The sequence below is a fragment of the Achromobacter pulmonis genome, assembly GCF_021733725.1.
Classification (GTDB): Bacteria; Pseudomonadota; Gammaproteobacteria; order Burkholderiales; family Burkholderiaceae_B; genus Achromobacter; species Achromobacter pulmonis.
Genome location: NZ_JAIFOT010000001.1, coordinates 55,405 through 111,055 on the forward strand (window position 1 = coordinate 55,405; position 55,651 = coordinate 111,055).

Genomic DNA, 55,651 nt, shown 5'->3' on the forward strand with positions numbered 1-55,651 from the left:
ACCGCCTCCAGCAAGGCCAGGCCCTGGTCGTTAAGACGATCGACGCTGCGGCGGCTGCGCCAGAAGCGCATGCCATCGCCGTGCTGGCGCATCAGCGCCACGCGCATGTTCTGCAAGACGGTCAGCCCCAGGAACACCGCCGAGATCTGGAACGAGCGCACGATGCCCAGGCGCGCGATCTGCTCCGGCGCCAGCGCGGTGATGTCGCGGCCGCGATAATGGATCACGCCCTGGTCGGGCGCCAGGAACTTGGTCAGCAGGTTGAAGCAGGTGGTCTTGCCGGCGCCGTTGGGGCCGATCAAGGCATGAATGGAACCTTCCCGCAGGGCCAGGGAGACGCCGTCGACGGCGTTGAAGCCGCCGAACCGCTTGACCAGCCCCTGGGCGGACAGAACCGCTTGGGTGTTCATGACCGTCCTCCTACATGCGGGCCAACAGGCCGCCGTCGATCGCCAGCACGTGGCCGTTGACGAATGCGGCGCCGGGCGAGGCCAGGTACACCACGGCGGGCGCCACGTCCTCGGGCGTGGCCCAGCGCCCCACCGGCACCGCCGTCGCCAGGAACGACTGGAACTGCGGATTGTCCTGCAGCCCCTGGGTGAAATCGGTGCGCACGAACCCGGGCGCGAGCGCGTTGCAGGTGACGCCCTGGCCGCCATACTCGACCGCCAGCGCGCGCGTGAACGCGGCGATCGCGCCCTTGGCGGTGGCGTAGGCAGCAATGTTCGGCATGGTGGCCTGGCCCGCGACCGACGACATCAGCACGATGCGGCCGAAGCCGCGCACCGCCATGGCGGGCAGCACCGCGCGGGCGCAATGGAAGGCGCCATTGACGTGGACGTTCTGCAACGCCTGCCATTCGGCGGGCGTCATCTCGACCACCGGCTTGCGGTTCTGATTGCCGGCATTGCTGACCAGCACGTCGATGGCGATGCCATCGGCCTGCAGCCGCGCAATGGCCTCGGCCACGGCGGCGCCGTCGGCCACGTCGAACACCGCGCTGCGCGCATCGATCCCGGCCGCGGCCAATTGGGCGCAGGCGGCGTCGCAGGCGTCCCGCGACAGGTCATTGATCACCACATGCGCGCCCGCCCGGCCCAGGCCGGCGGCGATCGCATACCCCAGCCCGCGCGCGCCGCCCGTCACCAGCGCGGTGCGCCCGGCCAACCCGAAGGTCTGGCCCAGATAGTCCTGATTCAAGCTTGTCTCCTTGTTCTATAGGCACCGGATCTCTCGGCGCCGCGGCTTTCGGAAGGGGGTATCCCGAAGATTGCGGCGCCCTGGTCCGGCCCGTGTCGCTCCGTTTTCATCGCGGGAAAACGTGATTGACATAAATCTCAATATACGCGACTATTTTTAAACACTCAATAACAAGATTTTTATCTTTTCTTCCATAACGAGTTTTGGCTAGGAGACATCATGGCCCTCGAAACCCCTGGCTGCCCTGCGGCCAATGCGCTGCCGCCGCTGGCATCGCGCTTCCTGAAGGTTGACGAACTGCCCTGGAAACCCACACAGGTCGAAGGCATCGACATGAAGGTGCTGATGCAGGACAAGGAGTCCGGACTGCTGACGGCCCTGTTCCGCTGGCAACCCGGCACCGAGTTGCCGCTGCATGAGCATGTCGAGGTCGAGCAGACCTATGTGCTGGAAGGCTCGATCGTCGACGCCGAAGGCGAAGTGCGCGCCGGAGACTACGTCTGGCGCCCGCGCGGCAACCGCCATGTGGCGCGCGCGCCGCATGGCGCGCTGGTGCTGAGCTTCTTCCTGAAACCCAATCTGTTCATCGACGCCTACGCCGGCCAGACGCTGGAATAGGCATCGCCCCGGCAAGACCCGCGCGACCGTCCGGCACAGGGCGGCGCGCCCAGACATAAGCCCCCGAGGAGACAAAACCATGAAGATCCGTTTCAAGCATTGCCTGGCCGCCTGCGCGCTGGGCACGGTAGCCCTGTCGGCCCAGGCCCAGGTATCGGACGACGTCGTCAAGATCGGCGTGCTGGGCGACCAGTCCGGCATGATGGCCGACTTGTCCGGCAAGTTCGGCGTCGAGGCCGTGAAAATGGCCGTCGAGGATTTCGGCGGCACGGTGCTGGGCAAGCCGATCGAGGTGGTGTCCGCCGACCACCAGAACAAGGTCGACATCGGCGTGTCCATTGCCCGACGTTGGTACGAGAATGACCAGGTCGACCTGATCCTGGACGTACCCAACTCGGCCATCGCCCTGGCCGTGCAGGACCTGACCCGGCAGATGAAGCGCGTGGTGATCTTCACCAGCGCCGGCTCGGCCGACCTGACCGGCAAGGCCTGCTCGCCCAACGGCATGCACTGGACCTACGACACCTACGCCTACGCCACCGGCGTGGCCAACGGCGTGATGGAAGATGGCGGCAAGAGCTGGTACTTCATCACCTCCGATTACGCCTTCGGCCATTCGCTCGAACGCGATGCCATGGCGGTGGTCAAGGCCCACGGCGGCCAGGTGGTGGGCAGTGTGCGCCATCCCATCGCCAGCGCCGATTTCTCGTCCTTCCTGCTGCAGGCGCAGGCCTCCAAGGCCCAGGTGATCGGCCTGGCCAATGGCAGCGGCGACACCATCAACAGCATCAAGCAGGCCTTCGAGTTTGGCATCATGGGCAGCAAGCAGCGCGTCGCCGCCCTGTTCATGAGCATCGTCGACGTGCGCAGCGTCGGGCTGGAATACGCCCAGGGGCTGAACCTGGTGGAGCCGTTCTACTGGGACCAGGACGACAAGGCGCGGCAATGGTCCGAACGCTTCTTCAAACGCACCGGCCGCATGCCTTCGATGGTGCAGGCCAGCAACTACAGCGCCACCATGCACTACCTGAACGCGGTCAAGGCCGCCGGCACCGATGGTTCCGAGGCGGTGCTCAAAAAGATGCACGACACGCCCATCAACGACTTCATGACCGAGAACGGCCGCATCCGAGAGGATGGCCGCGTGATGCGCGACCTGTACCTGTTCCAGGTGAAGAAGCCGTCGGAATCCAAGCGCGACTGGGACTATTACAAGCTGGTGCGCAAGATCCCCGCCGAACAGGCATTCCGCCCGCTGGACCAGGGCGGCTGCGCGCTGGTGAAACGATGAGCGGCGGCCCGCTCGGACTACTGGCCGGCAAGCGGGCCGTCGTCACGGGGGGCGCCAACCCCCGTGGCATCGGCGCGGCCGTCGTGGCGCAATGCCTGGCGCAAGGCGCCAGCGTTGCCGTGCTGGACCGCGACTATGCCGAAACCGGCGACGCCACCCTTGCCCATGGCCGCGTCAACCTGTATTGCGATATCGCCAGCGCCGCCTCCTGCGAACAGGCCGTCGGCCTGGCGGCGCAGGCGCTTGGCGGCATTGACGTGCTGGTGAACAACGCCGGCATCGTCGCCGCCACCCGCATCTGGGAACTGCCCGAGGATGAGTTCCGCCGCATGATCGACGTCAACCTGACCGGCACCTACAACGTCACCCGCGCCGCCCTGCCACGCCTGCTGGAGAGCGACCGCGGCCCGGCCATCGTCACCCTGGGCTCGACCGCGGCGCTGCGCGGCGGCGGGCTGCTGGGCGGCTCGCACTATGCCGCCTCCAAGGGCGGGGTGATCAGTTTCACCAAGGCGCTGGCGCGGGAACTGGGGCCGCGCGGGGTGCGCGCCAACTGCGTCGCCCCCGGCATCATCGAGACCGACATGACACGGGGAAAATTCGGCGAAAATTGGGAGCAAGAACTCAAACAGGGCATTCCGCTGCAACGCTTCGGCACCCCGGCCGATGTGGCGCGGGCCATTCTGTTCCTGGCCTCGGACCTGTCCTCCTACTCAACCGGCATCGTGGTCGACGTCAACGGCGGCTTCCACATTCACTAGGCGCGTCAGCAGCAATGAGCACTCCCGATCGCATGTTGTCCATTCTCGATCTCTTCCGCGACGACACCACCGCCGCGTTCCAGGAGGACGTCATGGCGCATCTGGATTGCTCACGCGCCACGGCCTACCGCTATCTCAAGTCGCTGACCGAGAGCGGCCTGCTGGCGCCCACCGCGGGCGGCGCCTATGTGCTCGGCTCACGCATCATCGAGCTCGACCGGCACCTGCGCCAGCACGACCCGCTGATGCGCGCGGCGCGCGAGGTGATGCGCGCCACCGGCGACGAGCTCAACGCCAACTTGATGCTGTGCAGCTATTACGGCGACAAGGTGATGTGCGTGGACCGCTACTGGACCGACCACTCGATCGAGTCGAGCTACGCGCGTGGCCGCCCCTTCCCGATGTTCCGGGGCGCCACCGCCAAGCCCATCCTGGCCAACCTGCCGCCCTACCAGCTGCGCAACCTGATGCTGTGGCACGCCAGCGAAATCCGCGAGGCCGGGCTGGGCGAAGACTGGGATGCCTTTCGCGCCAATCTCAAGCAGTTGCGCGCGGCCGGCGTGTGCGTGTCGCACGGCGAGGTCGATCCGGGATTGATGGGCATCGGCTCGGCGATCTTCACGCCGGACCAGAAGGTGGTGGGCAGCCTGGTGTTCATCGCCGCCCAGGCGCGCACCCCGCCCGCGCGGCTGGCGCTGCTGCGGGAACGCATCCAGGCCGCGGCGGCGCAGGTCACCCAGAACCTGCAGGGCCTGCAAGACAACGGCGCGGCGGCGATCGGCATCATGCCGTCGCGGCCGCGCCGCCAGAAAGCGCCCGCCGGTACGACACCGGCGCGGCGCGGCAAGGCCTGATCAGGCCTTGTTGTAGCGCTCGGCGCTCTTGACGATTTCCTCGTGGGCGGCGTCGACGCCCTTCCAGCCCTTGACCTTGACCCACTTGCCCTTTTCCAGGTCCTTGTAGTGTTCGAAGAAGTGCTGGATGCGGGCCGTGTCTTCGGCCGGCAGGTCTTCGTAGGACTTGATGTTGCGGTACGGGGGATACAGCTTCTCGATCGGCACGGCCAGCAGCTTGGCGTCGCCACCCGACTCGTCATCCATTTCCAGCACGCCGATGGCGCGGCAGCGCACCACGGCGCCGATCTGGATCGGGAACGGGGTCAGCACCAGCACGTCGGCGGGGTCGCCGTCTTCCGACAGGGTCTGCGGGATGTAGCCGTAGTTGCACGGATAGTGCATGGCCGTCAGCATGAAGCGGTCGACGAAGATCGCGCCCGATTCCTTGTCGACCTCATACTTCACCGGGTCGGCGTTCATGGGAATCTCGATGATGACATTGAAGTCTTCCGGCAGCTTCTTGCCGGGGGACACGCGGTCATAACTCATGATTGAACCTTGTCAGTCTGAAAAGAGGATCAAAGCGAACCGTCGTCCTTGAACGGCGGTTTGGTGGTCGGCACCGGCACGGCGGCCGGCGTGGCCGGCGCGGGCGCCGACGGCTTGGGCGCGGCCGGGCTGCTGGCCGTTGAATAGGTGGGCACGGGGTTGTCGAATGCCGCCGCGGGAATCGGCGCGCTGTCGAAATACTCGTCGATGTCGGACGTGCCTCCGGCCAGCGGGGCTTCTTCGGGCGCCAGCGCGCGCGCCTGCTGTTCCTTGCTGACGCGGGCATCCGGATCCAGCACGTAGTCCGAGGCGGACGCCGCCACGGCCGGTGGCAGGGAGGGATAGTCGCCGCCGATCTCGGCATCGCCATCGGACAGCCCCACCGCATAGCCGCCTTCGGCATCCAGGCGATAGGGATCAGAACCCGTGTCGGCGGCCGGCAGCGCCGCGTCGGCGGCCAGCACCGGCAATGCCATGCTGGCGGCGGTTGCCAGGCGCCAATGGCGCACGGCGTCGGCCGGGCGGTCGAGGCGATCGTACAGGCTGCCCAGCAGCGCATGGGTCTGGGCATCATTGCGACGCGACAGGCTGCGCAGCAGATAGCGCTCGGCCTGGCCCCACAGCTGGCCGTTCAGGCACAGCATGCCCAGCGCAGTCAGCAGGTCCGGGTCGGTGGGACGCTGTTGCAGCCAGGTCTCGGCCTTGGCCAGACGGCGCGAAACCTGCTCGGCATCGCAACGGGCATAGGCGGCCACCAGGGCGGGATTGAACTTGACGGCGATGGCCGCCTCGAGCACCTTGGCCGCATCGCCGGCCTCGCCCGCCGCCTCGAACGCGGCGGCGCCCGCCAGCGCGATCTCGGGCAGCAGGCGCTCCTCGGACCTCAGATCCTTCCAGACGGCGCGCCAGGCGCCGTTGGCGGCGCCCGCGCGCAGCCGCGCCGCGCCCGCCACGTCGATCAGGTGGTCACCTTCGCCACGGGCCAGCGCATTGCGGCGCAACAGGCCGCGGGCCAACGTGAAGACCTGTTCGTCATGGCGCAGGGCGGTATGTGCGCGCAGCAGCAAGCGCATGGTGTGCAGATGGCGCGCGCCGCCGTCGGCCAATGGCGCCAGCACCGCCAGCGCGCGCTCGGCGTGGCCCTGGTCGAGGAGCATATCGGCCGAGACCGTGGCGGTGGCCTCCACCAGTCCGGGCTCGGCGCCCGCCTGCTCCTGGGCGGTGGCCAGCAGGCGGTCGCGGCGATCGAATTCGCCCAGGCCATGCGCCGCGCGGGCGGCCGACAGGGCGGCCAGCACGCGGCGAGTCTGCACCTTGGTCTGGTCCAGCAGGCGCGTCAGGTCTTTCTCGGCGTGCGAGTAACGGCCTTCGAGCAGGCCGATCCAGCCGCGTTCGAGCAGTTCGTGATCGCGCGCCTGGGCCCGCTTGCCGCGCCAGGCGCGCACACGATCGGGAATGGCAAGCAGCCAGGCCAGCAGGCGCAGGCCCACGTACAGCACCACGAATGCCGCCACGATCAGCAGCACGGCCAACGTCAGCGACATCGAGATGCGCCATGGCCAGACCAGCAGCAATACATTGCCGGAATGGGAACGCAGCACCACCGCCAGGGTGACGGCGATGACGGCGAGCAGCAGAGTCCAGAACCAGGTACGCATGGGCCTTAGTCCTGCTCGCTGGTCTTGAAGCCGGCGGCGCGCAGCGCGGCCACGGCGTTCAGGCTGTCGGACACGTCGGGCATGCGCACGGCGATGTCGGTTTGCGCCAGTTCGCGCGCCAGGTTCTGGGCCGCGACAGTATCGGGAGAGCGAGTGTCGAAGTACTTGGCCAGCGTGGTGCCGACGTTGTCGAGCTCGCTCTTCCAGACCGTGGGCTGGCGCATCAGCATGGCCAGTTGCACGGTCAGCAGGCGCTGGCGCAGCGTGCCACGCACCTGGTCGGCCTGTTCCGGCGACAGCAGCAGCGCGGCCGGTTCGTCGACGCGCTGGATGGTGATCAGGCCCCCCAGCTCATGCGCCAGCGCCGCGCCGGCACGACCGGGCCAGGATGCCACCTCGGCGCGCCAACGTTGCCACCAGGGCGCATCGGCCGGCAGCGCGGCCTGCGGATCGACCGCCGCCGGCGCGGGCGTGGCCGGACGGGTCTGGCCGGCGGGCGCGATGCCCGGCGCGGCGGCGTCCGGCACCAGCAGCGGCGCCTTGCCGACCAGTGCGGTCAGACGCTCGATGCGGGCCGATTGGGCGGGGATGTCGACCGTGGACACGGCGCGCAGGCGGTCCAGGTCGCCATTGATCGCTTGCTGCAGGCTGGAGAAACGCGGACGGTCGGCGCGGGCCAGGCGCGATTGCGCCGTCTCCAGCGCGACAATGGCATTGGAGACGTTGCCGGCCAGCCGCAGTTGCTGGCTGCCGATGGTCAGCAGGCGCTCGACGTCGTTGGCCAGCAGCTCGTCGCTGGCGCTGTCGTTGAAGTTCTGCCAGGCCTGTTGCAAGGCGTTGTACTGGCTCTGGGTCTCGCGCACGCTTTGCTCGAGATCGGCCAGGCGGCCGGCCTGGGCCTGCGCCAGGGCCAGGGCCTCGCGGGTGTCCCTGCGCGCCTGCGCCACATCGGTCGTCAGCGTCTCCAGGCGCGACGCGACCTCACGGCCGGCGCTCACGAACTGGGTGCGTTGCAGCCACAGGGCATAGCCCAGGCCCACGGCCAGCAGGATGACGATGATGAGGGCGGTCAGCAGCGGGCCACTGCCCCGCTTGGCTGCACGGGACTTGACGGCATCGGCCGGAGCCGATGCGGGGGCGCTGGCGCCCGGGGCGGCCGATTGAACGGCCGGATCGGTAGCGAGAGTCTTGTCTGTCATGACGCGATTGTATTCGGTGTCCGTGCGGTGCAACGAATCAAGCGGCAACAAAAGCCTGGAAAATCGACTCGTCGTTGGGCAAGCAGATTTTTACCATTGCTTGCGGACCGCTGTCAGGCACGCGCCCGGCCAGGGAGGGATGCGTCAGCACGAAGCCGCAATCCGCCCACCAGGCATCCAGGCCGGCCGCCAGCAGGTGGTTGCGCACGGCGTCGGCGCCCTCGCCACTGGTGATGAGCCAGGTGGGCTTGACCCCCTGCCCGGCCCACCGCCGCAGGCGCGCGAACTCGGACGCGTCCCACGGCGCCGGCCGGCGTGCATAGGCCGCATGACGTGTCACGGCAACGCCATGCGCCTGCAACTGGTCGCCCAGCCAATCGCGCCCCTGCGTACCGCGCACCAGCAAGACGCGGGCTGGCAGACGCGGCAAGCCGCGAAGCACGTCCCAGAGCGCCTCGGAATCGTGGCTGGGGGCCTGGTCGCCTGGATGCAGCACTGTTGTATTCGCGCCAAAAGCCGGCAACTCATGCAGCCCCGCGGCGCTGGCCGGGCCGACGGTGGCGGCGACGACGGCCGGCGGCCAGCTTTGCGGACCGCCGGCCTGCGCCAGTTGATCGAGATAGCATCGCGCAGCGTTGGCGCTGACGAATATGACCAGGTCGAAGTGCGCCGGCCGCGGCAGGTCGGCGGCGGCGGGCAACGGCTGGATTTCGAGGGCCGGCAGGACGCAGGTCGTCCAGCCGGCGCCGCGCAGGCGCTGGGCCAGCGCCTCATTGCGACCGGCGGGCCGGGTCAGGACGGCCACGCGCGGCGCTTGGGCGACGGCCCCGTCCATCACTCGGGCGCGGCGTCTTGCAACAGTTCGTCGAGGATGGCCTGGGCGCCGGCATCGAACAGCTCGGCGGCCACCGCTTCGCCCAGCGCCTGCGCCTGGACCACCGGACCGCTACGCTCAGCGCGCAGCATGCGCGTGCCGTCGGGCGAGGCCACCAGCGCGCGCACGTTCAGGCGGTCGCCCTCGATTTCGGCGTAGGCCGCCAGCGGCACCTGACAGGAGCCGCCCAGGCGGCGCGACACCGCGCGTTCGGCCAGCGCGATCGACGTGGCGCCTGCATCGTTCAGCGGCGCCAGCCAGGCGCGCAGATCGTCCCGGTCATCGCGGATCTCGATGGTCAGCGCGCCCTGCCCGGCCGCCGGCAGGCAATCGGCCGGATCGAGCAGGCCACGGATGCGGTCGGCCAGGCCGAGCCGGTACAGACCGGCGGCCGCCAGCACGATGGCGTCGTATTCGCCGCGGTCGAGCTTGGCCAGACGGGTGTCGAGGTTGCCGCGCAGCGGCTTGACCACCAACTGCGGATGACGCGCGCGGATCTGCGATTCGCGCCGCAGGCTGGAGGTGCCCACGACGGCGCCGGCCGGCAGGTCGGCCAGCGTGGCATGACGATTGGAGACGAAGGCATCGCGCGGATCGGCGCGATCGAGCACGGCGCACAACTCGAACGGCGCCTGCAGATCCACCGGCATGTCCTTCAGGCAATGCACGGCCAGATCGGCACGGCCGTCGAGCAGGGCGTTTTCGAGTTCCTTGACGAAGAGCCCCTTGCCACCGACCTTGGACAGGGTGCGGTCGAGGATCTGGTCGCCGCGGGTCGTCAGGGTGAGAAGTTCAACCGCGCACGCCGGGTACAGCGTGCGCAGCCGATCGCGCACATGCTCGGCTTGCCACAAGGCAAGCCGGCTGGCGCGGGTCGCGATGACCAGGCGTTGCGGTAGCGACACGTCGCGCCATCAAACGAAGTTGGAGACGATGACCGTCGCCACGACCCCGAGGATGGCCAGCACGAACAGGCCCTGCAGAAGGCTCAGGCCTGATTCGGTTTGCTGGGGATCGGCGGATCTACGCAGACTCATGTACGGATTCCTTGGAGGCGGTTTTGCGGCTTGCCAGCCACCGTCCAAGGACAACAACGAGCAAGGCGCCGAAAATTTCTACGCCGATTTTAACCGCAGTGGGCTGAACGCCGAATTGACTTTCGACAAACACGTCCGTGATCAGCATGCCGCCCGCGATCCAGCCCAGCAGCGCCGCGCCAAAAGTCACCACCAGCGGATAGCGGTCGATCAGTTTCAGGACCAGCGTGCTGCCCCAGATGATGATGGGCACGCTCACGACCAGGCCGAAGATCACCAGACCGATCTGATGGTCGGCGTGGGCGTTCTGGGCCGCGCCGGCGATGGCGATGACGTTGTCCAGGCTCATCACGAAGTCGGCGATGATGATGGTCTTGATGGCGGCAATGATGGATGTGCCGCCCTTCACGTTGCCGTGGCCGTCATCCTCCGGAATCAGCAGCTTGACGCCGATCCACACCAGCAGCGCGCCGCCCACCACCTTCAGGAACGGGATCGACAACAGGGTCAGGGCGAAGGCGATCAGGACCACGCGCAACAGGATGGCGCCCGCCGTACCCCACAGAATGCCCTGCATGCGCTGCTTGGGCTCCAGGTTGCGACATGCGAGCGCAATCACCACCGCGTTGTCGCCGCCGAGCAGAATGTCGATGAGGATGATCTGGAATACCGCTGCCCAACTCAGCGTCTGGAAAAACTCAAGCAATTTGAACCCCCGAAGGCATTTATCAAAATAAAAGCCGGCCCCGTGCCGGCCAGCCCGCCGCGCGCCAGGCACGCGGCGGGCCTACTTCAAAACCACTTATTATTGTAGTTCAGCTTTCAGTCAGCTTTCTGGCGCATCAGCAAAACTTTACCTATCGCCAGCACCAACACCGCGCCCAGCACCCCAGTCATGAGGGCAAAGCTGTGCTGCGTCACGCCCAGCGCCGCGTCGATGCGCGCCACCGGTTCCTGCAAGGCCGGATCACCCACCAGCAATTCACCGGCGATGAAGCCCAGCAGCGCCGCGCCCACCCAGACGATGAGCGGGAAGCGCTCGATGACCTTGAGCAGCAGCGTGCTGCCGAAAATGACCAACGGAATGCTGATCGCCAGGCCCAGCACCAGCAGGGTCGTGTCGCCCATCGCCGCGGCGGCCACGGCCACCACGTTGTCCAGGCTCATGACCAAGTCGGCAATCATGATAGTGCGGATCGCGGTCAGCAAGTTGCCATGATTCTTGCCGCCGCCCTCTTCCTCGCCTTCCGGCAACAGCAGCGTCACGCCGATGTACACCAGCAGCAGCGCGCCAATGAGCTTGAGCCACGGCAACATCAGCAGCTTGGCGGCGACCAGCGTCAGCACGATACGCATGATGATCGCGGCGGCCGAGCCGATCACGATCGCTTTCTTTTGCTGCGCCGGCGGCAGCGAGCGCGCCGCCAGCGCAATGACCACGGCGTTGTCGCCCGACAGCAGAATGTTGACCCAAATGATCTGGAGCAACGCTAACCAGAATGCCGCTGAACTGAGTTCCATACCTCTCTTTCCTAGGACGTGATCCCCCTAGGACAAACCAAATGAATGGGTGGAAAAGACAAAAAGACGTACTGACCGTCTTGGTGCGAGCCCGACGGCATTCTTGCAGGGTACGTGCTGAATTTCTTTCATTATAGTTTCGTTCAGCTTTCCGTATGTTTTATCGGCCGCATCATGGACACGGGATTTCCCTAGGAGCCGCAGGAAACGGGCAAAAAAAAGGCCCGCCAAGGCGGGCCTTCTTCAAGCAGACAACCTTACAGCACCGACTTGAGCAGCTTGCCCATTTCGGACGGGTTGCGCGTGGTGCGGATGCCGCAGGCTTCCATCACTTCCAGCTTGGCGTCGGCGGTGTCGGCGCCGCCGGAGATCAGCGCGCCGGCGTGGCCCATGCGCTTTCCGGGAGGGGCGGTGACACCGGCGATGAAGCCGACGACCGGCTTCTTCATGTTGTCCTTGGCCCACTGGGCAGCGTTGACTTCGTCCGGACCGCCGATTTCGCCGATCATGATGACGGCGTCGGTGTCGGGATCGTCATTGAACATCTTCAGGACGTCGACGTGCTTGAGGCCGTTGATGGGGTCGCCACCGATACCGACGGCGCTGGATTGACCCAGGCCCAGCTCGGTGACTTGCGCCACGGCTTCGTACGTCAGGGTGCCCGAGCGGCTGACGATGCCGATGCGGCCCTTGCGGTGGATGTGACCGGGCATGATGCCGATCTTGATTTCGTCCGGGGTGATCAGGCCGGGGCAGTTCGGGCCCAGCAGCAGCGTCTTGCTGCCCTTGGCCTTCATGCGGTTCTTGACTTCCAGCATGTCGCGGACGGGAATGCCTTCGGTGATGCAGATCACCAGATCCAGTTCGGCCTCGACGGCTTCCCAGATGGCGGCGGCGGCGCCGGCGGGCGGCACGTAGATGACCGACACGGTGGCGCCGGTGTCGGCCTTGGCATCCTTGACCGACGCGAAGATCGGCACGCCTTCGAAGTCCTCACCGGCCTTCTTGGGGTTCACGCCGGCCACGAAGGCGGCTTTGCCATTGGCGTACTCGCGGCACATGCGAGTGTGGAACTGGCCGGTCTTACCCGTGATGCCCTGGGTGATGACCTTGGTGTCCTTGTTGATCAGAATCGACATTTGTGAATCCTTGGATTTTCTTTGTACCGCCGGGCCGCCCCAAGGTGCAAAGCGCCCCCTCGGGGGGCAGCAAGCCACGAAGGGGCGCGGCGTGGGGGCATATATTTACTTGACGGCGGCTACAACGCGGGTGGCGGCTTCGGCCATCGTGTCGGCACTGATGATCGGCAGGCCCGAATCGGCCAGCATCTTCTTGCCGAGTTCTTCGTTGGTGCCCTTCATGCGGACGACCAGCGGCACGTTCAGGTTGACGGCCTTGCACGCGGCGATCACGCCTTCGGCGATGACGTCGCAGCGCATGATGCCGCCGAAGATGTTGACCAGGATGGCCTTCACGCTCTTGTTCTTGAGCATGATCTTGAAGGCTTCCGTGACCTTCTCGGCCGTGGCGCCGCCGCCGACGTCCAGGAAGTTGGCCGGCTCGCCGCCGAACAACTTGATGGTGTCCATGGTGGCCATGGCCAGGCCGGCGCCGTTCACCAGGCAGCCGATGTTGCCGTCGAGCTGGATGTAGGCCAGGTCGAACTTCGAGGCTTCGATTTCAGCCGGATCTTCTTCGTCCAGGTCGCGGTAGGCGACGATTTCCGGGTGACGGAACAGGGCGTTGGAGTCGAAGTTGAACTTGGCGTCCAGGGCGATGATGTTGCCCTTGCTGTCGCGGTTCAGGGGGTTGATTTCGACCAGCGAGGCATCGGTGTCCATGTAGCACTTGTAGAGCTTCTGGAACACGTCAACGGCCTGGGCGGTCGAGTCGGCGGGCAGGCCGATCGCGTTGGCGATCTTGGTGGCCTGTTCGGCCGACAGGCCGGTCAGCGGGTCGATGTATTCGGTGACGATCTTCTCGGGCGTGGCGTGGGCCACTTCCTCGATGTCCATGCCGCCTTCGCTGGAGGCGATGAAGGCGACCTTCTGGGTGGCGCGGTCGGTGACCAGCGACACGTAGTATTCCTTCTGGATGTCGGCGCCGTCTTCGATGTACAGGCGGCGGACCTTCTGGCCTTCCGGGCCGGTCTGGTGCGTGACCAGTTGCATGCCCAGGATTTCCGAGGCGAGCTTGCGCACGTCGTCCAGCGAGCGCGCCAGCTTCACGCCGCCGCCCTTGCCGCGGCCGCCCGCGTGAATTTGTGCCTTGACGACCCAAACCGGTCCACCCAGCTTTTCAGCGGCAGCCACGGCCTCGTCGACGGAAAGAGCGGGGATCCCGCGCGGCACCGGGATGCCAAATTGCTTCAGCAGTTCCTTGCCTTGATACTCGTGGATTTTCATGTGTTACCTGTCAGGACGTATGAGAAAGAGAAGGTGAATCGGAGGTCGAATCGGCCGATGCCTCAGCGCTGCCCCCGGTGTACCACTTGGGGTAGTGCTCAGCCACCACCGGGCCGTCGGTGCTCAGCGCATGACAGCCGTCCAGTTGGAATGGACGCCGGTTCGGGTTGCTTTCCTGCCGCCGGCGGTTGGCCATGGTCTGCACCGCCGCGGTGGGAAGCACCTGCGACAGTTCGGTCATGTGCGTACAGCCCTCGACATGGCCGAAGCGCTCCTTGACCTGGCGGCGGAACCCCTTGAGCAGGTTCATGCCGATCAGGCCAGCGTAGGCGGATTCGATGGCCATGCAATGCTCGCCATAGGGAGCGGCATCATAGACGGCCTGCGCCGCCACGATGGTGAAATCGCCATCGATGGTGATGCGCAGGTGCATATGGTGGATGGGTTGCCCCGCCTTGAACATCTCGCCGTCGCGCTTGGGAAAATCGTACGCCTTGACGTCGATGAGTTCGGCTTCCAGATCCCAGTTGCCGTCATCGCGCGCATACGACTGCACGCGTATGGAACGCGTGTGCAGCGGCTGGCGAGGACAATCCGGCGGTGGCAAGGGCATGCTTGGGGCCTGCGGGGCAGAGACGGCCGGCGTATGGTGCGCGGCAACAAAACCTTCAAAGTATAGCGCAGCCCGCCCTGCCCCGACCGTCAACGTGCGCGCCACGGGCGCTCCCGCGGCGGCATCGGCCAGCTCACTGCTGCGTCCACGGGGTGGCCGGACTGCCCATCCAGGCCTGCCCGGCCGGAATGCTCTCGCCCTTGAGCACCAGGGTCAGCGGCCCCAGCCGCGCGCCGTCCTCGACCCGGGTGTCGTACAGGATGGTGCTGCGCGGACCGACGTTGACTCCGTTGCCGATCCGGACCTGCCCGATTTTCATGACGCGGTCCTCGAACAGATGGGTCTGCGGCCCCGACCAGGCATGCAGGACAGTATCGTCCCCAATTGATACGCAGTCGTACTCGGTGACATCGGTGGTATCCATGAACACGCGCTTGCCAATGCGCGCGCCCATGCAGCGCAGCGCCAGCGGCAGCCAGGGTGTGGCGCGCAGGAAATTGAAGAAGTTGGGCACGGCAATCGACTCGTACAGGCTGGTGACGGCTTCGCTCTTCCACACGAATGGCGTCCACATGGGCTCGGCGCGCGGCCGGTAGCGGCCGATCAGCAGCCACTTGAGCAACACCAGGAACAGGAAGGTGCCGACCCCGTACAGCACGCCGGCCAGCATCAACTCGTCGAACGCGGCCAAGAAACCCTCGCGCGCCGCGATCGGGATGACCTTCATGACCGTCAGGTACCCCACCGCGATGACCACCGCCAGCGGCAGGATCATGCGCATCAGCTCGACCGCGCCGCGCGCCACCTTGCGGCCCGGGCTGGGGCGGAAGGTCAGGTGCGGGGGAAAACCCGCCGCCTGCTCGCGCGCCGGCAGCGCCAGCGGCGGATTGCCCAGCCAGGTCTGGCCGCTGGCCATGCGGGCGTTGGCCGGCGCCCGGCTCTGCACCCCGATCAATACGTCGTCGGGCAACACCGAGCCATCCGGCACATAGGCGCCGTTGCCGACAAAGCTGCGGTTGCCGATCACGGTGGGCCGCATGGTCATCCAGCCGCGGTCGATCTCCTCGTCGCCCAGCATCACGCCGTCGGCGATGAAGCTATCGCGGCCCAGCGTCAGCATGTCGGGCACGATGCCCATGGCGGTAGAGATTTCAGTACCCCGCCCGACCTTGGCGCCCAGCAGCCGGTACCAGGTACCGGCATAAAGGGAAGCATACAGGCCGTGCAGCACGCTCAGGCTAGACTCCTGGATCTGGTTGGTCAGCCAGCGTCGCAGGTAGATCTGGCCATAGACCGGCCAGCGGCCGCTTGCCAGGCGCGGCAACAGTGCCCAGCGCAGCATCGCGGACACCAGCACCGTCAGCAACAACAGCAGAGCACTGGCCGGCAGCGCCAGCAGCAGATAGGCCAGGAATGCGTTGGGCCACCAGACCCGTGAGCCCATCAGGTCGAGCCAGCGCGCGTCGATCCAGTCGATCAGCACGAAACTCGGGAACACCGGCATGAAGAACAGTGCCGCGATCAGCGTGCCGCCGGCCGCGTAGGCCAACACGTCCAGGCGCGCCCAACGGTCTTCGCGCGCCGGACGCGGCGGCAGTTCCGGGGCGCGCGCCTGCGGATCCTGCCGCGCCGGCGCCCCGGTCCAGATCTGGCCCGCCGGGATGCGGGAGCCGGCGGGCAGCGATGACAGGCCCTCGAGCCGGCCGTCGGCCTCGATCACGACGTCGCCCTGCAGCACCGCGTAGGAGCCGACGTAGGCATTCTCACCCAGCGTGATGGGCCCGACTTCCCAGTGCGCGCCGCGCACCTCGAAGTTCTCCAGGTTCACGGCGGCGCCGATGCTGGCCCCGTCACCCACCATCAGCAGGTCCGGGGCGCGCACCGAAATGCGGCTGATGGCGGTATCGCGGCCGATGCGCGCGCCCAGCGCCCGCAGATACCAGGCCTGCAACGGCGACCCCGCCAGCAGGTGCGCCGGCGGAATGTCGAAGATGCGGTCGACCAGCCACCAGCGGTAGAAAGTCCAGCCGTAGAGCGGATAGCGGCCCGCCTTGAGCCGGCCCAGAATGCCCCATTTGCAGACCACCGCCACGCCGAAACTGAGCAGATTGCAGGCCAGGTAGCTGGCGATCGACAGCGCCACCGCGCGCCACACCGAATCGCCCTCGTCGCCGGTGAAATAGTGATAGGTGAAGAATGGCGTCAGCCAGATCAGCATGCGCACGCCGATCAGCAGCGGCAACGCCGCCAACTGCGCCAGGCCACAGGCCCAGCGGCGCCATTGCGGCACGCGCTCGATCGGCGCCTGCTGGACGGGCGCCGCCGCGACCGCCGATTCGGCCGCCAGCGCGTCCAGCCGGGCCGCCAGCGCCCCCAGCACCGAATGCTGGTAGAGCTCGTGCATGGTCAGCGCCGAGAACTGTGGATGTTTGCGCAGCGAGGACACCAGCCGCGCCGCCAGCAGCGAATGGCCGCCCAGGTCGCGGAAGAAATCGCTCGCCAGCCGCAGCGGCTGGCCCGGGAACAAGGGCCGCAAGGCCTCGAACAAGGCGTGTTCGGCGGGCGAAACCGGGGTGTCGTCCTCGCCGCTGGGCTCGGACGCGGTAGCCAGCTCGCGCGCCTTCAGGGCCTTGCGGTCGATCTTGCCCGAGGTCAGGCGCGGCACGTCGGCCACCAGCTCGAAGCGGGCCGGGATCATGTAGGCGGGCAGTTCGGCCGCCAGCGCCGCGCGCAGCGCGTGCGGATCGAGCCGCGCATCGCCCTCCGGCGTCAGGAACGCCACCAATTGCTCGATGCCGGCCAGATCCCGCAACACCACGGCGGCCGCGCCGACGCCAGCCTGCCGGTACAGCGCGGCCTCGATCTCGCCCAGCTCGACACGAAAGCCGCGCACCTTGACCTGATCATCGCTGCGGCCCAGGCATTGGATCTGGCCGTTCTCGTCGATGCGCGCCAGGTCGCCGCTGCGATACATGCGGGTGTCGTGCTCGCCCGTGGGACGGGGATTGGCCAGGAACTTCTCGGCCGTCAGTTCCGGCCGCCCCAGGTAGCCGCCGGCCACGCCCGGGCCGGTGATACAGAGCTCACCGGTCTGGCCTTGCGGCAGCACCGCGCCGTCCTCGCCGCGGATCAGCATGCCGTAGTTGGGCAGCGGCGTGCCGATGGTCACGGGTTGGCCAGGCAGCAGTTCGGCCAGACTGGCCGACACGGTCGTCTCGGTCGGGCCGTAGGTGTTGAACAGGCGCCGGCCGGGCGTGGCCCAGCGCTGCACCAGAAACTCCGGGCACATCTCGCCGCCCAGGTTGACGATGCGCAGGCCCGGCACGTCACGCGCGAACAGCGCCAGCAGCGTCGGCACCGCGTGCAACACCGTCACGCCCTCGCGCGCCAGGGCATCGGGCAAGGCCTCGGGGTCGGTGGTCAGCATCTTGGGCGCCACCCACAAGGTGGCGCCCACCAGGTAGCTGATCCAGATTTCCTCGAACGACATGTCGAAAGCGACCGAAAACCCCTGGTAGACCTTGTCGCCGTGGCGCACGCCCAGCACTTCGTTTTCGCTGCGCAGGAAATGGCAAATGCTGGCCTGGCTGATCGGCACGCCCTTGGGCTTGCCGGTGGAGCCCGAGGTATAGATCACATAGGCGGGATGGTCGGGCGACAGCCCCGCCCGGCGGCACAGGGCGCCCTCGACCGGCGCCGACAGTTCCCAGGGTGTCCAGGTGGCCAAGCCGTCCAGGCGCACCTCTCCCCCGGCCACCAGGCCGCGCGAACCGGCGTCCTGCAGGCAGACCAGCATGCGCTCGGGCGGGGTGTCGGACTCGAACGGCAGCCAGGCGGCGCCGGCCTTGGCGATGGCGGCCTGCATCACCAGCAGTTCGTCGCCGCGCGGCAGGCACAGGCCAACGATATCGCCGGGCCGCACGCCCGCTTCGATCAGGTGGTGCGCGGCCAGGTCGGCGCGGCGTCCGAGGTCTTCATAGGTCAGGGATTGATCCAGCCAATGGATGGCGATGGCGGCGGGACACCGCAGGATCGTGGCTTCCAGAATATCGGGCAACGTTTCCGCTTGCAGCAGATCCGGCCGATAGGGGCCTTGGAGAATCATAGGTACGGCGCAGCGCCGGGAAATGGGATGTTCGCCTATTGACCCGTGCCGCATGATTTCGTTCCGGCGCGGACGAAAAAAACCCCCGTGCCGCGCATGGCGCGCGACACAGAGGGAGATGGGCTGGTCCGGCCACGGCGGCGCGACCGCCGGGCGGCATCCGTGCGGCGGCCCGGCCGGCCGCCGCGTTTCAGACGGCTTCGCGCAGCGCGCGAGCGGCTTGCACCATGCCGATCAGCGCCGCTTCGGTTTCGGGCCAGGCACGGGTCTTCAAGCCGCAATCCGGGTTCACCCAGAGGCGCTCTCTGGGCAGGCGGGCGGCCGCCTTCTGCATCAGGCCGACCATCCAGTCCACTTCCGGCACGTTGGGCGAGTGGATGTCGTACACGCCCGGGCCGATGTCGTTGGGGTAGCGGAAGTCCTCGAACGCCTTGAGCAGTTCCATGTTGGAGCGCGACGTCTCGATGGTGATCACGTCCGCATCCATGGCGGCGATCGACTCGATGATGTCGTTGAACTCCGAATAGCACATGTGGGTATGGATCTGCGTCTCGTCGCGCACGCCGGCGGTGGCCAGGCGGAAGCAGTCCACCGCCCAGTCCAGATAGGCCTGCCAATCGGCGCGGCGCAGCGGCAGGCCTTCGCGGATGGCCGGTTCGTCGATCTGGATGACGTTGATGCCGGCGGCTTCCAGGTCCACCACTTCGTCGCGCAGGGCCAGCGCCAGCTGGCGGCAGGTCTGTTCGCGCGGCTGGTCATCGCGCACGAACGACCACTGCAGGATGGTGACCGGACCGGTCAACATGCCCTTGACCGGCTTGTCGGTCAGCGACTGGGCGTAGGAGGACCAGCCCACCGTCATCGGCGCGGGGCGGGCCACGTCACCGAAGATGATCGGCGGCTTGACGCAACGCGAGCCGTAGCTCTGCACCCAGCCGTTCCTGGTGAAGGCAAAGCCCGCCAGCAGCTCGCCAAAGTACTCCACCATGTCGTTGCGCTCGGGCTCGCCATGCACCAGCACGTCCAGGCCGACCTTCTCCTGGAAGCGGATCACCTCCTCGATTTCCTTGCGGATGGCGCTCTCGTAGGCCGAGTCCGTCAGCGCGCCCGACTTCCAGTCGCGGCGCAGCGCGCGGATCTCGGCGGTCTGCGGGAACGAGCCGATCGTGGTGGTGGGGAATGCCGGCAGGCCCAGTTCTTCCTGCTGGCGGGCGATGCGGCCGGCGAACGGCGCGCGGTCACGCGAAACGCCGGCCGACGCCGCCATGCGCTGCGCCACGGCCGGGTTGTGGATGCGGGTCGACGAGCGGCGCGCGGCCAGGGCGGCACGCTGCCTGGCCAGGCCGTCCTGCACGCCGGGCTCGGTGGCGCTGTCCAGGGCGCGGCCGAGCAGGCTCAATTCTTCCAGCTTCTGGGCGGCGAACGACAGCCAGCTCTTGAGCTCGGCGTCCAGCTCGGTTTCGTTGGCCAGGTCCACCGGCACATGCAGCAACGAGCACGACGGCGCCAGCCACAGGCGTTCGCCCAACTGCTGCTTGACCGGAGCCAGCGTGGCAAGGGCGGCGTCCAGGTCGGTGCGCCAGATGTTGCGGCCATTGATGACGCCGGCGGACAGCACCTTGTCCGCGCCCAGGCCGGCCAGCACCCCGGCCAACTGTTCGGGGGCGCGCACCAGATCCACGTGCAGGCCGGCCACCGGCAGGTCCAGGGCGGTGCCGAGATTGTCCTTCAGCCCATCGAAATAGGTGGCCGCCAGCAGTTTGACCGGGCTCGCCGACAGCGAGGCATATACCTGCTTGAAGGCATCGCGCCAGGCCTGCGGCAGGTCCAGTACCAGGATGGGCTCGTCGATCTGCACCCACTCAACGCCGAGCTTGGCAAAGCGCGCCAGCACTTCCTGGTACACCGGCACCAGGTTGGCCAGCAGTTGCAGCTTGGCCGCGTCGGCGGCGCCGTCGGCGAAAGCATCGCCCTTGCCCAGGAACAGCCAGGTCAGCGGGCCCGGGATCACCGGTTTGACGGCGTGGCCCAGCGCCTGGGCTTCCTGGATCTGCTCGAACAGCGATTCACGGGCGATGCGGAAGGTCTGGCCCGGCACCAGTTCCGGCACGATGTAGTGGTAGTTGGTGTCGAACCACTTGGTCATTTCGCAGGCCGCGGCGGGCTTGCCCGACGGGGCGCGGCCGCGGCCCATGCGGAACAGCGTATCCAGCGAGACCGGCTCGCTGTCCTTCTGGCCAAAGCGCGCGGGCACGGCGCCCAGCAGCGTGGTCCATTCCAGGATCTGGTCGTACCAGGCGAAATCACCCACGGGGACGAACCTGACGCCGGCGGCGGCCTGCACCTGCCAGTGCCGGGCGCGCAATTCGCGGCCGGTCTGCTCCAGCGCATCGCCGCCCTGCTTGCCGGCCCAATAGGCTTCGACCGCGCGCTTCAATTCGCGCTGGGCACCGATGCGGGGGAACCCCAAATTATGAATCGTAGTCATGGCAACACCGTTGTTGTACAAAATTTGTTCATGTGAAGGCTATTCTGCCGCCAAATCAAAATGAATCAAAATCAATGTCTACATCCATAAGATGAGCAAATCTCATACAATAAAGCTCCACGCCCGCCCCCAGGGACGGGACAGCCCCGGCGCCCGCGCACGCCGTCTTGCCCGGCCTGCCGCGCCACCTTCACAGCCGTCGCCCCATGCTGGAAATCCGCCACCTTGAAACGCTCACCGCCATCCGAGAAGGGGGCAGCCTGCAAGAGGCCGCCGAACGCCTGCACCTGACCCAGTCGGCCCTGTCGCATCAATTGCGCGACCTGGAGACCCGGCTCGGCACGCCGCTGCTGAACCGCCGCACCCGGCCGGCCCGCCTGACCACCGCGGGGCTGCGCGTGCTGGCGCTGGCCGATGAGGTCCTGCCACGCATCCGCGCCACCGAACGCGAACTGCAGCGGCTGGCCGCCGGCCGCACCGGTCGCCTGCACCTGGCCATCGATTGCCATTCCTGCTTCCAGTGGCTGATGCCGGCGCTCGACGCCTTCCGCGCGCAATGGCCGGACGTGGCGCTGGATCTGTCGGCCGCGTTTTCGTTCGCCCCACTGCCGGCGCTGGTGCGCGGCGACCTGGACCTGGTCATTACGTCCGATCCCCAACCGCTCGATGCCGTCGAGTACCTGCCGCTGTTCAAATACGAACTGGTGCTGGCCGTGTCCGAATCCAATCCGCTGGCCGGCAACAAGTTCATCATGCCGGACCAATTGGCGGACCAGACGCTCATCACCTATCCGGTCGACAAGCAGCGCCTGGATGTCTTCACCGCATTCCTGGACCCCGCCGACGTCGAGCCGGCAGCCATCCGCAAGGCGGAATTGACGCCGATCATCGCGCAATTGGTGGCGAGCAACCGCGGCGTAGCGGCCCTGCCCAACTGGGCCCTGACCGAATACATGAACCAGGGTTGGCTGCGGCTGTGCCGCCTGGGGCCGCAGGGGGTGTGGCGTACCCTGTACGCCACCGTGCGCAGCGAGGACACCGATGCCTCGTATATCGGCGAGTTCCTGACGCTGACGCGTGACGTCTGCTTCAAGACGCTGAACGGCATCAAGTCGGCGAAATAGGCGAAAAGCCGAAGCGACCGGCGCCTGAACCCTGGCGCCGCGCCGGGCGCGCGGGCGGCTCAATCGTCGTCGCCCGCCCCCACGATGCGGCGGATGACGTCGTGCGCGAACCCCCGGCTGGCCAGGAAACGGGCCTGCTTGGCATACGCGGCGCGATCCTCGGGCTTGGCCCCGAAGCGCTTCTGCCAGACCTCGAGCGCGCGCTCGTATTCCGTGGCACGCAATTGTTCGCGCAATTCGGACACCTGGGCGTCATCCACGCCGTGCTGGCGCAGTTCCCGCACGATGCGCGCCGCGCCCTGGCGCGAAGCGCGCCGATGCACCAGGCTTTGTGCAAAGCGCTCGGTCGACAGCCATCCCTCTTTTTCCAGCGCATCCAGCACGCGCCCGACCTCGTCGGGATCTTCGGCGTGGGGCGCGAGTTTGCGCGCCAGTTCGTCGCGGGCATGCTCGCGCCGCGACAGATAGCCGACCGCGCGCATCTTGAGCGACGGCCCCTTGCGGGGCGTGCGTGACTGGCCTGCGGCCGGCTCCTGGTCGGCGGCCGCGGTGGAGTCGGCAGCCCGCCGCAGGTCCGACGTGCGGCGCAGGCCCTCTGGCTTGGCCACGGTCTCGAACTCATCGTCCAGGCGGGCGCGCAAGCGGTCGGCGGACGTGACGGGCGGTTTCCAGCTCATGCACTTACTCCATGTGCCAGCGGCAGGTCTCCCGGAACGGGAGCCTGCCGCTGGCGGCCGCCGGGCTGACGGGCCCGGTGCAATCCGGTGATGCCGTGGCGGGATTACTCGCCGCTATCGTCTTCGGCGGTGGGCACGAATTCCGCGGCGCGGCTGACGATGCCCTGGTTCTCGCGCACCCGGTTCTCGATTTCGATGGCCAGTGCCTTGTGCTCTTTCAGGTATTCACGGACGTTGTCCTTGCCCTGGCCGATGCGATTGCCGTTGTAGCTGTACCAGGCGCCAGACTTGTCCACCACATTGGCGGCCACGCCCAGGTCGATGATTTCGCCTTCGCGCGAGATGCCGGCGCCATACATGATGTCGAACTCGGCCTGCTTGAACGGCGGCGCGACCTTGTTCTTGACCACCTTGACGCGGGTTTCGTTGCCGACGACCTCGTCGCCCTTCTTGATCGAGCCGATGCGGCGGATGTCCAGGCGCACGGACGAGTAGAACTTGAGCGCGTTGCCGCCGGTGGTGGTTTCGGGGTTGCCGAACATCACGCCGATCTTCATGCGGATCTGGTTGATGAAGATGACCATGCAGTTGGTCTTCTTGATGGTGGCGGTCAGCTTGCGCAGCGCCTGGCTCATCAGGCGGGCCTGCAGGCCAGGCAGCGAATCGCCCATTTCGCCTTCGATTTCGGCCTTGGGCACCAGGGCCGCGACCGAGTCGACCACGATCAGGTCGACCGACCCCGAGCGCACCAGCGCGTCGGTGATTTCCAGCGCCTGCTCGCCCGTATCAGGCTGCGAGATCAGCAGGTCGGCCAGGTTGACGCCAAGCTTCGAGGCATATTGCACGTCGAGGGCGTGTTCGGCGTCGACGAAGGCGCAGGTGCCGCCCAGCTTCTGCATTTCAGCCACGACCTGCAGGGTCAGCGTGGTCTTGCCCGAGGATTCGGGACCGTAGATCTCCACCACGCGGCCACGCGGCAGGCCGCCGACGCCCAGCGCGATGTCCAGGCCCAGCGAGCCCGTGGACACCACCTGGATGTCGTGCGAGACCTCGTTGTCGCCATAGCGCATGATCGAGCCCTTGCCGAACTGCTTTTCGATCTGCGAGAGCGCGGCGGCCAGCGCCTTGGCTTTTTCCGAAGCGGCGGCCTTGGTGGTTTTGTCGTCCATGTAGTGTCCTGTCGGGTCTGAGTCTGTAACGTATCGGATGTCGGGGCGCGGCACGGGTACCGGTCAGCGCGGGTTGTCGCAAGGGGTTGATCGAAACGGTGTCGAAGCGGTGGATCCAGGCTGCGATCAGAAAGCGATAGCGCAGATTATGGCATCGGATTGTACTGTACAAAAAAACAGTGTGCCAGGGTTTTCCACGTATTCCCTGAGTGGGCAAGCCCGGCCCCGTGTGACAGAATCGGGAAAAAAACAGGCGCTGTGTCCCCATTGCGCCCCCCCGGCCCGCCGCCCCGGCTATCCATCCCAGGGCGGCGTACGCGCGCCGCTGGCGCGGCGAGCTCTCCTTCTTTCGATAGCCCATGCGCATCCTGATCGCGGAAGACGACAGTATCCTGGCCGACGGCCTGTCACGCTCGTTGCGCCACAACGGCTATGCGGTCGATGCCGTGCGCGACGGCCTGGCCGCCGACTCGGCGCTGGCGGCCCAGGCCTTCGACCTGCTCATCCTGGACCTCGGCCTGCCGCAACTGGCTGGCCTGGAGGTCCTGCGCCGGTTGCGGGCCCGCAATTCGGCCCTGCCCGTCCTGATCCTGACCGCCGCCGACAGCATCGAGCAGCGCGTCAAGGGGCTGGACCTGGGCGCCGACGACTACATGGCCAAGCCGTTCGCCCTGTCCGAACTGGAGGCGCGGGTGCGCGCTCTGACCCGGCGCGGCGCCGGCGGCGGCGCCACGCTGCTCAAGCATGGCCGCCTGGTGTTCGACCAGACCGGGCGCGTAGCCATGGTCGATGACCAGACGCTCGACTTGTCCGCGCGAGAGGTCAGCCTGCTCGAAATCCTGTTGACGCGCAGCGGCCGCATGGTCAGCAAGACCCAATTGGTCGACCACCTGTGCGAATGGGGCGAGGAAGTCAGCACCAACGCCATCGAAGTCTACGTGCACCGCCTGCGCAAGAAACTCGAACCCAGCGGCGTGAAGATCGTGACGGTGCGCGGCCTGGGTTATTGCCTCGAACGGGACCAGGGTGCGGCCTACCTCGCAAGCTGAACCGCCACAGCCGGAGGCGCTCAACCAGGAAGCGCTGGATGTGATGCGGGCCGGGGCCCGCGGCCCCAGCTTTGCGCCGCCGCAGCGTTCGCTGCTGGGCGAGATCCTCGACTGGATGCTGGCGCCGCTGTTCCTGCTGTGGCCCATGAGCGTCGCCATCACCTACGTGGTGGCGCAGAACATCGCCAACGTGCCGTACGACCGCGCGCTGGCCAACAATCTGCATGTACTGACGCGCCAGGTCCATGCGCAGGACGGCCGCGCGGTGCTGCGCATGACCGATGCGGCGCGCGACGTGCTGCGCGCCGATGAGACCGACAGCGTGTTCTGGCTGGCGCTGGGCAGCCGCGGCGAGTACCTGGGCGGCGACCGCGCCCTGCCTCTGCCGGCCTCGGTCGGCCAGCCGCGCCCCGGCGAAGTGCAGTACCAGGACGACACCCTGCGTGGTTTCGGCGTCCGGCTCGCGTTCACCTGGGTCGATCTGAACCTGCCCAATACGCAGCCGGCGCTGCTGATCGTGGCCGAGACGGTCGAAAAGCGCACACAACTGGCCAACGACATCATCAAGGGCGTGATCATCCCGCAGTTCGTGGTCCTGCCGATCGCCGTGCTGCTGGTGTGGTTCGGCCTGTCGCGTGGCGTGGCGCCGCTGAACGCGCTGCAACAGCGCTTGCGGGCGCGCCGGCCCGACGACCTCTCGCCCATCGATGAACGCGCCGCGCCGTCCGAGATTGCGCCGCTGGTGGCGGCCATGAATGACCTGCTCGACCGCCTCTCGGCCAACGTCCAGGCGCAACGCCGCTTCGTCGCCGACGCCGCGCATCAGCTGAAGACGCCCCTGGCCGGGCTGCGCACCCAGGCCGAGCTGGCGCTGCGCGATGCCAGCCCAGAAGAGATGCAGGCCAGCCTGCGCCAGTTGGTGACCGGCTCCGAACGCGCCACCCGGCTGGTGAATCAACTGCTGCTGCTGGCGCGGGCGGAAAACCCCAGCGCCATCGGCCTGGCCGCGACCGACCTCAATGCCATCGCCTACGAGCAGGCGATGCAGTGGGTGCCGCTGGCGCTGTCGCTCGGCACCGACCTGGGCTTCGAGGGCTCTGAAACGCCGGTGCAGATCAACGGCAACCCGCTGTTGCTGGCCGAGCTGCTCAACAACCTGATCGACAACGCCTTGCGCTATACGCCGCGGGGCGGGCACATCACGGTGCGCGTGCAGCGTCAGGGCGAACAGGGCATTCTGGAAGTGGAAGACTCCGGCCCTGGCATCGCCCCGGAAGAACGCGAGCGCGTCTTCGACCGTTTTTACCGGGTGCTGGGCACCCTGTCGGACGGCAGCGGGCTGGGCCTGGCGATCGTCCGGGAGATCGCGCAGAAACACCAGGCGACCGTGCTCATCAGCGATCATCCGACGCCCCACTCCGACCTGCCGGGCACCCGCATCCGCCTGGTGTTCCCACTCTATGCCGAGCCCGCCGGCGCCGCCGGCGACTAAGGCCGGTTCCTATCGACAAGGCGCCCCGCACAGGCCACACGCCGCCGGAGGAACGCGCCACCATCCGCCATGAGTTCCCCACTCCGTCCCTAGGACTATCCCTAACTCTCCCTAATGAAGTTTCTTTTTGTTGCAATTTTAAGATTCAGGTAAGGATCGCGTCAGAACCTAGTCAGCCTCACGTTTCAACCTTGTCATAGCTCGATGTCGGTGCTGCCGGCGGAGGGTCAAGCACGGCGGAAAACCGCCGGCCAGAAAAATCGAGGAGACATCATGAGCACAACTACCATGGCAGGCCGCGGTCCATCCGCGGATCCGCGCCCGATGACCAAGGATGAACGCCGCGTCATCTTTGCCTCGTCGCTGGGCACGGTGTTTGAGTGGTACGACTTCTACCTTTACGGTTCGCTGGCCGCGATCATTGCCCAGCACTTCTTTTCCGGCGTGAACCCGACCGCGGGCTTCATCTTCGCGCTGCTGGCGTTTGCCGCCGGCTTTGCGGTGCGCCCCTTCGGCGCGCTGGTGTTCGGCCGCCTGGGCGATCTGGTCGGACGCAAGTACACCTTCTTGGTCACCATCGTGATCATGGGCCTGTCCACCTTCCTGGTGGGCGTGCTGCCCAGCTACGCCAGCATCGGCCTGGCCGCCCCCGCCATCCTGATCCTCCTGCGCCTGCTGCAAGGCCTGGCGCTGGGCGGCGAATACGGTGGCGCCGCCACCTACGTCGCCGAGCACGCGCCCCACGGCCGCCGTGGCTTCTATACGTCCTGGATTCAGACCACCGCCACGCTCGGCCTGTTCCTGTCACTGCTGGTGATCCTGGGCATCCGCACGGTCATGGGTGAAGACGATTTCAAGGCTTGGGGCTGGCGCATCCCGTTCCTGATCTCGGTCGTGCTGCTGGGCATCTCGGTGTGGATCCGCCTGCAACTGAACGAGTCGCCGACCTTCAAGCGCATGAAGGAAGAAGGCAAGGGCTCGAAGGCCCCGATCGCCGAATCATTCGGCCAATGGAAGAACCTGAAGGTCGTGCTGCTGGCGCTGCTGGGCCTGACCGCCGGCCAGGCCGTGGTCTGGTACACGGGCCAGTTCTATGCCCTGTTCTTCCTGACGCAGACCCTGAAGGTCGATGCCAATACCGCCAACATCATGATCGCGGTCGCGCTGCTGATCGGCACCCCGTTCTTCGTGATATTCGGCGCACTGTCGGACAAGATCGGTCGCAAACCCATCATCATGGCGGGCTGCCTCATCGCCGCCGCGACCTACTTCCCGATCTTCCAGGGACTGACGCACTTCGCCAACCCCGCGCTCGAAAAAGCGCAGGCGAGCGCCCCGGTCACGGTCATCGCCGACCCGGCCACCTGCTCGTTCCAGTTCAACCCGGTAGGCACGGCTTCATTCACCAGCTCCTGCGACGTGGTCAAGTCGTTCATGGCCCGTAACTCGGTGAACTACAAGAACGAAGCGGCCCCGGCCGGTTCGGTCGCCAAGGTCAAGATCGGCAATGACGAGTTCCCCTCGTTCGAGGGCAAGGGCATGGCGCCGGCCGACTTCAAGGCCAAGACCGCCGAACTGAACACCGCCCTGACCAGCGCGATCCGCAGCCACGGTTATCCGGCCAAGGCCGACCCGGCGCAGACCAACAACGTCATGGTCGTGGTCCTGCTGACCATTCTGGTGATCTACGTGACCATGGTGTACGGCCCGATCGCCGCGATGCTGGTCGAAATGTTCCCGACCCGCATCCGCTACACCTCGATGAGCCTGCCCTATCACATCGGCAATGGCTGGTTCGGCGGCTTCCTGCCCCCGGTGGCCTTCGCCGTGGTCGCTGCCACTGGCAACATCTACGATGGCCTGTGGTATCCGATCATCATCGCGGTCATGACCCTGGTTGTCGGCACGCTGTTCGTGCGCGAATCCAAGGACAACGACATCAACACCTAACGACCATCCCCCGCCGGGCGGGACTGCTGCGCCTGCCCGGCCTTTCAAAAGCTCCCTCGGGAGCTTTTTTTTTGCCCCCTGCGCGGGCCAGGCTGATTCAGGACGCTGTCAGACCCTCACCGTTAGACTGGCGCCTCAGATTACGGCCTTGCGCCTCATCGTCCGGCGATTGATCCCCCTGCCAGGCGATTGCAGGGCTAGTGTTCTGACACCGATACCGCGTTCCCCGCGAGCCTTTTATGACGCGGTATTGTGTGCTCCCGTACCGGCCCGGCCTCTATTGAGCCGGGCCGCTTTTTTTGCGCGGCCGGAAGTGCCGGCGAAAAAAAAAACGGCCGGAATCCGGCCGCCTCCCGATTTCCGGGCCAGACGCCTCAACGGCGCATGCCGACCCCGATGACCAGCACGCCCGCCACGATCGCGGCAATCCCGGCCCACATCGGAATCGGCACGGACTTCTCGGTCTCGGCCGTGGCCTTGACCGAGCCGACCTGCAACACGGTTTCCTCGGACTTGTAGCTAAAGCCCTTGTAGGCCAGGGCGGCAACGCCCAGCACGATCAGGATGGCGCCGACGATCTTCATGCTTCTTCTCCTATTGCACAGGGATGTCGCGGACGTTACCTCAAGGCCGATGCCCTGTCAGTGACAGAACGTGTCGCCTCGCCCCATCGTATTGCGCCGCGACGGCAAAGGGGCCCGCGTCGTATAGAATCAACCCTTTTGGCCGACGCTCATGTGGTTCAAGAATCTCAAGATTTACCGTCTTTCCTCGCCGTGGACGCTGACCGGCGAGCAGCTTGAAGAAACGCTCGCGCGGCATGCCTACCAAGCCGGCAACAACCTCGAAATGCAAAGCCTGGGCTGGGTGCCGCCGCGCGAAAACGGCGGGCTGGCCCACGTCGTGGGCGGGCAGATCCTGCTGAATCTGCGCGCCGAGAAAAAACTGCTGCCCAGCACCGTCATCAACCAGGTCGCCAAGGCGCGCGCCCAGGAAATCGAAGAGCAGCAGGGCTACAAGCCGGGCCGCAAACAGATGAAGGAAATCAAGGAGCGCGTCACCGACGAGCTGCTGCCACGCGCCTTCAGCGTGTACCGCGACACCCGCGTCTGGATCGACCCGCAGAACCACTGGCTGGTGATCGATGCCGCCGCTTCGGCCAAGGCCGACGAAGTCATCGGCCTGCTGGCCAAGTGCGTGGATCCGTTCCCGCTCGAGAACCTGTACGTCGCGCAGTCGCCGGCGTCGGCCATGACCGGCTGGCTGGCCGAGGACGAGGCGCCGTCCAACTTCAGCATCGACCAGGACACCGAATTGCGCTCCTCGGGCGAGAGCGGCGCGGCCATCCGCTACGTCAAGCACTCGATCGATGCCGACGACGTGCGCCGCCACATCCAGGCCGGCAAACAGTGCACCCGCCTGGCCATGACCTGGGCCGACCGTATCTCGTTCGTGCTGACCGAGGGCCTGGACGTCAAGCGCGTCGCGCCGCTGGACGTGCTCAAGGAAGGCAACGATACCGTCGCCGCCAATGACGACGAGAAGTTCGACTCCGACATGATGCTCATGACCGGCGAGCTGGCCAAGATGCTGGCCGAGCTGGTCGAGGCGCTGGGCGGCGAAAAGAAGATCTGATCGACGCGCGGGCTGACCGATGGGCCGCTCCCGAGGGGGCGGCCTTTTTCATGGCTGGGCGCCCGCCTCAGGCGGCCACGCTGCGGTCACGGCCTGACTGCTTGGCCTGGTACAGCGCCTTGTCGGCGCGTTCGATCAGGTAGGCATAATCCGGATGCCCATCGAAGGTCGCCACGCCAATACTGGCGGTGATGCGCAGGCTGCCCGCCTCGGGAATCACGAACGTGTGGCGGCGGATCTCCGCGCCCAGCTTTTCGGCCACCGCCAGCGCGGCCTCGCGCCCCGTGTCGACCAGCACCACCAGGAACTCCTCGCCTCCATAACGGAACACGAAATCGCTGGAGCGACAGGACTGGTGCACCACTTCGGCGAACTGGCGCAATACCTGGTCCCCGCCCGAATGGCCGTGCTGGTCGTTGATGGCCTTGAAGTGATCGATATCCAACAGCAACACCGAGAACGACGTGTGCTCGCGCGTGGCGATCAGGATTTCGCGCCCGACCACCGACGGCAGGAAGCGCCGGTTCAGCACATGGGTCAGCGGGTCGCTGCCGCTCTCGATCTCGGCCACCATGTCGAACAGGCCGTTGAGCAGGTGCTTGATGCGCGCCACCAGTTCCTGCAGTTCGCGCACCTGGTCCGGCAAGGCCTGCGGGCCGCCTTGCAGCAAGGCGGGTAGCACCACATCGTCGAGCCGCGCCACCGCGCCGGTGATCTGACGCAGCGCCGGGGCGCTCTCGAACAGCACCCCACCCTTGTGCTGCAGCCACAGGCCGAACTCGGAGGCCGCCAGCCGTGGCAACACTTGCTCGGGTGCGCGGTAGTGCAGGCCGATCAGTACCGCCTGGCTCCATTCGAGCAACGCGGCGCGCTGGCGCTCGCGCTCGGTCGCGATATTCTGACCCAACGCGAACAGGCGGTAGGCCTCGTCGTTGCGGGCGCCGCGGTTGATATCGCGCATGAAGGCGCGGCTCATCTGCTCGATCGCCAGATCGAACAGATTACAGACGTATTGGGTCGCGATCGACGCCGCCACGCCATCCAGGTCACTGGCGCGCAGGCGCTGGGCGATCTCGTTCTTCAGGACCCGGGCGCCGGCCATCACCAGATGGATCGGGATGTGCACGCGCGCATGCACCTCGCCCACCTTCTTCTGCGTTGCCATCAGCGCCGCGATGTCGCCCTGGTCGCGCACGCATAGCAGGCCCCTGAGCCAGCCTTTCATGCCTTGATGCAGGCGGGAGGAGACAATCTCGTGTGACAGGCGCGGGCCAGCCTCGGCATCGGCCAGCAGGGTGGAATAGAAAGCGGCGACCAATTCGTCGGCGCTGTCGGACACCACCGCCGCCACCTGGCCTCGGGTATACGCATCGACCGAGGAATAGACCGCCTGCCAGGCATGGGTGTTTGACGCGCTCAGGTAGCACGCCTGCCCGGCGGGCTCAGGAGACGACGGAACTGCGCGACTGCTCGAAGACATAAGACCATCCGACCGAAGATTCCACGGCGTGTCTCGGAACGACACGCGACAGGAAAAACCAGCGCGGATTATGCTTGAAATCGCTGGCGACGGCCCTCGCGGCGGCCGTGCCGCGCTGTCCCGCGGACGTCTTATTCCAGACCGTGGAACACCGAATCATCGGGACCGATATGCGACGGATGCTGCCACGTCACGTCACGCAGCGAATGCTGCACCAGCCCTTCCACGCCCAGCAGCACGGCGAAGATGGCCATGCGGATGGGAATGCCGTTGTCGGTCTGGCGGAAGATCGCCAGGCGCGGATCATGGTTCAGGTCCACGCTCAAGTCGTTGGCGCCCGGCCGGCTGTCGCGCGGCAGCGGATGCATGACGATGGTGTCCGGGCCGCAGTAGGCGTCGATGATGGCGCGGTTGATCTGGAAGTCGGGCGTGTAGCCTTCGTTCTCTTCGTTGGCGAAGCGCTCTTTCTGCACGCGCGTGGCGTAGATCACGTCGGCGCCCGCCAGTCCCTCTGCCAGCGAGGTCTTCTGCTCGATGACATTGCCGTTGCGGCTGGCCTGCTCGATGATATAGGACGGCATTTCCAGGCCCTTGGGCGACACCAGCGAGAACTTGACGTTCTTGTACAGCGCCATCAGCTTGATCAGCGAATGCACGGTACGGCCGTATTTCAGGTCGCCGACCATGGCGATGTGGGCGCCGTCCAGCAGCTTGCCCAGGCGCGAGAACTCGGTCAGGATCGTGTACAGGTCCAGCAGGGCCTGGCTGGGGTGCTCGCCGGGGCCATCGCCGCCGTTGACCACCGGGATATTGGTGGCCCGCGCGAATTCAGCGACCGAACCCTGGTCCGGATGGCGGATCACCATGGCGTCGACATAGCCGCTCATGACGCGGCTGGTGTCATAGATGGATTCACCCTTGGCCATCGACGAGAACGTGAAGCCGGTAGTGTCGCAGACCGAGCCGCCCAGGCGGCAGAAAGCCGAGCCGAAACTGACACGGGTACGCGTGCTGGCCTCGAAAAACAGGTTGCCGAGCACTGCGCCTTCGAGCACGCGCGAGACCTTCTGGCGCCGCGCGATGGGCTGCATCATGTCGGCAACGCGGAACAGATCCTCGACCGAATCGCGGGTGAACTGGTCGACCGACAGCAACTGATGCTTGCCCTCCACGGCGATGCGATCACGCAGCGGGCCCTCTTGTACGCTTTGCGTATATTTTTCGAGCAAGACGCCGTTCTGCACGATTTCGCTGACAAAACGCTGCACCACTTCCGGCATCGCGCGGAATTCCTGCGACCCCTCCGGCAGCAGCCAGGTATCCAGGGCGCGGCGCTTCACGCCGATCCGGGTCGCGAAGACATCGCGCGTGAGATTCAGGCGGCGCATGGCGTCGCGCAGGAAGGCTTGCTGGGAAATGGTCATGACAGGTCCCGGATAGAGGGTTTATATACGCACTGCGCATATTATTCTCAACGCAAGTGCGTGTCCAACACTTTTGCGCACACGGGTTTTCCCTGGAAAATCAGGTCCGGGCGTAGGTCGTCAACTGTTGCGCGGGATCCGTCGCGGCCTGGCCGGCCGCCAGCCAGCAACCGGCGCAGAACGCCAGCGCACTGGCCAGATAGCAAAGCAGGGCCAGCCATTGCGCCGGCAAGTGGCCACGCGTCGACCGACCGGTGTAGCCCTGGCGCAACAGGCTGATCTGCGCCACGTAGGCGAACCCGACACCCAGGCAGGCCGCCAGCAGGCCAGCCAGCAATAACAACAAAGGCAATTGCAGGTCGGGGGCGGCGATATCGCCGCCCACCATGCCCAGCGCAAACGCCGCCAGGCCCAGCGCCGCGATGCCGTTGAGCCAGCCCAGAAAGCGAAAGGCGCCCGCCAGCAACGCAAACGGCAGGCCGGCGGCGCGCATCTGCGGGGCGCGCGGATCCATGCCTAGCCGTCCTTGCGGCAGACCGGCGTGGCACTCTGGATCGAGGCGCGCGCGGCGGCGATCTCGGCCGCGTCCCAACGCCCTTCGCCGAGCACCGTGACCGTCACTTTGGCCTTGGCCGGGCCATCGGCTTCAGCCGAGATCAATTCGAGGATCTTGGCGGTTTCACCCACCTTGTAGACCTGCACTTCGTCGGGGGCGCCCTTCTCGCCCAGGACGTGTTTCCAGGCATAGGTCACGTGGTACGGGTGCTGCACGTTGACGTGGCAGGTGCGCACATATTCGCCGGCGCGGCGGAACGCCGCCTGGTAATTGGTATCCACGATGAAGGTGTCTTTCACCACGGTGTCCGACTCATAGACACCGGTGCTGGCGCAGCCGCCCAGCACCGCCATCAACGTGACACCCACCCATACAGACTTGCGCATGATTCTTCCTGCCTTCGGATTCGGACTCCCGCGATTATGCCAGCGGCCACAAAAAGGCCACGCCCGAAATGCCGCAACATTTCCGCGTGGCCCTGGTCGCGCCCTTGGCGCGTGGGACGTCAAGCCCCTTATTTGGTCGCGGCGCCCTCAATCTTTTCACCGCCGCGCTGGATGTCCTTGCCGGCCCCTGCAACGGTATTGCACCCCGCCGACATGGCAGCGATCGAAAGCAGCATGACGAGAATCACTTTGTTCTTCATTGGACATCTCCTATCGAGGCGTGGAAACCGAAGCCAGCATACCGCAAAGGCCGCGATTTGCGCAGCCGCGCGCACAGCGGCCACGCGATCGCCCACCCCAGTGCGCGCCTGTCGCGTATTTGGCGGCAATGGATTAGGATGCGGAAATGACCAAGAAACACGTATCGGAAAACAACGGCGGCTCCCCCCAGCCCTGGGGCTGGGAACAGCCGCAATGCCGGGGGCAGGCGGCATTGGCCCTCTTCATCGACGATCTGCACCGCATCCTCCAGGCACACACGGCCGGCCAACTTGCCGCCAGCAGCACGCTGGCCGATGCCCAGCAGCAGGTCGACGACCTGCTGGCCCGATACAACGGCATTGCCGCCGCGCCCGATATCTTCCTTGGCCAATCGGTGCAGCTCAAGGAAGGCGTCGATCGTGACGGCGTCTCGCATACGGTACCCATTTTTTCGGCGCGGCTGAAGCAATCGCTGGTTGCGATGCTGGGACAAGGCCCCGGCTGACCCGGCATCGGACGTACCTCCAGAACAGCTCTACCAGAAAGGGAGACCGCAGAATGAATACAGACAATGTCGTAGAGTTCCTCCGCCTGCTGTCGCTGGACGTTTCGCTGGGCGCCGCCGCCCAGCACGCCGCCAGCCAGGCGGATGCGCCTCTGGCCTTGGCGCGACTGGCCACCGCGCACGGCCTGCCCTGCAGCGCCGCTGACTGGTCGGTATTCGCTTGCGATTGTCTCGATGGATCGGATGGTGCGCATGCCGCCGACCTGCCCAATGAAGCCAGGATCTGGCAGTTGGTGCAGGACCCCGGCCAGGGCACCGCCATGCCAGCCAGCGCCATCACCCGGGTGATCGGCATCGCCACGCAGCCCGATGGCCCGGCGGTGGTCGGCCATGTGGTCAACGACCTGGCGCCACGCCCGCCACAGGGTTCCTCCTCGTATCCCCGCGGCTCCTGAACCCGCTCAACGCGCCGCCAGGAACGCCGCCACGCCTGCCGCGGCGACCACGCCGCTGGCCATGCAGGCGGTCAGCAGATAGCCCCCCGTGGGCGCTTCCCAGTCCAGCATTTCGCCCGCGCAGAATACCCCGGGCGCCGCCCGCACCATCAGTCCCGGCGTCAGTGCCTCGAAGCGGACTCCGCCCGCCGTGCTGATGGCCTCATCAATGGGCCGCGGACGCTCGAGCCGCAGCGGCAAAGCCTTGATCAGCCTCCCCAGTTGCGCCGGGTCGCGGAAAGCCTCGGGCCCGGCACACTCACGCAACAAACCGGCCTTGACGCCCGTCAGCCCCAGGCGGCTCTGCAGATGGCTCGACATCGAGCGCGCACCACGCGGATGGGTCACCGCCGCCAGCACTTTTTCGCCGCTCCAGCCGGGCGCCAGGTCAAGCAAGGCGATGGCGTGCCCGGTGGCTTCGATCCGGTCGCGCAAGCCGGCCGACAAGGCATACACCAGGCTGCCCTCGATGCCACTTTCCGTGACCACGAATTCCCCCTGGCGGGCATGCCCGGGGCCGGCCGCGCCGACACAGCGCAGGGTGACCGATTTGACCGGCTGGCCAGCGTGGCGCTGGCGGAAATGTTCCGACCAGCCCACCTCGAAACCGCAATTGGCGGCGCGCAACGGCGCCGTGGCGATGCCGTGCGCGGCCAATCCCGGCAGCCAGGCGCCATCCGATCCGAGCCTGGCCCAACTGCCCCCGCCCAGCGCCAGCACCACGGCGTCGGCATCCCGTGCCAGACCCCCGTCCGGCGCCTGGAAGCGCAACCCGGCCGCGCTGGGCGCCACCGCCGCCGGCCAACCGAGCCAGCGATGACGCATGTGGAATCGCACGCCAGCGGCGCGCAGCCGGGCCAGCCAGGCTCGCAGCAGCGGCGCCGCTTTCATCTCGGCGGGGAAGACGCGGCCCGACGACCCCACGAAGGTTTCGATGCCAAGTTGCTGCGCCCATAGGCGCAGGCCATTGGCGTCGAGTTCGCGCAACCAGGGGGCAATCTGCGCGGCGCGTTCACCATAACGCGCCAGGAACGGCGCGGCAGGTTCGCTATGCGTCAGATTCAGGCCGCCGCGGCCGGCCATCAGGAATTTCCGGCCGACCGACGGCATGGCGTCGTAGACATCGACCTGCGCGCCCCGCGCAGCCAGACCCTCGGCCGCCATCAGGCCGGCCGGCCCACCACCGATGACGGCCACGCGCTTGCCGGACAGGTTGATGGCGACATCGAGGGGATGCGGATGCGTAGACATGGAAACACGATTCGGAAAAGCCGGGGCGAGACACGCCGGCGGGGCTGCGATTGTCGCACGCGTCCCCGCCCCCCCCCTGCGGCAACCGGACAGGCCAGTGCCACGCGGGGAGCATTTTTTCATCGCCACCGCCAAGCCATTGATATGGCGGCGATATTGGCAGATGCGCAGCGCCTATCCCAAGGCTTGTCCACAGTCGCTGTGGGTAACTACGATGCCCCCTCGCTTCCCGTCCTCAGCGCGCCGGGCGTAAACGCTAGGCGTTGCCGGCGGCCCGCATCGGCCCCGGCCAGGGCTCGGCATCGAGCTGCAGGCGCAATTCCTGGTATTCGCCATCGACGCCCACCGAACGCAGCAACCCGGACCCCAAGGCCTGACCCAGCGCGCGGCGGCAAAGGGTTTCAGGATCGTCGGACAAGGACTGGAACACCCCATCGGGAATGCGCAGCCGCAGCAGCGCCTGGGGATCGCCGCGCTCGGCGGGACGGCCGATGTGGACATGCGCGGGATAGCCGTGCGGGCACCACAGGCCCACATGGTACTTGCCGTCGACGCCGGTATCGGCGACATAGCCGGGATGATCGTATTTTGCCGTGCCCATGGACCCTCCTCACAGGTCGCGCAATCGCGCGCTTGCGCCATGGTAGCGCAGCGCCCGGCCCCTGTGCGGCCACCTACACCCGGGAAACTCCGGGCTGGAACGATGGCTTGATGCAGGGCAAGCAGCGGACGAAAAAAAACCGCGACGGATGTCGCGGTTTTCTGCTGGGCGGGCGGCGGGCCTTGATGCGGGCCACGCCGGGCGCCGGTACTGCTTGAAACTGGTTGCGGGGGCAGGATTTGAACCTACGACCTTCGGGTTATGAGCCCGACGAGCTGCCAGACTGCTCCACCCCGCGTCTGATGTGTGAATCATACATCATTTTGAAATCTTGTGCAGCGCACCGACGCCACCAGGGCCATTATTTTTGTCTGCCAGGCCCGGCAGGCGGGCGGCGAAGGCCAAAATCCGGGCTATCGCGCCGGGCGGTTGCAGGCAGATCACTTCGGCCCGGACCAGGGCGGTCAGGATCACCGACGCCCGCTCGGCCAGATAGTGGCTCTCGCCCGCATGCAGGCGCGCGGGAGGCGCCAGATACCTGCCGTGCGGCAGTTCCGACCGATACGGCGGCTCGGCCACCACCAGGCTGCCGCTGACGCAAACCACGGTCGCCCCGGCTCGCAGGCGGAGCGGGCGGCTGGCGCCGCAGAGAAGTTCGAAACGTTGCGCGTGCGGCTGAGGGGCAGGAAAAAGGGCCATGGGTATCTCCAATCTGACCCCGACAGTCTGCGCCAGCCCTGCTTTGCGCAACAGCCACACAATTCCCCTTTCTGTACCGATGCAGCCTATCGATTTCAGCACTGTTATGGTGTATTTTGCGGAAATCTGTGCCTACCCTCAAACCCACCCTAGGGAGCATGATCGGCGCATGGACCCGCAACCGCTATATCTACGCTTGGCGAACCATTACCGGCGCGCCATCCAGACCGGGGTCCTGGCCCCGGCGCAGCGCATGCCGTCGGTGCGCGCCCTGGTGCGCACTCACCAAGTCAGCCTCTCCACCGCGCTGCAGGCTTGCCGGCTGCTCGAGGACGACGGGCTGATCGAGGCCCGCCCGCGTTCCGGCTATTTCGTCCTCAAGCCGCGCCGCAACAGCATCCCGCCCGTCGATGAGCCGGATATCCGCCAGGCCCTGGGCAGCGCCCAGTATGTCGGCATCCATGACCGCGTCTCGGATTTCATCGCCAAATGCGAAGCCCACCCGGTCAGCGCCAATTTTGCGCTGGCCGCGGCGGTGCCCGAGGCCTACCCGATGGAAGAACTGAAGCAAGCGATGATCCGCACGCTGCGACATTCGCCCCACGTGCTGGTCAGCCCGGTGCCGCCGCAAGGTCATCCGCACCTGCGCGCGGTGCTGGCGCGGCGCGCCCTGGCCAACGGCATCAATGCCACGCCCGATGACGTGATCGTCACGCACGGCTGCATCGAGGCCCTAAACCTGGCGTTGCGCGCGGTGGCGCGTCCGGGCGACACCATCGCCGTCGAATCGCCCACCTACTTCGGCCTGCTGCAGATCCTGGAAAGCCTGGGCATGCGCGCCCTGGAGATCCCCACCAGCCCACAGCACGGCCTGTCCATCGAGGCGCTGGACCTGGCCTTCCAGACCCATGGCAACATCCGCGCGGTGGTGGTGGTGCCGAATTTCCAGAATCCGCTGGGTTGCGTCATGCCCGATGCCGAAAAGGCCCGCCTGGTGGCCCTGTGCGAGCGCCAGCAGGTGCCGCTGATCGAGGACGACACCTATGGCGCCTTGAACGACGACGACACGCCGCTGGCGGCGGCCAAGTCCTGGGACCCGACCGGCAACGTCATTTATTGCTCATCGCTGCACAAGACACTGGCGCCGGGCATGCGCCTGGGCTGGCTGCTGGGAGGCCGCTGGAAAGCCCGCATCGCCATGCTGAAATTCGCGCAGAGCCGGCCCAATGAACCGCTGGCACAGATGGCGGTGGCCGACTACCTCGGTTCGCGCGCGTATGACCGCCACCTGACGCGATTGCGCCGGCAATTGAAGACACAGCGCGACCAGACCGCCGAGGCCATCGCTGCGCATTTCCCGGCGGGCACGCGCCTGAGCGTGCCCCGCGGCGGCATGCTGCTGTGGGTGGAAATGCCGGACGGCCGCTCGGGACTGGAAGTGTTCGAGGCGGCCCTGCGTCAGGGGATACGGGTGGCGCCAGGCGCCATGTTCTCCAACAGTACGCGCTACAACCATTTCCTGCGCATCAGCTGCGGCCAGCGCCATTCCCCCGAGCTGGCGCGGGCCTTGGCCACGCTGGCGCGCATCGTGAGCGAACGCCAGTCATGAACCCGCACTTGCACCAGTTCATCATCGACTACGGCCTGTGGGCCGTGCTGGGCGGAACGCTGCTCGAGGGTGAAAGCGTGGTGGTGCTGGCGGGCTTCCTGTCGCACCAGCGGCTGCTGCACCTGCCCTACGTCATGCTGTGCGCATTCGCCGGCTCATTCCTGGCCGACCAGGGCCTGTTTCTCCTGGGCCGGCGATACCGCGAGCACCGCTACGTGCGGCGGATCCGCGCCCAACCCGCGTTCGGCAAGGCGCTGGCGGCCATCGACCGCTATCCGCACGGGTTCATCCTGGCGCTGCGCTTCCTGTACGGCCTGCGCACGGTGGGGCCCGTCGCGCTGGGCGTGTCGCAGGTCTCACCCATGCGCTTCCTGGTGCTCAACGCCATCGCCGCCGCCATCTGGGCGGTGTGCTTCAGCCTGTTGGGCTATGTGTTCGGGCAGACCATCGAGTCCCTGCTCGGCCGCATGCACGGCGTTGAAACCAAGCTGGCGGTGGCGGTCGCCATCGGGGCCGCGGTATGGCTGGCTTACCACCTGTATGCGCGCCGGCGGCAGCGTTGAAGGCGCGGCTCAGAACACCAGCTCGCCGTTGGCCCGCAGTACGTGGCGGCGGCGCGCCTTGCGATACAACCGGCCGATGAAGGGCAGCAGCGCCAAGCGCCGCAGGACCGGATGGCGCTGGTCGAAGTCATGCCAGGCCTTGAAGCCATGGCCCAGGCGCTCCCAGCTCTGGCGCGCCTCGGGGGAGAGCTTGCCGGGGTCGAACGCCGCCAGCTTTGCCGCTTCCGAGACCCGGGCCGCGAGGCCACGGCCCCGGTCTTGCAATGGATACTGATTCCGCATGGGCCGGCATATTACCCGGCTTGCGAGACCTCTGCCGGCCCCTGTTGCGGCGCATCCACGCACGTTGTGGGCGCCGATTTTGACCGTGCTTTACAAGCCTTTGTAAACAAAGGAAAAAGGCTTCCTATGCCCGCTCTATCCCAAGGCTTGTCCACAGAAGTTGTGGGTAACTCCGGCGGTTGTGGGTCCTATTTAAATGCCGCGACGATCTGATCGCGCACACTCTCGAAACCCGCCACGTATTGCGGATTCTCGGAACGGGCCAGCAGGCTGGAATAGTTCTGTTCGAGCTGCGCTTCGATCGCTTCGCGCAGGCCGGGCGAGGCCTTGGCCAGGTGCAGCATGGTCAGCAGCGCCGTATTGAGCGCGTCGATACGGCCGCCCTGATGCGAGATGGTATGCACGATGACGGCGATTTGTTCCTGGGTTTCCACGGGTAAGTCTCCTGGCAATGAAGTCGGCGCGAATCCTAGCATGGGCGCGCCGCCGTGCTGGGCAAGCCGGGCGGCCCGCGCTAGCATGAAGCGTAGCGCGGCACGCCCTCGGCGTGTGGCGCAACCGGAGCACACCCATGAAGACGATCGACAATTATGTGCCTCCCGACGCGGCCTCGCTGCGGCGCCTGCAGGAACGGCTGGGCTACAACGACGCGCAAATGGCCGAACTGGCCGGGCTGGACGAAGCGGTGCCATGGGCCAGCTACGTCGGCGGGCCGCAGCCGCGGGCCCTGGGCCGGCAACGGCTGCTGGCGATGGCCGCCCGCCTGACCCTGGACGAACCCGCCTGGCGGCAGGTGCTGGCGGCGATGCGCGATGCCGGCGCGCAGTTCGACTACGGCACGCCCGACATGCCTGCCCCATCCCCGGCGCCGGTTCCGGCGCCCGAGGAAGAAACCAAGTTCGGCATGCGCTTGATCAGCGACCGCGGCGCGTTCCACGAAATGGAGCAATTGCGCGAGTTCGCCCACCATGTCCATGCGTTCGGCGCCAGCGACCTGGTGCAGGCGGCGCGCTATGACAGCGGCGCCGACCTGTGCCGCCTCACGTTGTCGCCGCCGCGGCCGGAAGATGCCGCGCGCCGCGACCGGGTGTTCGACGCGGCCTCCAGGACCCTCACACGCTTTGCCTTCGACGGCCGGATCTACCGCGGCGGCCTGCCGCCCGAATCCGACGGCTGACGCGCGCATTGACGCGCGCCGCGCCGCGCCTGTATGGTCGGGCGCATGAACCAACGCCTAGACGCCATCGACCGGCAACTGCTCAGCCTGCTGCAGGCCAACGCCCGCGAACCCGCCGCCATCCTGGCGCGCAAGCTCGGCCTGGCGCGCACCACGGTGGTGGCGCGTATCGCCCGTCTCGAACGCGAACACATCGTGGCGGGCTACGGCGTGCGCCTGGGACGCCTGCTCGAAGAGGCCGCGGTGCGCGCCTATTGCTTCATCAGCGTGCTGCCCAAGACCCCCGCGGCCGTGATACGCGAACTGGAGAAAATGCCCGAGGTCGAGGAGGTGTCGTCGGTCAGCGGCCCTTATGACTACCTGATCTTCCTGCGCTGCGAGACCCATGAACAGTTGGACGAACTGCTCGACCGCATCGGCCTGATCGACGGCGTGAAGCAGACGCAGACCTCCATCGTGCTCAGCCGCAAGGTCGACCGCCGCAGCGCGGTCGGCGCCCCCTGAAGCGCCCGCCGCGTGGCCCGGCGCCTCGCGCCCACATTCGCGGCGTCGTGACGGCCGCCCGATCCGGGCGGCATAATGTTGTAATGTGATTTGTCGCCTTTCACGGATCCAACATGTTCGCACGCCTTGCCCTCGCCTCCGCCTTGCTCGCCCTGCTGGCCGCCTGTTCCAGCATGAGCGAAGTGACGTCCACCGGCAAGAACACCTACAGCGTCACCTTTAGTTCCGGCACGCAGCTGCTGACCTGGGTCGAAATCAAGAACCAGGCGCTGCAGCGCGCCGACCAGTACTGCCAATCCATCGGGCGCAAGCTGCAAAAGCCGGCCATTACGTCCAACCATGCCACCGGCCTGGGCTCCAAGCGCGCCACCGTCACGTTCGAATGCGGCGAGATCGAGCCGCCGAAGAACGCGCAGCCGTAAACGCACCAGGCCGTCGACCGGGAACACATCTTGAACACTCCCCCGCCCGTGGGCATCACCATGGGGGATGCCGCTGGCATCGGCCCCGAAATCGTCGTCAAGGCCTGCGCCCAGGGCCTGAATGCCCCTTGCGTGGTGTACGGCGATGCCGGCGCCCTGCGCCGCGCGGCCGCCGCGCTGGGCGCGCGCCTGGCGATCCGCGAGATCGCCCATGTCGGCCAGGCCGACGGCAACGCCGGCCACATCGAGGTGGTCAACTGCGGCCCCGCCCTGCCGGCCGACCTGCCTCATGGCGAGGTCAACGCCGCCGCCGGACGCGCCGCCTATGACTATGTCTGCGCCGCCATCGACGATGCCCGGGCCGGTCGCATCCGCGCCATCGTCACGGCGCCGCTGAACAAGCAATCCATGCACGCCGGCGGCATCGACTATCCCGGCCATACCGAGATCCTGGCCGAGCGCTCCGGCACCCGCGACTTCGCCATGATGCTCGCCAACGACGAACTGCGCGTGCTGCTGGTGACCATCCACGTCGCACTGGCGGACGTCATGGCGCGCATCACCCCCGAAGCCGAGTTGACCGCCATGCGGCTGGCTGACCGCGCCTGCCGCCAGATGGGCATCGCCCGGCCGCGCGTGGCGGTGGCGGGCCTGAATCCGCACGCGGGCGAAGGCGGCAAGTTCGGCCGCGAAGACCTCGACATCATCGCGCCGGCCATCGACCGCGCGCGCGCCGAAGGCATCGACGCCAGCGGCCCCTGGCCCGGCGACACCGTCTTCATGCGCGCCCGCCGCGGCGAGTTCGACATCGTGGTGGCCCAGTACCACGACCAGGGCCTGATCCCCGTGAAGTACCTGGGGGTGGACCATGGCGTCAACGTCACCGTCGGCCTGCCGTTCGTGCGCACCAGCGTCGATCACGGCACCGCCTTCGATATCGCCGGCAAGGGCGTGGCCGATCAGGCCTCGCTGATCGCCGCGTTCGACCTGGCCCTGGCCATGGCGCCCTGAGCCGGCAAAGGCCCGGCAGGCGGACACCCGCCCCGGCCTGCCCGCGGCCTTGCCCGCCCCCGCGTCTACAATACGGCCCGATTCCGGCGCGCACGGCGCGCCGCCGCTTTCCGTCATCCCCCCTCTACCCCCTCCATGTCACGCCTTGTCCGTCTCCTGCCCGACCGCTTCACCCTCTACCTGATCTGCACCGTCATCATCGCCAGCATCGTGCCCGCCCATGGGCAAGGCGTGGTGGTGTTCGGCTGGATCACCAACATCGCGGTCGGCCTGCTGTTCTTCCTGCACGGCGCGCGCCTGTCGCGTGAAGCCATCATCGCCGGCCTCACGCACTGGAAGCTGCATCTCACCATCTTCTCGGCCACCTTCCTGATGTTCCCGCTGCTGGGCCTGGCGCTCAAGCCGGTGTTGGAACCACTGGTCACGCCCGAGCTGTACCTCGGCATCCTGTTCCTGTGCTGCCTGCCGGCCACGGTGCAGTCGGCCATCGCCTTTACCTCCATGGCGCGCGGCAACGTCCCGGCGGCGGTGTGCAGCGCCTCGGCCTCGAGCCTGCTGGGAATCTTCCTGACGCCGTTGCTGGTCGGCACCGTGGTCGCCAACGCCGGCAGCGCGCCGATCTCGTTCGACGCGGTTGGCAAGATCATGCTGCAACTGCTGTTGCCGTTCGTGCTGGGGCAAGTTGCGCGCCGCTGGATCGGCGCCTGGGTGCACAAGCGCAAGGCAATGCTGAAATTTGTCGACCAGGGCTCGATCCTGCTGGTGGTCTACACCGCGTTCTCGGAAGCCATCAACGAAGGCCTGTGGAGCGCCACGCCGGTCCCGGCGCTGCTGGGCCTGGTCGTGTGCTGCGCCGTCATCCTGGCGCTGGCGCTGGGCCTGTCGGCGCTGGCCGGCAAGGTGTTCGGCTTCAACCTGCCGGACCGCATCACGTTGCTGTTCTGCGGCTCCAAAAAGAGCCTGGCCAGCGGCATTCCCATGGCCCAGGTACTGTTCGCCGGCCATGCCGTCGGCGCGATCGTGCTGCCGCTGATGCTGTTCCACCAGATCCAGCTGATGGTCTGCGGCGTGCTGGCCGCGCGCTACGGCAAGCGACCCGAAACGGAAGCGTGAATCCGCCACACAAGCAAAAAAACGCGCCCGAGGGCGCGTTTTTTGTGGGCGGCACACCTCAGTACATGTCGCGCGGCTGCGCGCCAGAGAAGTTCAGGAAGCGCGTGCTCGAACCCTGGAAGGTCAGGCGCACCGTGCCGATCGGGCCGTTACGCTGCTTGCCGATGATGATCTCGGCGGTGCCCTTGTCCGGCGAATCGGGGTTGTAGACCTCGTCGCGGTAGATGAACAGGATCACGTCGGCGTCCTGTTCGATGGCGCCCGATTCGCGCAGGTCGCTCATCACGGGGCGCTTGTTGGGACGCTGCTCCAGGCTGCGGTTCAGCTGCGACAGCGCGATCAGCGGACAGTTCAGCTCCTTGGCCAGGCCCTTGAGCGAACGGCTGATTTCCGACACTTCGGTGGCGCGGTTCTCGCCCGAGCCGTTGCCCGACATCAGCTGCAGGTAGTCGATGATGATCAGGCCGAGCTGGCCGCACTGACGCGCCAGGCGGCGCGCGCGGGCGCGCACTTCCATCGGGCTGAGGGCAGGCGATTCGTCGATGTAGACCTGCGCGTCCTGCATCAGCTGCACCGCGTGGGTCACGCGCGGCCAGTCCTCGGCGATCAGCTTGCCGGTGCGCATGCGGTGCTGGTCCAGCAGGCCGACCGAACCCAGCATACGCATGGCCAATTGCACCGCGCCCATTTCCATCGAGAACACTGCCACCGGCAGGCCTTCCTCGATAGCCACGTGTTCGCCGATGTTCATCGAGAACGAGGTCTTGCCCATGGACGGGCGGCCGGCCACGATGATCAGGTCGCCGCCCTGCATGCCCGAAGTCATCTTGTCGAGATCGGTAAAGCCAGTGGGCACGCCGGTCACGTCGGAGGTGCTTTCGCGGTGGTAGAGCTCGTCGATGCGTTCCACCACCTGTGTCAGCAGCGGCTGGATCTCCTGGAAGCCGGCGGCGCCGCGCGCGCCTTCCTGGGCGATCTGGAACACCTTGGACTCGGCCTCGTCCAGCAACTGGCGCGCTTCCTTGCCCTGCGGATTCATGGCGGCCGAGGAGATCTCGTCGGCGATAGACACCAGCTTGCGCAGCATGGCGCGCTCGCGCACGATCTCGCCGTAGCGGCGGATGTTGGCGGCCGACGGCGTGTTATGAGCCAGCGCGTTCAGGTAGGCCAAGCCGCCGGCGTCCTCGGCCTTGCCGGCGCTGACCAGCGATTCGTGGACGGTGATGACGTCGGCCGGACGGGCCAGGCCGATCAGCCGGGCAATGTGGTGCCAGATCAGCCGGTGGTCGTGGCGATAGAAGTCTTCTTCGACCAGCACGTCGGCAATGCGGTCCCAGGCGGCGTTGTCGAGCAGCAGGCCCCCCAGCACCGATTGTTCCGCCTCAATGGAATGGGGAGGAACGCGCAGGTATTCGAGCTGGGAATCGGCAGGAGTATTCATGGCTTCAATAGTAACGGCTGCAGGATATCCGCAACGCGGAAGAAACCCTGCACATCGCGTGACGGCAGACGGCCCAAAAGCGGCCGCAGCGGCGTGGCGATGAAAGACATCAGCCGGGCCAGGCGGCGCAAGCGCGCCTTGACCTCGGGGTCGGGATTGCACTCGAAATAGACCTCGAGCGCCAGTTTACCCAAGGCACGGCCGACCTCATCGGGCAACTTGCGCAAGGACGCCAGCGAGGCCAGCATCTGGAACAGGTCGTAGGCCTGGGCCAGCGGGCGCGACAGGGTCGAGCCGATGTTTTCCTCGAAGTCGATGCGCCACAACTCGCCATTTTGCAAGGTGATGTTGCGAATCTGGGCGCCGCCGTGCCACAGCCCGCGGCCGTGGAAGTCGGCCAGATCGGTCGCGGCCGCGCGCGTCAGCCACAGGCGCGAGGTGTTGTCTTCGTTGCGGATCAAATCGGCCAGATCCTCGCCGACGAACTCCAGCACCAGCAATCCGTCTTCCTGCCACCAGACCTCGGGCACGCGGCAACCCGCCTGCAGCAGTTGCCGCAGGCGCCGGGCCTCGTGTTCGAGCCCATTGCGCAGCAGGATGCCAGGCCGCGGAAATTCCCCCAGGAACAGCTTGCAGCCCAGCCCCAGGAACAACGCGCGCGCATAACGCAGCACGTAGCTCACGCCACTGGCCAGGCCCGGGCGCCGGCGCTTGATAATGCAGCGCACGCCATCGATGGTCGCATCGCGCACCGACGGCTCGCGGTCGGCGTCCAGGCTGTCGAGCCAGGCGCGCAATCCGGCGGGGGCGTTGTGGTGGACGGGCGGCTGGGTCAAGAGGTCCTCGGAGGAAACAACGTGTGATACAGGCGTGCAGCCCGCAAGACTACACGCAAATGGCGGCGGGTAACGCGAAGAAAAACCGGCGTAAAGAAAAAAGCCGGCACGCGGGCCGGCTTTTTTCTACCGCGGGGTCAGGCTTACGACAGTTCGCCTTCGACCAGCACGGTGACGTCGACGAGGACGTCGGCGTGCAGGGCAACCTGCACCGGGTACTCGCCGACGGCCTTCAGTTGGCCATTGGCCATGCGCACCTGGGCCTTTTCGATGCCTTCGAAACCGGCCTTTTTCAGACCTTCGGCGATGTCGGCGTTGGTCACCGAGCCGAACAGGCGGCCGTCGACGCCAGCCTTCTGGACGATCTTCAGCTGGTAGCCGTTGACGCGCTCACCCAGGGCCTGGGCGGCGGCCAGCTTCTCGGCCTGGATCTTTTCCAGTTCGGCGCGGCGCGCTTCGAATTCCTTCAGGGCGGCGTCGGTTGCGCGACGGGCCTTCTTCTGGGGAATCAGGAAGTTGCGGGCGTAGCCATCACGCACGCGGACGACTTCGCCGAGGTTACCCAGGTTGACGACTTTTTCGAGCAGAATAACTTGCATTTCAGTGCCCCGGATTAGTTGTGGTTGTCGGTGTAAGGCAACAGGGCCAGGAAGCGCGCGCGCTTGATGGCGGTGTCCAGCTGGCGCTGGTAGATTGCCTTGGTGCCGGTCAGACGAGCCGGGATGATCTTGCCGTTTTCTTGCACGAAGTCGCGCAGGGTGTCGAGATCCTTGTAGTCGATCTCTTCGACGCCGGCGGCGGTGAAGCGGCAGAACTTACGACGCTTGAAGAGCGGGTTCTGCTGCGTGAATTTGCGTTTTTCCTTGCGTTTTCCGAAGAAAGCCATGATATGTGCCTCTATGTTTGAGGGGACCGGGTCAGCCTTGATCGGGCCCGACTCCCCATAACCTATCCGTATTCCGACGGCGCTTACGCGCCCCTTGCCCTTTTCCCGTCAAGCCACCAGCGGATCGCGCCCTGCGCTGCCGCTGATCCGACGCGCCTGCTGCAGATGCAGCTTGAACTTCACCGAGTCCTTGCGCACCGGGGCCAGAAACCCCTGCACGTGCAATTCGGACCCCAGCGCCGTTCCTTGCAACAGCAACGCCAGATCGCCCAGTGCCACGGCCGAGATCGTCAGTTCGACACGGCGCGGGTGGCCGGCTTCGATGACCTCAGATTCGTGCGCCAGCACCATTTCCAGGGCTGGCAAACCGGCAGGCGTGTGGCGCAAAGGCTCGCATTCGAGAACGCGGGCGCTGAGTTCCAGCTTGTTCATCCTGCCAGGCACCGAGGGGACTTCATGGGATGGGCTACTCGCGTGAGCCCTGCTTACTCGGCCGGGGCCGCGACAGCTTCGGCCGAAGCCTTGCGGGCTTCTTCGCGCTCGACCGACTTCATCATGATCGAGGGAGCGGTCTGGGCCTTCTTGGTCTTGATGACCAGGTGGCGCAGCACGGCGTCGTTGTAGCGGAACGAGTGTTCCAGTTCATCCAGCGTGGCTTGGCCGCACTCGATGTTCAGGCAGACGTAGTGAGCCTTGACGAGCTTCTGGATCGGGTAGGCCAGTTGACGGCGGCCCCAGTCTTCCAGGCGGTGCACCGAGCCGCCTTGGCCCGTGACCAGCGCTTGGTAACGCTCGACCATGGCGGGCACTTGCTCGCTTTGGTCGGGGTGAACGATAAACACCACTTCGTAGTGACGCATGAGTAAAACTCCTTGAGGATGTCTTGCCGGCAGTCCGCCTGACACCGTCATCAACCCGTTTTCACGGCTGTTCCGGCTTTCCAGTGCTTTCTCTATCACTGGTCTTTTTCTTCGAGGCGTATGGCTAGCAAGGGGCAGCCCGCTGCCCAAAAAACATGGGCGGTCGAGCAAGAAAGCCCTCGATTATCGCCGATAGGATCGCTGGACGCAAGCCAGCGGCGCTCAGGAAACCGGGGACGCGTTGTTCGCCCCCACCGGGCGCGGCGCATCCGCAACATCGATCGGCTGCGGCCGGCTGACCACGCTGACCATTACGTAGCTGATGATCATCAACAGGAACCACGACCCCAGCTTGGCGATCGACACCAGTTCCCAGCCGTGCGCCTGATTGGGATAGCGCCAGGCGTTGGCGAAGGTGCCGATGTTCTCGGCGAACCAGATGAACAGCGCCACCAGCACGAATCCCAGCAGCAGCGGCATGCGGCGGTAGTCGCGCCAGATGCGGAAGTAGACCCAGGTACGGGCGAACAGCAGCGCCGTCAGGCCGAACAGCACCAGGCGGAAGTCGGCGATGAAATGGTGCGTGAAGAAATTCACGTAGATCAGCACCGACAAGGCCACGGTCGCGGCCAGCGGCGGGTGGGCGCGGAAGCGGAAATCGAACAGGCGCCAGACCCGCGCCAGGTAACTGCCGACCGCCGCGTACATGAAGCCGGTGAAAAGCGGCACGCCGCCGATGCGCAACACGCTGGCCTCGGGGTAGATCCAGGAGCCGGCCGCCGTCTTGAACAGCTCCATGCCGGTGCCGACCACATGGAACATCAGGATGACCTTGGCCTCGTTCCAGGTTTCCATGCGCAACGCCAGCAGCGCGGCCTGGATGGCGAGCGCCGCCAACGTCAGGAAGTCGTAACGCGCCAGCCAGGCATCTTGCGGATACCACCAATGCGTGGCCAGCAACAGCGCGCACATCAGGCCGCCGAACAGGCAGGCCCAGGCCTGCTTCACGCCAAAGCGGAAGAACTCGTAGAGCGCCACGCCCAAACGACCACGGCCGGCCAGATGATCGGCCAGCCGCGCTTCCCAGCCTTGCAGGCGCGCGATGAGCGGCCAGTCATTGGCCGCCGGATGCCGCACGGAGGACTCAGCCTTCCACCACGGCGTAGGCCGAGTGGTTGTGGATCGATTCGAAGTTCTCGGCCTCGACGCGATAGCGGGCGATGCCGGGATGCGCGTTCAGGCGGGCGGCCACGTCGCGCACCAGATCCTCGACGAACTTGGGATTGTCGTAAGCGCGTTCGGTGACGAATTTCTCGTCGGGGCGCTTGAGCAGGCCCCAGAGCTCACACGAGCCTTCGTCTTCGATCAGGCGGATGACGCCATCCATGCCGATGTCGGATTCCAGGATCGCCGACACCGTCACGTGCGAACGCTGGTTGTGCGCGCCGTATTCGGAGATGGCCTTGGAACATGGGCACAGGCTGGTCACCGGCACCTGCACCACCAGTTCGAACTCGACCCGATCGCCCTGGGCGCGGGCGATCCACTGCACTTCGTAGTCCAGCAGGCTCTGCACGCCGGAGATCGGCGCCGACTTGTTGATGAAGTACGGGAAGGCCGCGGTGATGTCGCCGCGCTCGGCGTGCAGCAGCGGCAGCATGTCGGCCGCCATGGCGCGGAACAGCGTCGGCGTCATGGGGGTGCTGCGGTATTTTTCCAACAGCGCCACGAAGCGGGACATGTGCGTCCCCTTTTCTTCGGGGGGCAGCGCCACCGTCAGGGTCCAGTTGGCCACGGTGCCCTGGGGCGTACCGTCGGCGTTCTCGATGAGCATGGGGTGGCGCACGCCACGGATGCCCACGCGCTGGATCGGGATGTGCCGCGTGTCCGTCGAGCTCTGGACGTCAGGCATCACGATGGCGGGGTCGATCGGAGAATTCATTTCGGCTTACCAGTCTGGGCGACGAGCGTGGCGTGAACACGCAGACCCAGGAATCTTTAGGAGGGGGCCATTATCGCCCAAACTCCCGCCAGCGCCAGGGAAAACCCTTTCATTCGTAGGCTGGCGGGGCCGGAACACACTGTTTCGCCCCAGGGACCAAACCCAAGGTCCGGTCCGTGGATGCAAGCAATCAGGCCAGCAGCGAGGTGTAGCGGGTGCGGATCGATTGCTCGATGCCAGCGGCATCCAGGCCGATCCCGGCCAGCAGCGCCAACTGGTCGCCGTGGTCGATGAACTCGTCGGGAAAGCCCAACTGCAGCACCGGGATGGAGACGCCTTCGGCGGCCAGCACTTCCAGCACGGCGCTGCCGGCGCCGCCCATGATGGCGGCGTCCTCGATCGTCACCAGCGCATCGTGGCGGCTGGCCAGATCCAGGATCAGGGCGCGGTCGATCGGCTTGACGAAGCGCATGTCGGCCACCGTGGCGTCCAGTTTTTCCGCCGCCGCCAGCGCCGGCTGCAACAGCGTGCCGAAAGCCAGGATGGCGATCCTGCGGCCTTCGCGCCGCACCACGCCGCGGCCCAGCTCGACCGTATCCAGGCCGGCCGTTTCCGCCGCGCCGCAGCCCGCGCCGCGCGGATAGCGCACCGAGGCCGGGCCGGGATACTGATAACAGGTGGACAACAGCAGGCGGGCTTCGTTTTCGTCCGACGGCGTCGCCACCACCATGTTGGGCACGCAGCGCAGGAAAGCCGTGTCGTAGTTGCCGGCATGGGTGGCGCCGTCGGCGCCGACGATGCCGGCGCGGTCGAGCGCGAAGGTGACGTCCAGGTTCTGCAATGCCACATCGTGGATCAGTTGATCGTAGCCGCGCTGCAGGAAGGTCGAGTAAATCGCCAGCACCGGCTTCTGCGCTTCGCAGGCGATGCCGCCGGCGAAGGTCACGGCGTGCTGTTCGGCGATGCCGACGTCGAAGTAGCGCTGCGGGAAACGCTTCTCGAATTCGACCAGGCCGCTGCCCTCGCGCATGGCGGGGGTGACGGCGACCAGGCGCGAATCCTGCTCGCCCATGTCGCACAGCCAGTCGCTGAACACCTGCGTGAAGGTGCGCTTGCCCGGCGCCTTCGATTGCTGGATGCCGACGGCGGGGTCGAACTTGCCGGGGCCGTGATACAGCACCGGATCGGCCTCGGCCAGCTTGTAGCCCTGCCCTTTCTTGGTGACCACGTGCAGGAACTGCAGGCCTTGCAGCGCCTTCAGGTTCTGCAGCGTCGGCACCAACGCGTCGAGGTCGTGGCCGTCGATCGGGCCGACGTAGTTGAAGCCGAATTCCTCGAACAGGGTGGCCGGCGTGACCATGCCCTTGGCGTGTTCCTCGAAGCGGCGCGCCAGTTCCAGCACCGGCGGCACGTGCTGCAGCACGGCGCGGCCGACGTTCTTGGCGGCGGCATAGAAACGGCCGGACATCAGGCGCGCCAGGTAGCGGTTCAGCGCCCCCACCGGCGGCGAGATCGACATGTCGTTGTCGTTCAGGATCACCAGCAGGTTGATGTTGGCGGTGACGCCGGCGTTGTTCATGGCTTCGAACGCCATGCCGGCCGACATCGCGCCGTCGCCGATGACAGCGATGTGCTGGCGCTGCACGCCGGCGTTGCGCGAAGCCACCGCCATGCCCAGCGCGGCCGAAATCGAGGTGGACGAGTGCGCGGTGCCGAAGGCGTCGTATTCGGATTCGCTGCGCTTGGGAAAGCCCGAGATGCCCCCCTGCTGGCGCAGCTTGGCCATGCCGGCGCGGCGTCCGGTCAAGATCTTGTGGGGATAGGACTGGTGACCCACGTCCCAGACGATGCGGTCGTGTGGCGTATCGAAGACCTGGTGCAGGGCCAGCGTCAGTTCCACCGTGCCCAGGTTGGACGACAGGTGGCCGCCGGTCTTGGAGACCGACTCCAGAACGAAGCCGCGCAATTCATCGGCCAGCCGCTTGAGCTCGCGACGATCCAGGCGCTTGAGGTCTGCCGGGGATTGGATGCGGTCCAGTAATTCTGTCGTCATGCTTGTATGGGGTTCGTATGCCCGGCCTGCGGCCAGCCCGGACGGGTCACGGTTCAGCGGTCTCGAAGGACGATGAAATCAGCCAGTTCGGCCAGGCGCTTGCCGGCATCGCCCAACGGCTCGAGCGCGGCCAGCGCGGCCTCGCGCAGTTCACCGGCGAAAGCGCGGGCCTCGTCCAGGCCCAGCAGCGAAACATAGGTCGGCTTGTTCTCGGCCGCGTCCTTGCCCGGCGTCTTGCCCAGGCTGGCGGAATCGGCGGTCACGTCGAGGATGTCGTCCACCACCTGGAACGCCAGGCCCATGGCCTGGGCGTACACATCCAGCGCCTGGCGCGAGGCCGAGCTGGCGCCGGCGACGATACCGCCCAGCGCCACACTGCAGGCCAGCATGGCGCCGGTCTTCATGCTGTGCATCTGTTGCAGTTCGTCGCGCGACAGCCGGTGGCCGACGCTGAGCAGGTCGATGGCCTGGCCGCCGGCCATGCCCTGGCTGCCCGCGGCGCGCGCCAGCGCCTGCGTGGCCTGCACGATCAAGGCGGGGGCGATGGGCATGGAGGCCAGCAGTTCGAAGGCCAGCGGCTGCAGCGCGTCGCCGGCCAGCATGGCGGTGGCTTCGTCGAATTGCACGTGGGTGGTGGGCCGGCCGCGGCGCAGGACGTCATCGTCCATGCAGGGCAGGTCGTCATGCACCAGCGAGTAGGCGTGGATCAGCTCCACCGCGGCGGCGGCGCGGTCCAGCGAGGCCTCGACGGCCAGCACGCTGCCGCTGACCGGGCAGGCTTGGCCGGCGGCATAGACCAGCGCGGCCCGCACCCGCTTGCCGCCGCCGAGCACGGCGTAGCGCATGGCTTCATGCAGGCGGGCGGGCACGGCGTCGGCGGCGGGCAGGAGGTCGTCGAGCACGTCTTCGACATGCCGCACACGGCCATGCAACCACTCCGGGAAAGCGAGTTGAATTTGCTTCATCCGATTCTTATTCGTCATCCAGCGCCGCAGGATCCAGCGGGCGCAGCAAGTCCCCTTCGAGGACCTTGACCTGCTGTTCGGCCTGGGCCAGCCGCTCCTGGCAGACACGCGTCAAGGCCACGCCGCGCCGGTAGGCGGCCAGCGATTGCTCGAGCGGCAGCGAACCGTCTTCCATGGCCGCGACCAGCGATTCCAGCTCGGCCAGGGCCGTTTCGAAATCCTGGGGCAAGGGCTGGTCGCCGGTCTGCGGATCGGCTTGCGAAGGTTTGGCCAAACGGGTCTCCGAGGGCGCTAGGGTTGGATCAATCCGTGAATTGTACGAGATACCAGCCCTTGGCCCGCCGCGCCGCCGGTCTCAGGCAGGCGTGCCCGCCAGCCCCGCGATGGCGGCCCGCAACGCGGGAGCCACCTGGCTGCGCAGACGGGTGTCAGGCAGCAGGCCTTCCGGCCCGCCGCAGCTCATGACAAACACGCCCTCGCCCGTCACGGACACGAACGGCACCGCCACGGCGTTGATGCCGGACTGCCATTCGCCGATGGCAAAGCAGCAGCCGGTGTCGCGCAACTCGGCACGGGCGCGCTCGATCGCCAGCGGCGAAGGCGCGGCCGCTCCCAGCCGTTCCAGCACCTCGGCGCAGGCCGTCGGCGGCAGGCTGGCGAGATAGGCGCGGCCCATGGCGCTGTCGAGGCTGGCGCGGTAGCCGACCGGCAGCCGCAGATACAGGGCGGACGAGCCGTGGATGGCCTCGACATATGTCATGGCGTCGCCGTCGAATGCGCCCAGCGCCACCGCGCCGCCGGTCTCGCGCGCCAACTCGCTCATCGAGGCCTTGGCCAGTTCGCGCACCTCGAGCCCTGCCAGCAGGCCGAACCCCAGCGCCAGCACCCCATATCCCGGCGAGTACTTGCCGGTGTCCGGGTGGTAGCGCAGGTAGCCCAGCTCGGTCAGGGTATAGGTAATGCGGCTGATGGTGGGCTTGGGCAGGCTGGTCAGGCGCGCCAGGTCCAGGTTGCCCAGCGCGGCCACCCCCGGCCGGAAGCAACGCAGCACTTCCAGGCCGCGCGCCAGCGCCGTGATGAAGTCGGGCGATACCGGCCCCTCGCCCACCGCCCCGGCTCGTTTGCGGCGGGCCGGGGCGCTCAACTCCAGCTTCTGGTCGGGTTTGGCGGCGGGGTGCGGCCTGCGCTTGGCGTCAGAAAAAGATTGCATTTCTATTCGCTTCGTTTTTATAGTTTATTTCGAATAACAAAACTAAATTCCATTTTACGGAATTTAAAACATCCAAGGAGACTTGGCAAGCCCTACGCCGCCCCGCCCCGCGGGTCCCGGCCACGGCCAAGCCAGGCCCGACGGTTCCACTCACGCACGCGATTCCAAGGGGAAAACATGATTCGCAAACGCTACAAATTTCTGGCTGGCCTGCTGCTGGGCATCGCCGCCCTGGGCGCCCAGGCCGACACCTACCCGTCACGCCCGATCAAGGTCGTGTCGCCGTTCCCGGCCGGCGGCGCCACCGACGTGCTGACCCGCCTGCTGGCCGAACGCATGGCCAAGACGCTGGGCCAGCCCATGATTGTCGAGAACAAGGCCGGCGCCGGCACCTCGATCGGCGCCGCCTTTGTCTCCCGCGAGGCGCCCGACGGCTACACCATCCTGATGGCCACCAACTCCACCCTGGTGACCAACCGCTATCTGTACAAGGAACTGCCCTACGACCCCGACGGCTTCGCGCCGATCGGCATGGTGGGTGTGGGCCCGCTGGTATTGCTGTCCAGTCCCAAGCAGCCCTTCAACAGTACCGCCGACGTGGTCGCCTACGCCAAGCAGCACCCGGGCAAACTGACCTTCGCCACCTTCGGCCCCGGCACCTCCTCGCACCTGGCCGGTGAATTGTTCAAGGAGCGCGCGGGCATCGACATCCTGCATGTGCCGTTCAAGGGCGCGACCCAGGCCCTGCCGGCCCTGATCAGCGGCGACGTGGACCTGTTCTTCGACATGGTCGCCACCGGCATGCCGCAGGCGAAGGCCGGCAAGGTCAAAGTGTTCGGCATCACCAGCCCCACGCGCCTGGCCACCGA

The 55,651-nt window shown here is 66.6% G+C and carries 59 protein-coding genes and 1 tRNA gene (2 of these 60 running past the window's edge); 19 read left to right on the forward strand and 41 right to left on the reverse strand.

All coding sequences use genetic code 11. The features are described 5' to 3' along the window. A protein-coding gene (locus K2W61_RS00285; protein WP_175132537.1) for an ABC transporter ATP-binding protein crosses the window boundary here: on the reverse strand, positions 1–410 show its 5' portion. Its footprint begins 352 nt before the window's first position; 410 of the gene's 762 nt are visible here — the first part of the coding sequence; it begins with the start codon at positions 408–410; its stop codon lies beyond the left edge, outside the window. Positions 411–420: 10 nt separating this feature from the next. Further along, positions 421–1,200, reverse strand: a complete 780-nt coding sequence (locus K2W61_RS00290) for an SDR family NAD(P)-dependent oxidoreductase (protein WP_175140846.1) — start codon at positions 1,198–1,200, stop codon at positions 421–423. 219 nt (positions 1,201–1,419) lie between these two features. On the opposite strand from K2W61_RS00290, the gene K2W61_RS00295 reads away from it, so the two are divergent. The 4 genes from K2W61_RS00295 (at position 1,420) to K2W61_RS00310 (ending at position 4,724) form a co-directional block, all read left to right on the forward strand. Then, a complete protein-coding gene (locus tag K2W61_RS00295; RefSeq protein ID WP_049072486.1) occupies positions 1,420–1,818 on the forward strand; it encodes a cupin domain-containing protein in 399 nt (132 codons plus the stop codon). Positions 1,819–1,897: 79 nt separating this feature from the next. Next, positions 1,898–3,109, forward strand: coding sequence for an ABC transporter substrate-binding protein (locus K2W61_RS00300; RefSeq protein WP_175140845.1), 1,212 nt, complete (start codon positions 1,898–1,900; stop codon positions 3,107–3,109). Continuing rightward, positions 3,106–3,870, forward strand: coding sequence for an SDR family NAD(P)-dependent oxidoreductase (locus K2W61_RS00305; protein ID WP_236754924.1), 765 nt, complete (start codon positions 3,106–3,108; stop codon positions 3,868–3,870). The genes K2W61_RS00300 and K2W61_RS00305 overlap by 4 nt, the downstream gene beginning before the upstream one ends. 14 nt (positions 3,871–3,884) lie before the next feature. After that, positions 3,885–4,724 (forward strand): IclR family transcriptional regulator, encoded by an 840-nt coding sequence (locus K2W61_RS00310; RefSeq protein WP_175140843.1) that lies wholly within the window; start codon positions 3,885–3,887, stop codon positions 4,722–4,724. On the opposite strand, the gene ppa is transcribed toward K2W61_RS00310, so the two are convergent. From ppa to metE, 13 genes are all read right to left on the reverse strand, one after another. Further along, positions 4,725–5,255 carry an inorganic diphosphatase gene (gene ppa, locus K2W61_RS00315; protein ID WP_054433335.1) on the reverse strand — a complete coding sequence of 177 codons (531 nt, stop codon included), beginning with the start codon at positions 5,253–5,255 and terminating at the stop codon, positions 4,725–4,727. A 29-nt stretch (positions 5,256–5,284) separates the two neighbouring features. Next, complete coding sequence (locus tag K2W61_RS00320) at positions 5,285–6,913, reverse strand: heme biosynthesis HemY N-terminal domain-containing protein (protein WP_175140842.1); 1,629 nt, start codon at positions 6,911–6,913, stop codon at positions 5,285–5,287. 5 nt (positions 6,914–6,918) lie between these two features. Then, positions 6,919–8,112: a uroporphyrinogen-III C-methyltransferase gene (locus tag K2W61_RS00325; RefSeq protein ID WP_175132531.1), complete on the reverse strand. Its 1,194-nt coding sequence runs from the start codon at positions 8,110–8,112 to the stop codon at positions 6,919–6,921. Between the two features lie 37 nt (positions 8,113–8,149). Continuing rightward, positions 8,150–8,947, reverse strand: a complete 798-nt coding sequence (locus tag K2W61_RS00330) for a uroporphyrinogen-III synthase (protein ID WP_175140841.1) — start codon at positions 8,945–8,947, stop codon at positions 8,150–8,152. Further along, complete coding sequence (gene hemC / locus K2W61_RS00335) at positions 8,947–9,891, reverse strand: hydroxymethylbilane synthase (RefSeq protein ID WP_175132529.1); 945 nt, start codon at positions 9,889–9,891, stop codon at positions 8,947–8,949. Before hemC ends, K2W61_RS00330 begins: the two co-directional genes overlap by 1 nt. A gap of 9 nt (positions 9,892–9,900) precedes the next feature. Further along, positions 9,901–10,023, reverse strand: coding sequence for a hypothetical protein (locus K2W61_RS27700; RefSeq protein ID WP_049072475.1), 123 nt, complete (start codon positions 10,021–10,023; stop codon positions 9,901–9,903). After that, positions 10,010–10,729, reverse strand: a complete 720-nt coding sequence (locus K2W61_RS00340; RefSeq protein WP_175132591.1) for a TerC family protein — start codon at positions 10,727–10,729, stop codon at positions 10,010–10,012. The genes K2W61_RS27700 and K2W61_RS00340 overlap by 14 nt, the downstream gene beginning before the upstream one ends. 116 nt (positions 10,730–10,845) lie before the next feature. After that, complete coding sequence (locus tag K2W61_RS00345) at positions 10,846–11,544, reverse strand: TerC family protein (protein WP_175132528.1); 699 nt, start codon at positions 11,542–11,544, stop codon at positions 10,846–10,848. Between the two features lie 257 nt (positions 11,545–11,801). Next, entirely contained in the window at positions 11,802–12,683 is an 882-nt protein-coding gene (gene sucD / locus K2W61_RS00350) for a succinate--CoA ligase subunit alpha (RefSeq protein WP_006388410.1), read from the reverse strand. A 105-nt stretch (positions 12,684–12,788) separates the two neighbouring features. Further along, the gene (gene sucC, locus K2W61_RS00355; protein WP_175132527.1) at positions 12,789–13,949 is read right to left on the reverse strand and encodes an ADP-forming succinate--CoA ligase subunit beta; all 1,161 of its coding nucleotides are present in this window, start codon (positions 13,947–13,949) and stop codon (positions 12,789–12,791) included. 10 nt (positions 13,950–13,959) lie between these two features. Further along, on the reverse strand, positions 13,960–14,562 hold the full coding sequence (locus K2W61_RS00360; RefSeq protein WP_175132526.1) for a DUF2889 domain-containing protein: 603 nt from the start codon (positions 14,560–14,562) through the stop codon (positions 13,960–13,962). A 133-nt stretch (positions 14,563–14,695) separates the two neighbouring features. After that, positions 14,696–18,667, reverse strand: coding sequence for a Pls/PosA family non-ribosomal peptide synthetase (locus tag K2W61_RS00365; RefSeq protein ID WP_236754925.1), 3,972 nt, complete (start codon positions 18,665–18,667; stop codon positions 14,696–14,698). Between the two features lie 190 nt (positions 18,668–18,857). After that, positions 18,858–21,155, reverse strand: coding sequence for a 5-methyltetrahydropteroyltriglutamate--homocysteine S-methyltransferase (gene metE / locus K2W61_RS00370; RefSeq protein ID WP_236754926.1), 2,298 nt, complete (start codon positions 21,153–21,155; stop codon positions 18,858–18,860). 206 nt (positions 21,156–21,361) lie between these two features. Between metE and K2W61_RS00375 the strand changes: the two genes are divergently transcribed. Further along, complete coding sequence (locus K2W61_RS00375; protein ID WP_175132523.1) at positions 21,362–22,279, forward strand: LysR family transcriptional regulator; 918 nt, start codon at positions 21,362–21,364, stop codon at positions 22,277–22,279. A 59-nt stretch (positions 22,280–22,338) separates the two neighbouring features. Here K2W61_RS00375 and recX read toward each other — a convergent pair whose 3' ends face one another. After that, positions 22,339–22,956, reverse strand: a complete 618-nt coding sequence (gene recX, locus K2W61_RS00380; protein WP_175132522.1) for a recombination regulator RecX — start codon at positions 22,954–22,956, stop codon at positions 22,339–22,341. Between the two features lie 104 nt (positions 22,957–23,060). Continuing rightward, positions 23,061–24,125, reverse strand: a complete 1,065-nt coding sequence (gene recA / locus K2W61_RS00385) for a recombinase RecA (RefSeq protein ID WP_175132521.1) — start codon at positions 24,123–24,125, stop codon at positions 23,061–23,063. A 359-nt stretch (positions 24,126–24,484) separates the two neighbouring features. Here recA and K2W61_RS00390 point away from each other — a divergent pair, with 359 nt between their 5' ends. The 3 genes from K2W61_RS00390 to K2W61_RS00400 all read left to right on the forward strand — a co-directional run bounded on the left by K2W61_RS00390 (position 24,485) and on the right by K2W61_RS00400 (position 28,616). After that, the gene (locus tag K2W61_RS00390) at positions 24,485–25,174 is read left to right on the forward strand and encodes a response regulator transcription factor (protein WP_006393745.1); all 690 of its coding nucleotides are present in this window, start codon (positions 24,485–24,487) and stop codon (positions 25,172–25,174) included. A 115-nt stretch (positions 25,175–25,289) separates the two neighbouring features. After that, positions 25,290–26,666, forward strand: a complete 1,377-nt coding sequence (locus K2W61_RS00395; RefSeq protein ID WP_175132590.1) for a sensor histidine kinase N-terminal domain-containing protein — start codon at positions 25,290–25,292, stop codon at positions 26,664–26,666. A 288-nt stretch (positions 26,667–26,954) separates the two neighbouring features. Next, positions 26,955–28,616: an MFS transporter gene (locus tag K2W61_RS00400; RefSeq protein ID WP_419761624.1), complete on the forward strand. Its 1,662-nt coding sequence runs from the start codon at positions 26,955–26,957 to the stop codon at positions 28,614–28,616. A gap of 374 nt (positions 28,617–28,990) precedes the next feature. Here K2W61_RS00400 and K2W61_RS00405 read toward each other — a convergent pair whose 3' ends face one another. Further along, positions 28,991–29,200, reverse strand: a complete 210-nt coding sequence (locus K2W61_RS00405) for a hypothetical protein (protein WP_175132519.1) — start codon at positions 29,198–29,200, stop codon at positions 28,991–28,993. A gap of 151 nt (positions 29,201–29,351) precedes the next feature. On the opposite strand from K2W61_RS00405, the gene K2W61_RS00410 reads away from it, so the two are divergent. Then, positions 29,352–30,251, forward strand: coding sequence for a recombination-associated protein RdgC (locus tag K2W61_RS00410; RefSeq protein WP_175132518.1), 900 nt, complete (start codon positions 29,352–29,354; stop codon positions 30,249–30,251). A gap of 67 nt (positions 30,252–30,318) precedes the next feature. Here the strand turns inward: K2W61_RS00410 and K2W61_RS00415 are convergent, their stop codons facing one another. The 5 genes from K2W61_RS00415 to K2W61_RS00435 all read right to left on the reverse strand — a co-directional run bounded on the left by K2W61_RS00415 (position 30,319) and on the right by K2W61_RS00435 (position 34,357). Then, positions 30,319–31,731 carry a diguanylate cyclase gene (locus K2W61_RS00415; protein WP_175140837.1) on the reverse strand — a complete coding sequence of 471 codons (1,413 nt, stop codon included), beginning with the start codon at positions 31,729–31,731 and terminating at the stop codon, positions 30,319–30,321. 131 nt (positions 31,732–31,862) lie between these two features. Beyond that, a complete protein-coding gene (locus K2W61_RS00420; RefSeq protein WP_175132516.1) occupies positions 31,863–33,155 on the reverse strand; it encodes an aspartate carbamoyltransferase in 1,293 nt (430 codons plus the stop codon). Between the two features lie 100 nt (positions 33,156–33,255). Next, positions 33,256–33,669, reverse strand: a complete 414-nt coding sequence (locus tag K2W61_RS00425; RefSeq protein ID WP_175132515.1) for a hypothetical protein — start codon at positions 33,667–33,669, stop codon at positions 33,256–33,258. 2 nt (positions 33,670–33,671) lie between these two features. Continuing rightward, positions 33,672–34,097, reverse strand: a complete 426-nt coding sequence (locus K2W61_RS00430) for a BPTD_2524 family lipoprotein (RefSeq protein ID WP_175132514.1) — start codon at positions 34,095–34,097, stop codon at positions 33,672–33,674. Between the two features lie 128 nt (positions 34,098–34,225). After that, entirely contained in the window at positions 34,226–34,357 is a 132-nt protein-coding gene (locus K2W61_RS00435) for an entericidin A/B family lipoprotein (RefSeq protein WP_006388387.1), read from the reverse strand. Positions 34,358–34,503: 146 nt separating this feature from the next. On the opposite strand from K2W61_RS00435, the gene K2W61_RS00440 reads away from it, so the two are divergent. Then, the gene (locus K2W61_RS00440; protein WP_175132513.1) at positions 34,504–34,863 is read left to right on the forward strand and encodes a hypothetical protein; all 360 of its coding nucleotides are present in this window, start codon (positions 34,504–34,506) and stop codon (positions 34,861–34,863) included. Positions 34,864–34,916: 53 nt separating this feature from the next. Next, entirely contained in the window at positions 34,917–35,318 is a 402-nt protein-coding gene (locus K2W61_RS00445; RefSeq protein WP_175132512.1) for a hypothetical protein, read from the forward strand. Positions 35,319–35,324: 6 nt separating this feature from the next. Here K2W61_RS00445 and K2W61_RS00450 read toward each other — a convergent pair whose 3' ends face one another. The 4 genes from K2W61_RS00450 to K2W61_RS00465 form a co-directional block, all read right to left on the reverse strand. After that, positions 35,325–36,608, reverse strand: a complete 1,284-nt coding sequence (locus K2W61_RS00450) for a TIGR03862 family flavoprotein (protein WP_175132511.1) — start codon at positions 36,606–36,608, stop codon at positions 35,325–35,327. 256 nt (positions 36,609–36,864) lie between these two features. After that, positions 36,865–37,209: a hypothetical protein gene (locus tag K2W61_RS00455; protein WP_175132510.1), complete on the reverse strand. Its 345-nt coding sequence runs from the start codon at positions 37,207–37,209 to the stop codon at positions 36,865–36,867. Between the two features lie 221 nt (positions 37,210–37,430). After that, positions 37,431–37,507 (reverse strand) — tRNA-Met (locus tag K2W61_RS00460). 20 nt (positions 37,508–37,527) lie between these two features. Further along, on the reverse strand, positions 37,528–37,908 hold the full coding sequence (locus tag K2W61_RS00465; protein ID WP_175140834.1) for a hypothetical protein: 381 nt from the start codon (positions 37,906–37,908) through the stop codon (positions 37,528–37,530). Between the two features lie 169 nt (positions 37,909–38,077). On the opposite strand from K2W61_RS00465, the gene K2W61_RS00470 reads away from it, so the two are divergent. Both K2W61_RS00470 and K2W61_RS00475 read left to right on the forward strand, forming a co-directional pair. Continuing rightward, positions 38,078–39,517 (forward strand): aminotransferase-like domain-containing protein, encoded by a 1,440-nt coding sequence (locus K2W61_RS00470; RefSeq protein WP_175132508.1) that lies wholly within the window; start codon positions 38,078–38,080, stop codon positions 39,515–39,517. After that, a complete protein-coding gene (locus K2W61_RS00475) occupies positions 39,514–40,080 on the forward strand; it encodes a DedA family protein (RefSeq protein ID WP_175132507.1) in 567 nt (188 codons plus the stop codon). The genes K2W61_RS00470 and K2W61_RS00475 overlap by 4 nt, the downstream gene beginning before the upstream one ends. Positions 40,081–40,089: 9 nt before the next feature. Here K2W61_RS00475 and K2W61_RS00480 read toward each other — a convergent pair whose 3' ends face one another. Together K2W61_RS00480 and K2W61_RS00485 are read right to left on the reverse strand one after the other, a co-directional pair. Beyond that, on the reverse strand, positions 40,090–40,344 hold the full coding sequence (locus tag K2W61_RS00480; protein ID WP_236754927.1) for a hypothetical protein: 255 nt from the start codon (positions 40,342–40,344) through the stop codon (positions 40,090–40,092). Positions 40,345–40,550: 206 nt separating this feature from the next. Further along, positions 40,551–40,796: a hypothetical protein gene (locus K2W61_RS00485; protein ID WP_175132505.1), complete on the reverse strand. Its 246-nt coding sequence runs from the start codon at positions 40,794–40,796 to the stop codon at positions 40,551–40,553. A gap of 137 nt (positions 40,797–40,933) precedes the next feature. Here K2W61_RS00485 and K2W61_RS00490 point away from each other — a divergent pair, with 137 nt between their 5' ends. From K2W61_RS00490 to K2W61_RS00510, 5 genes are all read left to right on the forward strand, one after another. Then, a complete protein-coding gene (locus tag K2W61_RS00490; protein WP_236754928.1) occupies positions 40,934–41,539 on the forward strand; it encodes a hypothetical protein in 606 nt (201 codons plus the stop codon). A gap of 45 nt (positions 41,540–41,584) precedes the next feature. Beyond that, positions 41,585–42,043 (forward strand): Lrp/AsnC family transcriptional regulator, encoded by a 459-nt coding sequence (locus K2W61_RS00495; protein ID WP_175132503.1) that lies wholly within the window; start codon positions 41,585–41,587, stop codon positions 42,041–42,043. Between the two features lie 113 nt (positions 42,044–42,156). Beyond that, on the forward strand, positions 42,157–42,465 hold the full coding sequence (locus tag K2W61_RS00500; RefSeq protein WP_175132502.1) for a hypothetical protein: 309 nt from the start codon (positions 42,157–42,159) through the stop codon (positions 42,463–42,465). Positions 42,466–42,495: 30 nt separating this feature from the next. After that, positions 42,496–43,476, forward strand: coding sequence for a 4-hydroxythreonine-4-phosphate dehydrogenase PdxA (pdxA, locus tag K2W61_RS00505; protein WP_175132501.1), 981 nt, complete (start codon positions 42,496–42,498; stop codon positions 43,474–43,476). 135 nt (positions 43,477–43,611) lie between these two features. Continuing rightward, positions 43,612–44,589, forward strand: a complete 978-nt coding sequence (locus K2W61_RS00510; RefSeq protein WP_175132500.1) for a bile acid:sodium symporter family protein — start codon at positions 43,612–43,614, stop codon at positions 44,587–44,589. A 58-nt stretch (positions 44,590–44,647) separates the two neighbouring features. On the opposite strand, the gene K2W61_RS00515 is transcribed toward K2W61_RS00510, so the two are convergent. The 12 genes from K2W61_RS00515 to K2W61_RS00570 form a co-directional block, all read right to left on the reverse strand. Beyond that, complete coding sequence (locus K2W61_RS00515) at positions 44,648–46,030, reverse strand: replicative DNA helicase (RefSeq protein ID WP_006388372.1); 1,383 nt, start codon at positions 46,028–46,030, stop codon at positions 44,648–44,650. After that, positions 46,027–46,866: an RIO1 family regulatory kinase/ATPase domain-containing protein gene (locus tag K2W61_RS00520; RefSeq protein ID WP_236754929.1), complete on the reverse strand. Its 840-nt coding sequence runs from the start codon at positions 46,864–46,866 to the stop codon at positions 46,027–46,029. The genes K2W61_RS00515 and K2W61_RS00520 overlap by 4 nt, the downstream gene beginning before the upstream one ends. Before the next feature lie 143 nt (positions 46,867–47,009). Further along, the gene (rplI, locus tag K2W61_RS00525) at positions 47,010–47,465 is read right to left on the reverse strand and encodes a 50S ribosomal protein L9 (protein ID WP_175132498.1); all 456 of its coding nucleotides are present in this window, start codon (positions 47,463–47,465) and stop codon (positions 47,010–47,012) included. Positions 47,466–47,479: 14 nt separating this feature from the next. Continuing rightward, positions 47,480–47,752: a 30S ribosomal protein S18 gene (gene rpsR / locus K2W61_RS00530; protein WP_006218308.1), complete on the reverse strand. Its 273-nt coding sequence runs from the start codon at positions 47,750–47,752 to the stop codon at positions 47,480–47,482. Between the two features lie 108 nt (positions 47,753–47,860). After that, the gene (priB, locus tag K2W61_RS00535) at positions 47,861–48,184 is read right to left on the reverse strand and encodes a primosomal replication protein N (RefSeq protein ID WP_063581871.1); all 324 of its coding nucleotides are present in this window, start codon (positions 48,182–48,184) and stop codon (positions 47,861–47,863) included. Between the two features lie 53 nt (positions 48,185–48,237). Further along, positions 48,238–48,612 (reverse strand): 30S ribosomal protein S6, encoded by a 375-nt coding sequence (gene rpsF, locus K2W61_RS00540; RefSeq protein ID WP_175132497.1) that lies wholly within the window; start codon positions 48,610–48,612, stop codon positions 48,238–48,240. 222 nt (positions 48,613–48,834) lie between these two features. Next, positions 48,835–49,749: a DUF817 domain-containing protein gene (locus K2W61_RS00545; protein ID WP_175132496.1), complete on the reverse strand. Its 915-nt coding sequence runs from the start codon at positions 49,747–49,749 to the stop codon at positions 48,835–48,837. A 7-nt stretch (positions 49,750–49,756) separates the two neighbouring features. Next, entirely contained in the window at positions 49,757–50,554 is a 798-nt protein-coding gene (gene folE2, locus K2W61_RS00550) for a GTP cyclohydrolase FolE2 (protein ID WP_175132495.1), read from the reverse strand. A gap of 190 nt (positions 50,555–50,744) precedes the next feature. Then, the gene (gene dxs / locus K2W61_RS00555) at positions 50,745–52,607 is read right to left on the reverse strand and encodes a 1-deoxy-D-xylulose-5-phosphate synthase (RefSeq protein ID WP_175132494.1); all 1,863 of its coding nucleotides are present in this window, start codon (positions 52,605–52,607) and stop codon (positions 50,745–50,747) included. Positions 52,608–52,660: 53 nt separating this feature from the next. Next, complete coding sequence (locus tag K2W61_RS00560; RefSeq protein ID WP_175132493.1) at positions 52,661–53,572, reverse strand: polyprenyl synthetase family protein; 912 nt, start codon at positions 53,570–53,572, stop codon at positions 52,661–52,663. 7 nt (positions 53,573–53,579) lie between these two features. Next, positions 53,580–53,846, reverse strand: coding sequence for an exodeoxyribonuclease VII small subunit (locus K2W61_RS00565; RefSeq protein WP_175132492.1), 267 nt, complete (start codon positions 53,844–53,846; stop codon positions 53,580–53,582). An 81-nt stretch (positions 53,847–53,927) separates the two neighbouring features. Then, positions 53,928–54,782, reverse strand: coding sequence for an IclR family transcriptional regulator (locus tag K2W61_RS00570; RefSeq protein ID WP_236754930.1), 855 nt, complete (start codon positions 54,780–54,782; stop codon positions 53,928–53,930). Between the two features lie 177 nt (positions 54,783–54,959). Here K2W61_RS00570 and K2W61_RS00575 point away from each other — a divergent pair, with 177 nt between their 5' ends. Continuing rightward, positions 54,960–55,651, forward strand: the 5' portion of a protein-coding gene (locus K2W61_RS00575; protein ID WP_175132491.1) for a Bug family tripartite tricarboxylate transporter substrate binding protein. Its footprint extends 277 nt past the window's final position; only the first 692 of its 969 coding nucleotides appear in the window; its start codon is at positions 54,960–54,962; the stop codon falls past the right edge of the window.

Coding starts and splice junctions, on each gene's coding strand:
- K2W61_RS00295 (WP_049072486.1), top strand. CDS start 1,420: ATGGCCCTCGAAACCCCTGGCTGCCCTGCGGCCAATGCGCTGCCGCCG.
- K2W61_RS00300 (WP_175140845.1), top strand. CDS start 1,898: ATGAAGATCCGTTTCAAGCATTGCCTGGCCGCCTGCGCGCTGGGCACG.
- K2W61_RS00305 (WP_236754924.1), top strand. CDS start 3,106: ATGAGCGGCGGCCCGCTCGGACTACTGGCCGGCAAGCGGGCCGTCGTC.
- K2W61_RS00310 (WP_175140843.1), top strand. CDS start 3,885: ATGAGCACTCCCGATCGCATGTTGTCCATTCTCGATCTCTTCCGCGAC.
- ppa (WP_054433335.1), bottom strand. CDS start 5,255: ATGAGTTATGACCGCGTGTCCCCCGGCAAGAAGCTGCCGGAAGACTTC.
- K2W61_RS00320 (WP_175140842.1), bottom strand. CDS start 6,913: ATGCGTACCTGGTTCTGGACTCTGCTGCTCGCCGTCATCGCCGTCACC.
- K2W61_RS00325 (WP_175132531.1), bottom strand. CDS start 8,112: ATGACAGACAAGACTCTCGCTACCGATCCGGCCGTTCAATCGGCCGCC.
- K2W61_RS00330 (WP_175140841.1), bottom strand. CDS start 8,947: ATGGACGGGGCCGTCGCCCAAGCGCCGCGCGTGGCCGTCCTGACCCGG.
- K2W61_RS27700 (WP_049072475.1), bottom strand. CDS start 10,023: ATGAGTCTGCGTAGATCCGCCGATCCCCAGCAAACCGAATCAGGCCTG.
- K2W61_RS00345 (WP_175132528.1), bottom strand. CDS start 11,544: ATGGAACTCAGTTCAGCGGCATTCTGGTTAGCGTTGCTCCAGATCATT.
- sucD (WP_006388410.1), bottom strand. CDS start 12,683: ATGTCGATTCTGATCAACAAGGACACCAAGGTCATCACCCAGGGCATC.
- sucC (WP_175132527.1), bottom strand. CDS start 13,949: ATGAAAATCCACGAGTATCAAGGCAAGGAACTGCTGAAGCAATTTGGC.
- K2W61_RS00360 (WP_175132526.1), bottom strand. CDS start 14,562: ATGCCCTTGCCACCGCCGGATTGTCCTCGCCAGCCGCTGCACACGCGT.
- K2W61_RS00365 (WP_236754925.1), bottom strand. CDS start 18,667: ATGATTCTCCAAGGCCCCTATCGGCCGGATCTGCTGCAAGCGGAAACG.
- metE (WP_236754926.1), bottom strand. CDS start 21,155: ATGACTACGATTCATAATTTGGGGTTCCCCCGCATCGGTGCCCAGCGC.
- K2W61_RS00375 (WP_175132523.1), top strand. CDS start 21,362: ATGCTGGAAATCCGCCACCTTGAAACGCTCACCGCCATCCGAGAAGGG.
- recX (WP_175132522.1), bottom strand. CDS start 22,956: ATGAGCTGGAAACCGCCCGTCACGTCCGCCGACCGCTTGCGCGCCCGC.
- recA (WP_175132521.1), bottom strand. CDS start 24,125: ATGGACGACAAAACCACCAAGGCCGCCGCTTCGGAAAAAGCCAAGGCG.
- K2W61_RS00390 (WP_006393745.1), top strand. CDS start 24,485: ATGCGCATCCTGATCGCGGAAGACGACAGTATCCTGGCCGACGGCCTG.
- K2W61_RS00395 (WP_175132590.1), top strand. CDS start 25,290: ATGCTGGCGCCGCTGTTCCTGCTGTGGCCCATGAGCGTCGCCATCACC.
- K2W61_RS00400 (WP_419761624.1), top strand. CDS start 26,955: ATGGCAGGCCGCGGTCCATCCGCGGATCCGCGCCCGATGACCAAGGAT.
- K2W61_RS00405 (WP_175132519.1), bottom strand. CDS start 29,200: ATGAAGATCGTCGGCGCCATCCTGATCGTGCTGGGCGTTGCCGCCCTG.
- K2W61_RS00410 (WP_175132518.1), top strand. CDS start 29,352: ATGTGGTTCAAGAATCTCAAGATTTACCGTCTTTCCTCGCCGTGGACG.
- K2W61_RS00415 (WP_175140837.1), bottom strand. CDS start 31,731: ATGTCTTCGAGCAGTCGCGCAGTTCCGTCGTCTCCTGAGCCCGCCGGG.
- K2W61_RS00420 (WP_175132516.1), bottom strand. CDS start 33,155: ATGACCATTTCCCAGCAAGCCTTCCTGCGCGACGCCATGCGCCGCCTG.
- K2W61_RS00425 (WP_175132515.1), bottom strand. CDS start 33,669: ATGGATCCGCGCGCCCCGCAGATGCGCGCCGCCGGCCTGCCGTTTGCG.
- K2W61_RS00430 (WP_175132514.1), bottom strand. CDS start 34,097: ATGCGCAAGTCTGTATGGGTGGGTGTCACGTTGATGGCGGTGCTGGGC.
- K2W61_RS00435 (WP_006388387.1), bottom strand. CDS start 34,357: ATGAAGAACAAAGTGATTCTCGTCATGCTGCTTTCGATCGCTGCCATG.
- K2W61_RS00440 (WP_175132513.1), top strand. CDS start 34,504: ATGACCAAGAAACACGTATCGGAAAACAACGGCGGCTCCCCCCAGCCC.
- K2W61_RS00445 (WP_175132512.1), top strand. CDS start 34,917: ATGAATACAGACAATGTCGTAGAGTTCCTCCGCCTGCTGTCGCTGGAC.
- K2W61_RS00450 (WP_175132511.1), bottom strand. CDS start 36,608: ATGTCTACGCATCCGCATCCCCTCGATGTCGCCATCAACCTGTCCGGC.
- K2W61_RS00455 (WP_175132510.1), bottom strand. CDS start 37,209: ATGGGCACGGCAAAATACGATCATCCCGGCTATGTCGCCGATACCGGC.
- K2W61_RS00465 (WP_175140834.1), bottom strand. CDS start 37,908: ATGGCCCTTTTTCCTGCCCCTCAGCCGCACGCGCAACGTTTCGAACTT.
- K2W61_RS00470 (WP_175132508.1), top strand. CDS start 38,078: ATGGACCCGCAACCGCTATATCTACGCTTGGCGAACCATTACCGGCGC.
- K2W61_RS00475 (WP_175132507.1), top strand. CDS start 39,514: ATGAACCCGCACTTGCACCAGTTCATCATCGACTACGGCCTGTGGGCC.
- K2W61_RS00490 (WP_236754928.1), top strand. CDS start 40,934: ATGAAGACGATCGACAATTATGTGCCTCCCGACGCGGCCTCGCTGCGG.
- K2W61_RS00495 (WP_175132503.1), top strand. CDS start 41,585: ATGAACCAACGCCTAGACGCCATCGACCGGCAACTGCTCAGCCTGCTG.
- K2W61_RS00500 (WP_175132502.1), top strand. CDS start 42,157: ATGTTCGCACGCCTTGCCCTCGCCTCCGCCTTGCTCGCCCTGCTGGCC.
- K2W61_RS00510 (WP_175132500.1), top strand. CDS start 43,612: ATGTCACGCCTTGTCCGTCTCCTGCCCGACCGCTTCACCCTCTACCTG.
- K2W61_RS00515 (WP_006388372.1), bottom strand. CDS start 46,030: ATGAATACTCCTGCCGATTCCCAGCTCGAATACCTGCGCGTTCCTCCC.
- rplI (WP_175132498.1), bottom strand. CDS start 47,465: ATGCAAGTTATTCTGCTCGAAAAAGTCGTCAACCTGGGTAACCTCGGC.
- rpsR (WP_006218308.1), bottom strand. CDS start 47,752: ATGGCTTTCTTCGGAAAACGCAAGGAAAAACGCAAATTCACGCAGCAG.
- priB (WP_063581871.1), bottom strand. CDS start 48,184: ATGAACAAGCTGGAACTCAGCGCCCGCGTTCTCGAATGCGAGCCTTTG.
- rpsF (WP_175132497.1), bottom strand. CDS start 48,612: ATGCGTCACTACGAAGTGGTGTTTATCGTTCACCCCGACCAAAGCGAG.
- folE2 (WP_175132495.1), bottom strand. CDS start 50,554: ATGAATTCTCCGATCGACCCCGCCATCGTGATGCCTGACGTCCAGAGC.
- dxs (WP_175132494.1), bottom strand. CDS start 52,607: ATGACGACAGAATTACTGGACCGCATCCAATCCCCGGCAGACCTCAAG.
- K2W61_RS00560 (WP_175132493.1), bottom strand. CDS start 53,572: ATGAAGCAAATTCAACTCGCTTTCCCGGAGTGGTTGCATGGCCGTGTG.
- K2W61_RS00570 (WP_236754930.1), bottom strand. CDS start 54,782: ATGCAATCTTTTTCTGACGCCAAGCGCAGGCCGCACCCCGCCGCCAAA.